Source organism: Paenibacillus aceris, assembly GCF_017874035.1.
Classification (GTDB): domain Bacteria; phylum Bacillota; class Bacilli; order Paenibacillales; family NBRC-103111; genus Paenibacillus_E; species Paenibacillus_E aceris.
In genome coordinates this window covers 1-57,671 of the sequence record NZ_JAGGKV010000030.1, presented here as the reverse complement: position 1 = coordinate 57,671, position 57,671 = coordinate 1, and the positions used below count along the sequence as shown (strand labels likewise).

The following is a 57,671-nucleotide window of genomic DNA, read 5'->3' as shown; positions in this document are numbered from 1 at the left end:
CTCCGGATCTACAATCGTTACTTTCCATTTCGCTCGAAGCTGTGAAACATAATCCTTGAGCGGCGGCGCCTCCTGCAGCGCCAACTCTCTGCGCACATTTTCGCGAATAAACGCTTGATCCGGATTTTCTTTCTCACGCTTGCTTTTCAGCTTCACTATGGCAAATCCTTGCGATAACGCTACCGGTTTACTGATTTCCCCAGCCTTCAGCAATTTCGCCGCCTCCAGAACCGAAGCTGCCACGAATGGGTCATCCCCCTCAATCCAGCCCAAATCGCCCCCGGTATTATTGGTTGCATCATCGAGGGAACGATCTCTCGCCAGGATTTCAAAGCTTTCCCCTTTGGCCAGCGCAGCAATGACTTTGTTCGCCTGATCTTTGGTAGAAACAATAATCTGCTGGATGTTGTACTCGGTTTCTTGCTTAAACTCATCAGGATGCGCTTGGATGTAAGATTCCACCTGAGCATCCGTTATTTGGATATGGCTGGTAGCAAGCTTCTCCAAGAGCAGTTTATTCGTGACATCCTCTTTGATTTCTTGCTGGGACAGCCCCAATTGATTTTGCATGGATGCATAAAATTGTTCTTCGCTCTCATAGCCTTGCTGCATACGTTTCAACTCACGCGTAATTTCCGCGTCACCAATCGTCGTCCCCGTCTCATTTCCTTCCAAACTTATCACATCACGATCCAACAGTTGACCTAAAAGTTCTGCGCCATAATGACGTTCCAGCGCCGTTTGTAGCTCTTGCCGCTTAATTTCACGACTTCCAATTTTGGCAACGACCTGCTCTTTGTTTTGCTCGCCTTGCTGCTCGGGATCCGCTGGATGACTTGGTTCTGATTGGTTCATGGTATGGGTGATCAGCAAGGATGCGAGCACGAGATTACATACAGCCATCACAATGATGACTCCCCACAATCGCTTTACGTTCTGCATCCTGACTCCCTCTTCATTTCCATAGTGCTGCCGATCTACTGGTTAATCATCCGTTGCAGCTCTTCTTCATTGTAGCGATACGCTTCATTGCAGAAGTGACACACGACTTCGGCGAAACCTTCGTCATCCAGAATTTCTTGAAGCTCATCTTTTCCTAATGAAATCAGTGTGGCTTCGATCCTCTCCCGGCTGCACTTGCAACGGAACATAACGTCCATCTCATCTAGCTTTTGAAAAGAAGGCAATACCGTTTGCAGAATTTCCTCCAGGTTCAGCCCCCCGCCGAGCATACTTGTGAAGGATGGGATACGCGAGAGCATTTCCTCGATTTCCCCGATCTCCTTGTCATCTAATCCAGGAAGCAATTGAATGACGAACCCGCCGGCAGCAAGGATGGAGTGATCCGTATTGACCAATACACCCAGCGCAACAGCGGAAGGCGTCTGCTCCGACTTTGCAAAATAGTAAGTGAAATCCTCAGCTAATTCACCGGTAATTAGTGGCGTACTGCCTTTATACGGCTCTTTAAGTCCTAAATCTTTGGTTATGTACAAAAAGCCTTCCGTTCCCACTGCAGCGGCAACGTCAAGCTTGCCATTCTCTTTGAGAGGAGGATCAACAAGCGGATTATCCACATAACCGCGCACCTCGCCCTTGGCATTGGCATCAACCACAATCTGACCGATTGGACCATCACCTTTGACTTGAACAATGAGATGTTCCTCCCCTTTGAGCATAGCTCCCAGGAGTAGACCTGCTGCTGCCGTTCTTCCTAAAGCCGCTGTGGCTGTCGGGGTCGTTTGGTGTCTTCGGCTAAGTTCATCTGTGAGGTCGGTCGTTTGTACCGCAAAAGCACGAACTCTTCCCTGAAGGGCCGTTCCTCGAATTAAATAATCGCCCATGTTACTTCCTTTCCTTAAACAGCTTATGCATTTTTCTCATAAATCATTTGTAAACCTTGCAGTGTCAACAAGGGATTCACAATTTGAATCGTACGGGATTCACTGGAGATCAATTCTGCAAGTCCCCCCGTTGCTATGACGGTAGGATTTACATTAAACTCCTGTTTTACACGCTCTACGATTCCATCAACCTGGCCTACGTAGCCGTAAATAATGCCCGCCTGCATCGCCGTCACCGTGTTTCTACCTACAACGCTCTTCGGCTTCACGAGCTCGATGCGCGGCAGCTTCGCCGCCTTTTGATATAAGGCTTCTGTTGAAATACCGATTCCCGGCGCAATGGCGCACCCCACAAGCTGCTGGGCAGGATCGATATAGTCGTAAGTTGTCGCTGTTCCGAAATCAACAATGATACAAGGTGCCCCATAAAGTTCAAGCGCCGCCACAGCATTCACAATGCGATCAGCCCCAACCTCTTTGGGATTATCTACTCGCACGTTCAATCCTGTCTTTATGCCGGGGCCCACTGTAAATGGCGTCCTTTTTAAATAGTGCAGACAAAGGTTTTCCATCACACTGACGAGTGGAGGGACGACTGAAGAGACAATGACACCTTCAACTTCGCTGAATTTGATCCCTGAGTGTTGGAACAGGCTGTACAGCTGCATGCCGTACTCATCAACAGTGGCCGAACGGTTCGTGCTTACCCGCCAATGGTGCAGGAGCGTACGTCCTTTATAAAGACCGAGTACAATGTTCGTATTCCCAACATCGATAACGAGAATCATAACGCCGTCCCCTTCCGTTCATTGAGGTCAAGTGAAATATCCAGCGCTGAGACTGAGTACGTCAACCGTCCAACTGAGATCACATCTACGCCCGATTCTGCCATAGCTTTGATGGTCTGTGGGGTTACTGATCCCGAGCCCTCTACTACAATATGCGGAGCTTTGCTTTTAATTATGGAAACGGCTTCCTTCATCTTAACGGGTGCCATATTATCCAGCATAATAATGTCTGCTCCAGACGATAACGCTTCATGCAGTTGATCAAAGTCTTCGACCTCTACCTCAATTTTCATGGTGTGAGGAATCTGCTGCCTAGCCGCCTGAACCGCCTGGGTGATACCGCCAGCGCCCTTAATGTGGTTATCCTTAATCATCACTGCATCATATAAGCCAAAACGATGATTATGACCGCCACCTACGCGGACGGCATATTTCTCAAGCAACCTGTGGCCCGGCGTTGTCTTCCGTGTGTCTACAAGTCGTGTTGGCAAACCCTCCAGCGCATCAACAAATTCCCGCGTCTTGGTCGCGATACCCGACAATCTTTGCATGAGGTTAAGACTCAAACGTTCACCAAGCAGAATGTTTCGGGTGTTTCCTTCCACTTCAGCTAATATAGTCCCTTTATTAACAGACGATCCTTCCACCACTTTTGTTTCAAAACGAAGGGAAGGGTCGATGACTGCAAACACTTCTTGTGCGATCCGCAGACCGCATACGATTCCGTCTTCTTTGACGTGGATAATCCCTTTGGACGCATGGTCCAAAGGGATCGTTGTCAGAGTCGTGACATCACCGGTGCCAATATCTTCTTCTAACCAAAGCCGAATATGTTTACGAATCAGTTCCATATTTAAATCCAGCATATTAAATCCACTCCTCAATGCTATCTTCCCCGCGCTTAAAAACAATATGCTTCTTCCAAGCATGATCATCACGTTCCGGGAAATCCTCACGGTAATGACCGCCCCGACTTTCCTCACGTCCTAATGCCGCCATTGTCGTAAGCAAAGCACAGTTCAGTAAATTGGCAAACTCATAATCTTCACGTTTTGTCATCAAGGAATCAAAAATGGACAGCTGTCTGGACAGCTCATCGTGACCTTTTTGCAGGCCTTTGGCCGAACGCTTCAGTCCGGCGTAGCGCAGCATGACTTTCTGCAGTTTCAGCTTCTTTTCGACAACTGCCTGATTAGGAATCTCTGTTCTTGGCGCTTCTGACTCTGCCCGAATGTGAATGTCACCTTCCAGAGGCGGAAGCTCTTGAATACGTTCTATGATCCTCCTACCGAAAACGATAGCTTCCGATAAAGAATTACTAGCTAAGCGGTTAGCGCCATGTACCCCTGTAGAAGACACCTCACCACAAGCGAAAAGACGGCGGACATGCGTTTCACCATGCAAATCGGTCTTAACGCCACCCATCATATAATGGGCTGCCGGAGCAACCGGAATCCAGTCTGTGCTCATGTCTAGACCATAATTCAAGCAGTACTCATAAATCGTTGGAAACCGATGTTTAATTAGCTCCTCGGATTCGTGTGTGATATCAATATAAACAAAGGTCGATTTGCAAGACTCCATCTCATCCACAATAGCACGAGCTACAACATCCCTAGGGGCCAGCTCAAGTTGCGGATGATACCGCTCCATGAAGCGCTCCCCTTTAATGTTGCGGAGATAAGCCCCCTCGCCGCGTACCGCTTCGGAGATAAGAAAGCGCGGAGCACCTGGGTAGCAAAGCGCTGTTGGGTGGAATTGAACGAATTCCACGTCTTGAATTTGCGCTCCTGCGCGATACGCAATCGCGATGCCGTCACCGGTCGCGATATCCGGGTTGGTCGTGTAGCGGAACAACTGCCCCGCACCGCCGGAGCAAAGAATCGTGGCGTTGCCGCGGACAAAAACCCGCTGGCCGCCCGGCTTCTGGACAAGTGCGCCGTAGCACTCGCCATCTTGTGTAATGAGGTCGATCACGAAGTGATCGTCCCAGATCTCAATGTTCGGATCCTGTTTCGTGCGTTCCGAAAGAGCTCGTACAATTTCGGCGCCGGTAGCGTCGCCGTGCGCGTGCAGAATGCGGCGCTGGCTGTGAGCTCCTTCTTTGGTCAGAGCGAACTCTCCGTTCTCCAGATCGAATTTAGTCCCCATCCGAATCAGATCCTGAACGCCGTTAGGTCCTTCGTGAACAAGAACGTCAACAGCCTCTGGCGAGCATAGGCCGGCGCCGGCGATCAAAGTATCCTGCATATGATATTCAGGTGAATCCTCGTCGGAAATAACAGCTGCTATCCCACCTTGTGCATAGCGGGTGTTACTGTCGAGGAGCGATTTCTTCGTAATCATCAGAACTTTCTTATTTTCACTAGCGCGCAGAGCTGTAAACAATCCTGCAATACCTGCGCCAATCACAATTACATCTGTATGTACATGAGGAATGGAATTTAAATCTACATCTACGAGGTATCTAGGAATCATGCCGCTCACCCGTTCTTCACCATTAATTCTCGCAAAGAAACAGAATCCGGGAATATAATAGATTCTGTTCCTTCGCGAGGGTACCTAACTATCAAAACAGATAACCATACGAATTGATGCTTTCTTTCAATTAAACAAGAGAGTAGCGCATGCTACTTTACTTGTAACATGCGCTCTAAGGACAATCTTGCTTTATCGGCTACATCCGTGGGTACATAAATCTCTGGCTGCATCGTTTCAAGACATTTCACAATTTTCTTCAAATTGTTCACTTTCATATTCGGACAGACCAAGTATTTGGTTGCAAAGTGGAATTGCTTGTCCGGGCTATCCAAACGCAATTGATAGCCAGTCCCATCTTCCGTCCCAACAATAAACTCCTTGCAGTCTGACTCTTTGCAATATTTAATAATCGCTGTCGTGCTTCCTACGAAATCGCCCAGTTTCACAACTTCTGGCCGGCACTCCGGATGAACAACGAATTGCGCATTCGGATACTGCGCTTTCATTTCTTCCACATCTTTGACGGTCAGCATATCATGCGTGTTGCAATAGCCTTCCCAGATGATCACTTTTTTGCTTGTGAATTTTGATACATAGTCGCCCAAATTTTTATCCGGCACCCAGATGATCTCATCCGAATCGACGGAATTAATAACATTTATGGCATTTGCAGATGTGCAGCAAATATCTGTTTCTGATTTCACATCAGCTGACGTATTAATGTAAGCAACGACTTTAGCTTTTGGATGCTGGCGTTTCAAGGCGCGAAGACCTTCAACATTCACCATATCCGCCATCGGGCAGCCTGCACGTTCATCCGGAATAATTACCGTTTTGTTCGGGGCCAAAATTTTAGCGCTTTCGCCCATGAAATGAACGCCGCAAAAAACAATGACATCTGCATCTGTTTGTGCCGCCTTTTGCGCGAGCAAAAAGGAATCCCCCCGGAAATCGGCAACTTCTTGAACCTCGTCACGCTGATAATAATGAGCAAGAATAATAGCATTCCGTTCTTTCTTCAATTGAAGCAACCGCTCTTTCAACTCACGGTTCTGCTCCGCTTTACGCTCTAGTGCTAAAGCTTCCATGGATGCTTCCTCCCCTGTCTGGGATGTAAAGTGTATTTCATAACCATCTAAAAGTAGTATGATCTAACCTTTGTAAAATTAGAGATTTACAACTAATTTACACATTCCAGCATCCCCTGTCAATGCGTAAAAAAGCCGAAATAACCAGAAAAATCCGGGTACACCTGACGTGTACACCGGATTTACGAGTTGCCATTGCTTGTTACTCTTCGGATTGATCTGGATTCGGATCTTTATCTTTTTCGAACTCTAATTTGTTGCTGTCATTTGCTTGGCTTTGAGGCTGGATGTTCACTTTAACGTCCTCGTCATCCCCGCTAGCGTTCAGTCTGCCTTTTTCCAGAAGCTCAATAATTTCGTCTTTATCGAGCGTTTCTTTCTCAAGCAGCGTTTTGGCTACGAGATGCATCTGATCGGCATGCTCCGTAAGAATCGCACGCGCACGGTCATAACAAGTGCGGATAAAGCTTTGCATCTCTTGGTCAATCTCATAAGCGATCGCATCACTGTAGTTTTGTTCATGGCCGATGTCGCGGCCCAAGAACACTTGACCTTGCGAACTGCCGAACTGCATCGGTCCAAGCTTATCGCTCATCCCGTATTCCATAATCATGCGGCGAACGATTCCGGTTGCCTTCTGGAAGTCACTGTAAGCCCCTGTGCCGATCTCACCGATAAATAATTCTTCGGCAACGCGGCCTCCGAGGAGTCCTGTCACTTTATCCAACAGCTCGTTCTTCGTCTGCATCATACGGTCTTCGCCTTCTTTGGGCAGCATCATGACGTAACCGCCAGCGCGTCCGCGCGGAACAATTGTCACTTTGTGCACCATATCTGCATTTTCCGCATGATAACCAATGATTGCGTGTCCGGCTTCATGATAAGCGACGATACGCTTCTCAGAATCGCTGATAATTCGGCTTTTCTTCTGCGTACCTACAATGATACGGTCAAAAGCTTCCTCGATTTCAGCCATGGAAATATCTTTACGGTTACGACGAGCAGCAATTAAAGCTGCTTCATTCAATAGATTCTCTAGGTCAGCGCCTGTAAATCCAGTTGTGTAACGGGACAAAGCGTCGAGTTTCACATCTTTGGCAAGCGGCTTATTGCGTGCATGTACTTTCAGTACAGCTTCGCGGCCTTTAATATCCGGACGGTCAACCGTGATTTGACGGTCGAAACGGCCTGGACGCAGTAACGCCGGGTCAAGAATATCCGGTCGGTTCGTTGCTGCAACGATAATGATGCCTTCGTTCGCGCCAAACCCGTCCATCTCAACAAGCAACTGATTGAGGGTTTGCTCACGCTCGTCATGTCCGCCGCCTAAGCCAGCGCCACGTTGACGACCGACAGCATCGATCTCATCAATGAAAATGATACAAGGCGAGTTCTTCTTCGCATTCTCGAACAAGTCACGCACACGGGATGCGCCGACACCGACGAACATTTCCACGAAGTCAGAACCTGAGATACTGAAGAACGGTACGCCTGCTTCACCGGCAACAGCCCGTGCAAGCAATGTTTTACCCGTTCCCGGAGGACCATTGAGCAGAACCCCTTTGGGGATTCTGGCGCCGACTGCTGCGAATTTCCGTGGATCTTTGAGGAATTCAACAACCTCGACCAATTCTTGCTTTTCTTCATCCGCGCCCGCCACGTCTTCAAATGTGACACGCTTCTTCTCCTCATTATATAAGCGGGCACGGCTTTTGCCGAAGTTCATGACTTTGCCGCCGCCACCTTGCGCTTGATTCAGCAGGAAGAAAAACAAGATGAAGATAATAACGAATGGGATAATGGATGTAAGGAAGCTAATCCAAACGCTATCCCTCTCCATCGTCTCATACGTTTCCGTAGGGACGCCATTCGCTTCGATCAACTGAACGACCAAAGGCTCATACGGAGCGTGAGTTTCAAAGCTCTTCTTATCCGCACCGCTTGGGGGGTTAATGTACTTACCTTTAATCAAATACGTGTAACCATCGAACTTCAACGTTACGGATTCCACATTCTTGTTAACGACTGCTTGGCGGAATTTATCGTAAGTTATTAATTCCTTTTGTTCGTTTTGGGTACTGATGAAATGGACGATACCTACTGTTACCAAAAATATAAGTAAATAAAAACCGGTATTCCGGATAATTCGATTCATCCCAAGCCTCCTCTCGAACGGCACACTTTTATTATTTTACCATATCCCGGTAAAGCACTACAACATAACCGCATTGAAGAAGCCCGGAGATATGACATTAAGTAGTATAAATCTCTGGTTTCAATATGCCGACAAATGGAAGGTTACGGTATTTCTCTGCATAATCTAGACCATATCCGACAATGAACTCATCAGGAAGCACATAACCTGCGTAATCAGGTTCGAGTTCAACGGTTCTGCGTGCCGGTTTATTAAACAGCGCAACGACCGAAATCGTCTTCGCATTGCGTCGCTCTAGTACATCTATCAGATAACTCAGCGTTAAACCGCTATCGATAATGTCCTCCACGATAAGAATGTGACGCCCTTCTACGGGAACGTCAAGATCTTTGATGATCTTAACAACACCGGATGACTTCGTGGATTGACCATAGCTCGAAACGGCCATGAAATCGAGTTCCAACGGCACTCTGATCTGCTTGACAAGGTCAGCCATGAAAATAAAAGCTCCCTTAAGCACACAAATAACCAATGGATTCTTGCCTTCGAAATCGTTGGAGAGTTTCTCTCCTAATTCTTTAATCTTTTCTTGAATCTGTTCTTCACTGAAAAGAACTTCTTGAATGTCGCTGTACAAGGATGAACCCCCTAGTTTATATTATGAATCCTTATAAATTTACATTCTAGAAGAACGAAATTTACGCATGTTACCTCAGCACGAGCTTCAGATGAAGCACACGTTCCGTATCGGGTCCAACAAGAGCGTGCTTGGACCTTCGAAAGCCGGCAACCCAGAGGATCTGTCCGGAAGCATCGACCAGTAACGGGATGACATCGCGCCGACTTAGCGGCATTTTGGCATCAATGAACATATCTTTTACCTTTTTGGACCCGTTTAAACCATGCGGTTCCAATCGATCTCCAGACCGGCGGCTCCGAATAGCGAGCGGCATCTGAAGTTGATCCAGATCCAAAAATACGTCCGTTGCCGATGAGAGCAAATCAGCTGTCTCTATCGAACTGACGGGCATCCTAGAGATGTACAGTTTGGCCTCTATTTCTGGCAGGTTCAGCCCATCTGTATCTAATCCGATCTCGTATGTATAAGGCTTCGGCGTAGGAGCAAATGTTTGAAATTGAATGTCTTCATATTCTCTCACAATATAAAGCGCATCATGAACCTGCAGTACTTGATTAGAAACCTGATCCTGTAAGATCAACTCGCGGACACTTTCAATCCGGTTAAATTCCAGCCGGTCCATTCCCAAACAAAGACAGTTTAATATTAATTTAATCAAACGCCTTTGTAAAGCAACGTGCAGTCCGGTGAAATCACTTCGTTGCAGACGGCAAACCGCTCCCCGAAAAGTCGCAATCCGGCGCAAAACCTGTTCGGTTTCCTCCGCCATATAATCATCCTCAGCGCGCATCATGTCCGTCAATCGATTCAGCGATTCCGGAAGTTGTTCATTATACTGCTTCAGCATCGGCATTACATCAAGCCGAATTTGATTACGAAAGTACTTCCGCAGCTCATTGCTGCTGTCTTTGCAATACCTAATTTCATGCTGAAAGCAATAATTCACAATATCTGATTTGTATATACGTAAAAAAGGACGAATCAGTTCCATTTTTTTTTCGCGTCTGCGTTCCGGCATGCCGACAAGCCCTGACGGACCCGTTCCACGAAGGATTCTCATCAAAACCGTCTCCGCTTGATCATCCGCATGATGAGCAAAAGCAATTCGCTGCGCCCTGTAGTCAGCAGCAACTTGATGCAGGAAATCATACCGTTTTTCACGCGCGGCTGCTTGTCCGTTGAGCGATGTTTCCTCTATATAAGCCGGCACATCGATCACGCCGATTTCGCAAGGGAGGCCCAGACTCTTCGCCAGCTCCATTACGAAGGAAGCTTCTGCATCCGACTCCGCTCCACGGAACTGATGATTCACATGAGCTACGACCAGCTTCCAGCTGAAGCTTTCCGCCAGCGTAAAAAGGACATGAAGCAGCGCCACGGAATCAGGTCCTCCTGAAACCGCAACGACGACGACATCTCCCGGATCCGCCAGTTTCTCTTCTGTTATTCGCTGCCGCACCACGGCGACAAGATCGATTTCCATTCTGTCTTCCTTTCTGACTTGCGCTTTCCCTAATCGTTAATTCAGCCAATACATATAGACTGTAGCTCCAAAAATAAAAATAGAAGCGGCGAAGCAAATTTTCAGCCATGGCATTTTGAGCGTGGGCTGCGCAAGCTTTTTGCCCGAAATAAGCTTTCTCCAATAATGATAAGCCTCCTGCGAGGTGCCAAATTCACCTTTCAAAGCCTTTTGAAGAAAAGGCGCGATCTGAGCAGCGGCCGGACTCTCACGCATAATTGCCGTAAGTTGATTCATGTCTCTGTTCTGAGGCAGCATTTTGTTAATTGCCGTGAAGCGATGGCGCTGATCGAGCGATTTTAAAAGTAAAATGGCAAATGAAAATAAATCATAGCTCTCCTCCGCTACCCGCTCCCCCATGTTCCAAAAGCCGCGATCGTACACTTCCGTTAGTTGTTTAATGGCCCTGCCCTTCGGCGTCACCCCGCCAAAATCAATGAGGTCCACATCGCCATAGTTGGATACGATCATATTTTCTATCTTCAAATCCCCGAACACATAGCCACTCTTATGGATCTCGGTTAGCTTGCGAAGCAGATTAGAGCCGATAACATAAATCCAATCCTGTCCACGCTTATGTATAAAATGAGAGATGGTCATTCCATCAATATACCGCATGACATAGAAAGAAATATCCTTCCCGCGTACGTTCATATCATCCGCATCGATCAAAAAATTCTTAAAAGATGTATTTGTGAGCGATATAGCGAGAAGCGAGTTAATCTCCGACTGATGGTCTACCGTTTCATGTCCTGCTTTCAACGCAAATCGGGCCGTTCCTCTTCGTACGAGAATCACAACACCGTTAGAGCCAGCGCCTAATAAACGTTCGACCACATAGCTGTGGCCGTTCCATTTGCCTTGGATCTCTGCCCCTGGACGGAAGGCTTCCTCATACCACGTAGTCACTCAGCATCCCATCCTCGGTCGTTGGTGTGACAGGCTTCTCCGTCACGAACTGCAACGTTTGCAGGAGCGCCGGACCTGTCGGAGTCGTACCCTTCATGTTTATTTTATAGAACATCTTGTCTAAATTTGCAAGTTGATTCGTCCAACTGAGATCCATCTCCAGCTCTTGGTCTCTCGTTTTGGTTGAAGGGAAGTGAAACACCGCTAACTCACTTTTGCCGCTTCGGGCTCTTAGACTTAGCAGAAGATCATGAATGGCTTCCCGGACTGCCGCAAGCTTAGGTTTCATACTAGCACTAGCATCTATTAAAAGCGCAACGCGAAGGGAAGTGGTCTCACTCATCGAATCGATCACTTGAACTACCTCTGCCCGCTTCTCTGGCGGAAGTTGCTCTAATTGATTAATCCCCAAAATACTTTGCAATTCTTTACCTACGGCATGCTGGATCGTTGTCGTTACCGTTTTGCGCGTCATCATCTGAACCGTTTGGGACAGTTGGCCCGAATTGACTATTCGGCTCATCCCGCCGCCTGCCGCGGCAATCTCTCGAATCTCTTCAGAGCCTAGCATGCCTAGTTCTCCCTGGTCGACTACACCGATGACATTTACCGTAACTCCTTCTGTATGCGCTTGTGCAGCCGCAATGACCGGGCTCACGCCAACATTCGAGCACCCGTCTGTAATTAACAAAATCTGTTTCATCATGATATTTACCTCCCTGGCTCAAGAAAAGTTTTGCTCTCTAGTAGCTCTTCTCCTAGTTTTTCCATTTTTGAGAGGCTCTAATCATGAGGCAGGAAGAACCGCGAAAAACAGCCAGCCGATGAGTGCGACTGACTGTTTTTGCAAAAATACAATGGGAATTATGGTTTACGCCATCTTCTTCTCAATAGAAAACCCGATAGAATCAAAGCTAGGCCCGCCAGTTTTACAAATGTGTGGCTGGACTCTCCCGTTACAGGGAGTGTTTCTGCGTGATTACCAGGCTGATTCCCTCCCGCGTCGTTATCATCCTTCACTGGAATAACCGGTGCCGTCGGTTCGGGACTGGCAGAAGGAGTCGGTCCTGTCGATGGTTTTGGCGATGGACTAGGACTCGGGCTTGGAGAAACAGTTGGAGCCGGCTTCACGCTTGGCTTCGGTATGGGTGAAGCGCTCGGGGTCGGGCTTGACTCGGACCTCGAACCATGACCTGACGGTCCTGGCGGAGCGGACGGCCCCGTTTCGTTCGACCTTTCATTGGTGACGGTTATTACCAAGTTCTCCGCCGAATGAAGTGTTATAGGACGTTCAATAGAGTTTAGCACATATCCGGCAGGAGATATGGTTTCCTTCACAACATATTCACCAGCCAGCAAGCCGGTAAAGTCAGCTGTCCCTGTCGCATTCGTGGTCACTGTGCGAATGAGATACTTGGTTTCACCGGACTTACGGTACAATTCGAAGGTTGCTCCGCCAAGCAGTAGGTTCCTGTCCGCTGCATCCACTTTCTTAACCGATAAAGCCCCTCTGACACCGCTGCCTGTGCCGGAACCGCTCGAGACACCTACCAGTATATCCTGCACGGTTTCTTTCGTGACCGTTATTTCATTGTTACCGCTAAAACTGACTTTATTGGAAACAGTATCTTTATCATTGGCAGCAATCAAGGACTGATATTCCAAGATATAGGCTGACCTAATCTCATTAGCAAACCTTAATTCAAACGTCTGCTTGCCGTCGCCGTACGTTTGAAATGTCACCGTATAGTCCCTATCCTTCGTTAACTCCGCACCCTTAATTAAATCACCAGTAGTCGCAAAGAGATGGAATGAATCCGGAAGCAATACCTGATTTACTGTCGGTGTATCCAAGATGGCAGCGTCAAATACTGTGGATTGTCCACGATTGATGGTAATCTTCCAGTTTATTTTGTCACCGCTCTGCAGCCCCTCTTTGCTAACATACTCTCCCCCGTGCGGAATAGGAACAGAAGCTGTAAGATCATTCGATACAGGCTTATCCCCATCAAATAATTTGGCCGTATTCTTAACTGTACTATTAAGAAGCTGACCCTCAAGACTCGTTTTAAAGACTAAATAATACGGCCCTGAAATTGGCTGTTTAAATGTCACGACGAGCTTATTGTTAGCATCTACGTGGTAGTCATAGCTGAGTCGATCTACAGTCGAGCCGATAGTAGTTGCGCCATTCGCCTGGACATTCATGTGATAGACGTTAAAAGTAACGGAACCATTGGAACTGTCTACCAACTTTTGATTTGATTCTAAAAAATCTTCGAGCATGGCTGCTTCAAGCGTTTTACCGTTGTAGTTAAACCCTACATTCCATGTAATCTGTTTTGAATTTAAATCATACGTTCCGTTTTTAAATCCGTTGTTTTTGACCTCGTCCCTTGGTTCAAACTTTGCCATCACTGTTTTGGATTGCGCAACCTCAGAACGATCAATCCAGTTTATTTTAGCCGAATTAAGGAAGTAGTTTATGCTACCAGCAGGTTGAATCCAATCCAGATTAAACTCTGTTTTGTAGCTAATTGTAATAGGACTAGTAAGGGTATTCGCAAATGTAATTTTCAAGCCTTCGTCAAGGGCCACCGAACTATCGACTGTATACTCTGTTGGATCTAGTATAGTGGCGCCCTTTTTAATGACCAACGAATCTGGGAGAAGACGGAGGCCTTTGTTCGGAAATGTATCATTCAAAATAACATGGCTCATTTCCTGACTATCCCCGTTAATGGTTAGGTTCCATCCAACAGTCTGAGCCACATAATCTACAGCTCCGACTGTTTTGACAATAGCTACCTGTATGATAGGCTTTGTGGCCGTTTTAACTATTCCGCTGCCGGAAGTAACTTGGTTGGTTATGGTCGCATTATCGATAACGGGAGTGTTCGCTTTAGTCTGATAAATGATGGTATAAGCCGATGAAATATCGTTATTAAACAGCAGCTTGAAACCTTTCTTAGCTTGGGCTTCCAGTGGCGTCAACGTATATTCCGAAGCAGGCAGTTCACTGCCGAGCACCTCGCCGCCAGCGGAATTGAACGTTACCGGAAAGACTTTAAGTGAACCCGGCACCAAATCTTGGGTGTCATTGTATAAGTCTGTTAGCGATGCTGCCTCCTGCGCAATAGTCCCTTCGTTATAGTTATACTTGATTGCCCAGCGAATGGTCTGAGTAGTGGAAATGTATTCGGTTGATGTCTTATCAAGCGGATTTCCATGCTGTACGGCGACCGTTGCAGATGCCTGGACAGGAGTTTTGTTGCTTCCTGCCAAAGTGGCGGTATTCACAAATGACCCTTTGGTTGAGTCCACGATTGGCGTCGAGTATTGAATGCGGTAGGCAGAAACAATCGGACTGTCTGTAAAATGTAAGGAAAGAGCATTTCCCTCTGTACTCACCGTATACTTACTGCTATCCAACAATCCCCCTTGCACCATTGTGCCATCCAAGTGGACATCTAAATCGTAAACAGCCACTGTTACCGGAACGGCCAATCCAGCAGGCATAGGATCTGTTACGACGGCCCCCTGAATAACGTCCAGCGACTTGTTCACATCAACAGTCCAATCAATTTGCTTCGCATTGAACCCTTTAGCTGTACCTGTTTTGCTTATTGTAGAAGGAACTGTCGGTTTGAAGGTGAGAGTAAACACCTGCTCTCCCGAATTAATCGGAATTTTAATAATTTGTGTGGTGCTTCCCGTAATTTGGCTTTTATTGAACTGTGTGTTAAAGGTGAGAGTCCCCTTCACATTATCATGGCTTTCAATGAAATTGTTGAAGGTAATCACTACTAGATGGCTATCTCTGTCAACATGGAACGTTCCTACCTGATCATCACCCATCGTCAGATTGCCGGTGACATCATTGAATAGTAAAAATTGCTGCGGCAGCGTAAAAGAATATGTATCTCCGGCCCTGTATACATGGCCGTTTGGCAGAGACCAGGTATAGTCCAGCTTCACTTTGGCCCCCTGCTCGTAAACATTGTCCGTCACAACTTGTCCCGCACTGTTATATACAGCCATAGACACACTGTCCAAAATACCTTCTGTAATCGCAGTCGCACCGACTTTCGTTGAAAAGCTAATCCCGTACATGCTTTGCATAAATACTAAGAGAGCAATTAACAAAACCTTCGTCTGCTTATTGAACATTTTTTTGTTACCTCCATTCCTGACTCACATTTGGAACAAATTAAGGGAAATCCACAACATTGAAACAAAATGTATCAAAAATAACCACAGTATACAATACATTATGTATCAACGTCTATATTATATGATACGTTATGTATTGTATACATACTGTTTGTGTTTCAGCATCTTTGACCTGCAGCTATAAACTGCAGTCATTTATCCTGTTGATTCTACCATTTTCGCTTTTACTATTAACCGATGCGTCGGATTAACCATAGGGTCGCAGGTGATTAGCGTAATTTCTCGATCTTTGCCATTCCCTTTCAATACTGAAACGTCAGTAGGAAGGACATACTCCTTGCCATCCACAATGTAATCGAACAATTTGCTCCCCGTATCCACCTGAATAACGTCCCCAAGCTCGACTTCATCCAATCTGTTGAAATTTTTCCCGTAGGTTAAGTTCCTATGACCGGCGATGGCATAGTTGCCGAGCTCACCGGGCTTACCTGTATGGGCCATGCTTGCAATGGACACTTTTAAATTCTCGACCGTTGCATCAGTCAAAATTGGGAGCTTCAAATTTATTTTCTTAATAAGCAGCACACCCTCTATATTCTTTGGCAGTATTGGAGTTGTTTTCGGTGTAGCCTGCTGCGCCTTCGAAGGTTGACTCGTTTGTAAGGCTGCTGCAGGAACGGCTGAAGGAATGGAACCTGAAGAACTTGAAGTATCTGCTGTATTTACTGTACTTGCTATATCTGCCGTGTCTGAAGCGCCTATAGCGTTAACAGTATCTACCGGACCCCCAGCACTCACAGTCTCCGTCTCCTCGGTCGCCAGTTGATCCATTGCTTGCATATTTTCTTGCCACTGCTTCAAAATCTTCTGCTGAAGGTAGCTCTCATATCGATCATTTATGGAAGGGTACAGAAAAATCATGATGCCAAGGATGATGCAACTTATCGAAATCGTTTTCCTAATCATTAGCTGCCTGCCTTTCACGAATTTCCCACCACGAATCCTTACCTGTACAACCAAAAAGCCGCAACAGCAAATGAGCTGTTACAGCTTCACTTTCCCACCTGGCTAGCTGACGGTTTTGGGACGTTCCATGCGCGTAATCCCCGGCCAGCGGAACGTAGCCCACTCTGGTTGCCGCTTTTCTACGCGGGCAACGACGACCGTCATATCATCTTGAATTTCGCCATGATGGTGGCGGAAAATCCGTTCCAATAAACAATCCGCGAACTCTTGCGGTAAAGTGGTATCAATTTCATGGATCATGCGCTTCATCCACATCTCTTTGTTCACCGCATGACCGGGCGCATCATAGATACCATCCGTCATCATGACGAGGATATCTCCCGATTGTAGAGGAATTGAAACCAGATCGACATCAATTTCGCTCAAAATCCCTACGGGCAAGTTATTCGCCGAGATCGATATGACCTCATTTCCACGTTTAATGAAGCTCGGCGTTGATCCGATTTTCATGAACGTTGTATTTGCATTATACATATCTATCAATGCCATATCTACCGTCGCGTACATCTCGTCGGAGGAACGGAGCATAAGTACGGAGTTCAGCGATTTAATCGCGAGCTTCTCATCCATGCCCGACTGCAGCAGCTGCTGCAGGATGCTAAGCGCAGTCTGGCTCTCTGCCCGCGCCCGCTCGCCATTACCCATGCCGTCGCTAAGCGCCACGGCATATTTACCATTGCCCAGCTCCACTGTTGAGAAGCTGTCGCCCGAGAAGAGGTCGCCCCCTTTGGCTGCACCGGCGACCCCGGTCTCAACCTCGTATTCTTTGGCCGAGCCGAAGACGACTGTGCTGTAGCCTTCGCCGCGCTCATGCATCTCCTCGCGCATCACGGCGACATTCTCGCCGATGATTTCGCTGAGTAGCGGAGCAATGATTTTCCGGCATTCATCGAAGCCCTTCGTGTATTGATGAATGATTTCAATCTCAATATTTCCTTCATCCAAGGAAATAATATCGATCGTATGAATAGATAAGCCCAGCTCCTCCAGCGCATTACGGATTTGCTCTTCCTGAAGGAACAACTCCTGCCCTTCCCGCTTAATTTCCTTCGCCAGGTCCTCCATCACCTGTGAGACGCCAGACAATTGATCCGCTACGAGATGCCGGCTGTCCATAATCTGTTTTTTCCAGTGTAAATCATTTTTGTATAAACTGTATTGTTGTTTCATCACATCTAGCACCTGCTCAGGCTTATTACATACTTTCTTCCACTCTGGCGGTATTTGCTTCTTCGTCATACTCTCCTTTGTCTCGATACTAGTCATCATGTCGGTCATATACGTATACGTCTGGTAAAACTTCTGATCCCAGCACTGGCTCTTTTTCCAGCAGGAATCGCAAGCTTTCTGCGCAACCGCATTCATGAAATGTCCAACTTCCTCCTCCTTTCGATTTACAGCATCATCTGTCGTTAACTGCTTAAAGCTGCGAGACAGCTGGCGAAACACTTCCGAGAACTGTTCCACACGGCTGGCCGTTACATCGCGGACCCGCTTTGCGTAGTCCTGCTGTGATTTGAGATTCTCCTGCGTGCCCGGGACATATTTGGCAAGTGTGAGAATCAGGCTCCGAGGCGTGAGAAGGAACAACGTAACGGCGGCAAGCGATTCCCACGCGGAATTGATGACATCGGCGCTCGTTCCTAGATAGAACGATAAAATCGAGGACCCCAACAGCATGCCGAAAGCGACAGCAAGACGATTCCCCTCCTTTAGGAGTCCAGCTAACATGCCTGAGAAAGCCAGCAAGCTCATCTGGTAAATGGCGTTGCTATTCGCAAGGCTCAAAATTAGCCCTGTAATAACACCAACCGAGGCCCCGAAAGGTGCTCCGCCTACAAGGGCAAATAATAGAATCAAATACCGGGAGAGTACATGCTCCACCGTGACAGGCCCCATTACCCAACTCACCGTCCCCGTCATAACGGAAGCCAATAAGATAATTAAACATATGATTTCCTCGTGTTTCAAATGATAGTTTTTACGGGTGAGTGTGAATACAGGAATTGCTTGTATGAAAATTAACGTCAGCACCAGACTGAGCAGTGCCTCTACAGAAATCATCATAAGCGAATACCAACTTAAGTTTGAAATTACCAGTTCTGCAAACAGCTGAACCAAGAACGTCGAACTGAATACGAGCAGCGGGGCCAATGAAAGATCCGAGCGTTCAAACTTCTCAAACGCTTTTTGGATCAGCAGGAACACGATAATCTCCGTCACAAGATAACCCGTATTCGCATGTAAAGAGAATAAGCTTCCGGCAAATGCCGCAACACCTACATAGTGTAAGATATCTCTCCTCGTAAAATAGATAACTGCAATAAACGCTAAAGCAAACGGGGATAGCTGTTCCAGAATCATCGCACGTCCAAGAAGGAAAGCCATTACAATGAGGAGAAAAGTCCACTTCTTAGCCACAAAGGCTTGAACAAATCGATTTTCCACTGCAGCATTGCGTGCACCTGTTTTCGCTTTTTGCCACAACCCTGACCATCCGCCACCAATCACCGCACCTAGGCTTCTTCTTTGCATGCTTGAACACCATCCATTCTTCCCTTATTTGTTTCTCTAGTATAGAGACAATCTAGCAGAAAGTTTGTCAGAATGAGTTGATAGGTTCAAAGAAATTTCCGACAAGCCGCGCCGGCCGTGTCATCGGCCCTCAGCCCTTGTCTCGTCTCGCTTTACCGCCATGGAAGCGTATCCAAAAGTCTGATTGCCCCGAACTTTCGCCGTGCAGATGGGGGAGATACCCGTAACTCCATGTCGATTGTAAAAGTCCGTACGATGAATTGTAATGTTTTGGTAATGTTTATTTCACTAGTCTCTCATTCAGCCTCCTATTCCTCACTCAGGCAAATATAAGGGAACTTGAGTATGCTATATAAGCACATTCTACCGATTTGACTTGCAAAGGAGAACAACAAGACCTTATTTACCAAATCCCCTCGCATTTCTGCCCAAGACAGCTAAATAGCAAACCATAGTTCCCGCTCATGAGTGGCAGGAGTAATCTCCGGGTAAATAGCGGACTGTAATTCCCTTCCCACAACCCCTTGCCACAGCTTGCCGAACCCTTACTCCTCCGCCACACAAGGATAAATGACTTCGTCGTCCTTTTAGGACAAGCGCGTTAGTCAAGGTAGACGCGAAGCTAAAGTATAAAACCTATACTTTCTTATCTACCAACATAAAAAACCACATCCGCTTAAGCGAATGTGGTTCATTATTTGCATCTATTAGTCTCTTCTTCCGCCTCGGCCACCGCGTTTGGACTCGGTGTTCTTCTTGAGAGACGAAATCCGCTCTTCACTATCTTTAAGGAAACGAGATACTTTATCTTCGAACGAGAACGGTCTAGCTCCGCCTTGCTGCTTGTTAAAGCCGCCGCGACCGCCACCGCCGCCACCACGATTGAAGCCGCCACCGCCTGGACGACCACCACCTGGACCACCGCTTGGAGGACCACTGCGTTCCCCACCACTGCTTGGACGACCACCTTGGAAGCCACCTGGACGATCTCCGCTTGGGCGACCTTGATAGCTGCTGCCACCTGTACGTTCAGGACGAGCTGGTCTTTCCTCAACTGGCTTGTCAACCGTTTGCTTGATCGACAGTCCGATCTTGCCATCCTTGTCCACGTTAATCACTTTGACCAATACTTTGTCTTCCAGCTTTAAATGGTCATTAACGTCCTTCACATAATTGTCCGCGATCTCCGAAATGTGAACAAGACCGGTAACTCCTTCAGCAAGCTCGACGAATGCTCCAAAGTGAGTAATCCCCGTCACTCTACCCTCTAACTTGGTGCCAACTTCAATTGCCATAAAGTAAAATGTTCCTCCCTTAAAATGTTGAAAACACTGGCTACGCCGATTATAACCGATGCAGAAACCACGGTCAACACGGCATTCGCCGCTTATTTATTCCTTTTATTGCCTCGAGACACTTAGAGGCGTCTCTCCCGTTTTGCTATAGTGAAAATCCCGGCGAATAATTTGATCCAAGTATTCGTCATTATGAAGCCTAGCGACTTCCTTCTGCGTCTGCTCTTTGACCTTCTTCGCTTGGGCGAGTTGCTGCTCCATATTCGCGACGGCATTTCTCTTATCATGAAGCTTAGCGAACTGTCCCCAAATGTTAACAGCAGCCCAACTCATAAAACATAGGACAAAGATCAAGAGAAAACGCAGTCTTCGCTTTGAGCCTACACTACTGCTGCGCTTATTAGGTGCGGTTGCTTGAGCCTGCATCAATAGGAATTCCTCCTACTTTGAGAATAACCTGCGATAGATTGTTATGATCTTACCCGTTAACTTCTTCAACCAAACGGGGATCACGAAATATTTATGCACAGGCCGAGTCATCCACAGGAGTAATCTCCAAAAAGGATAAAGCAATTGTAGCACAATTCTGTAAAGGAATATAGCTACAGCTAGCAAAAAGCCCAAAATTATCACAGTTAGACGATATAAGCCAATGATCGGTTTAATGATAAGAATTTCGACGGTTTTTGCAAAAAACTTGTAAATCACGATGACAATTCGTATTAGAAGCAGCGTCAGATGAATGACCACATTGCTGAGGAGAGCGAAATAAAAGCAAATACCGATCCCCATCCCAAGAAAAATAAACACACGAACTTGTCCTTCATTGCTGTAAATAAGCAGACGGAACACCAGGATTGTCGCCACAATCCAAAACACCGTATCAACGAGCGGAATCGTCCATCGCGGCAGTTTGAGCTTGCCGGAAAGCACACGAAATACATCAAACATCGCACTTATGGCGACCCCGCTCAAAAACATCATGAAAATCGTATGAAACTGAACGTTCAGGGTCACTTGAATAATTTACCAAGAAACCCCTTGGATTTCTCCTGGGTATTTCCATCCACATAAGCTAATTCTTGAATGAGTCCTTCAATGGCGACCAACCCTTGCTCCAAGCTTAGATTCTTAATGTGCAAATTCTGCCCTTTAATCATCAGGTAGCCCATTTCCGTTTCAAGGAGGAACTCTTCACTGTCAAAGCTTTCAACGTTCAAAACTCCGGAGATCTCCAAGAGCTTGCGATTCAGCATTTTGATTTCTTGCCGCTTGTTCGTGTTTTTCACGGGTTCCATCATGGCCTGTACCCCTCCTTCATCTATCATTACGATATGGGAGGATGTCCTCATTTAGAACCACAAAAAAAGCCCGAGATCCCTCATCCGGGAATCCTGGGCTAATCTTTATTATGCAGTGCTACTCGGACTGATAAGCTTCTTCCTTGATCAGGGTATACATCTTCGCAGCGTCTTCCTTGCGGGTCGACTCCGAAAGGAGTTCCACGCGAATCGTCACCTTTTTCTGACCAAATTGAATCGCTAGTTCGTCGCCGACTTTCACCTGCGTACTCGCCTTGGCATCTCTGCCGTTTATCCAGACACGTCCTTGATCGGACACATCCTTCGCTACGGTGCGGCGCTTAATCAGACGAGAGACTTTGAGAAACTTGTCGATTCGCATTATTTTACAGCGTCTTTAAGCTTGTTACCCGCTTTGAAAGCTGGAACGTTGGATTCCGCGATCACGATTGGGTTGCCCGTTTGTGGGTTACGGCCTGTACGACCGGAACGTTTACGAGTTTCGAAAGTTCCGAAACCGATTAATTGAACTTTATCTCCGGATGAAAGAGCGTCTGTAACTTCACCAAGGAATCCGTTAAGTACAACTTCTACGTCTTTCTTAGTTAGTCCGCTTTTTTCTGCGATGTTGTTGATCAAATCCGTTTTGTTCATGTGATTTGTTACCTCCCAAAAATAGTTGAAAATCATGTCTTCTATGTACCAAAGCCGCAAAGCTGAGAGACTTTGAACAACGTTCAAATATCCCTAAATTATATTTCCATATTCAACCTTACACCTTACACCAAACTTAGTATTCTTCTTTTTTCGCCAAAATCCTTCTATTACTAACGAAGTTTTGTAACTTTTTTTGCTTCCTGCCAGTAATTTTCCATCTCTGATAACTCAGTTTGTTCAAAAGAAAGCCCTCTTAAACGTAGCTGATCTTCAATATATGAAAATCTTTGAATAAATTTGCGATTTGTGTGCCCAATAGCTTCTTCCGGGTCAATTTTCAGGAATCTAGCAACATTTACGATAGAAAAAAGCACATCGCCCAGCTCCTCAAGCCGGTCTTGAGCCGCTTCTTCCGATGGATTGCCGATAGCCTCACGCAGTTCTGCCAGCTCTTCTTCCAGCTTCTGAATCACCTCTCCAAGCTCTGACCAATCAAAACCAACAGTAGCCGCCTTCTTCTGCAGTTTCAAAGCCTTCAAGAGACCCGGCAGCTCCCGTGGTATGCCTTCCAGGACAGATTGCTTCGTCACGTCGATGCCCTTCTTCCGCTTCTCCTCGGCCTTCATGGCATTCCAGTTTACAAGCGCCTCATCCGCATCCTCCGCCTTATTTTCCCCAAATACGTGCGGGTGACGGCGAATCAGTTTCTCGTTCAGCGTAGCAATCACATCATAAACGGTGAAGGTACCAATCTCCTCTTCCATCTGTGCATGAAGCATGACTTGCAAAAGCAAATCCCCCAGCTCCTCGCACATGTGCTCAGGATCATCTTCATCAATCGTTTCCAGAACCTCATAGGCTTCCTCAATGAGATTTTTGCGCAGGCTGGCATGTGTCTGCTCGCGATCCCAAGGGCAGCCTTCCGGGCTGCGCAGAATTTGCACGATCTCATGCAGTCGGCCAAAAGTGCGATAATAAACTTCGTCCTTGTCGCTCTTAGGAACCCACACAAGCGACAAATTCCCGTAGCCTTTCACATGATCCAGCTCATGCAGCGGCACTTCAATGATCTGTTCCGCACCCGCTACGCCTAAAGAGTGGCCCACGACCACGCGGTATTCGTCCGGGTAGGTATCCATGAGCGAGATTTTGAGATCAGATGCCGTATAGGTATCGTACACTTGCCCAATGATCGTATGCATCTGAGGATTTAGCGCGTAGCGACTAAGACTGGTAGCGTCGAGCAGCTGAAAACCATTGATCGGATCAAAGCCGAATCTTAAGAATGCCTGATCCAGGAAGCTTTCTCCCCCCATCACTTGGAGTGAAATCCCTTCTTCCGGACACCGCCGCTTTAAGAGCTGCACCGTGTACTCCGCCACCATCGGGTGCCCCGGCACCGCATAGATCACTTCGGCGGACGTACTTTTGGCGGATTGGACAAGCGCCTCCGCGATAGATTCATACACCCCTTCAAAGCTTTCATGGGCAATGTAATTGGCATCGAAGGTTTGGTAGGGGATTTGGTTGCTATCCAGCATCCGAACCATCGGATGGTCCTCTGTGCGCAAATATAGAGCAGCTTGCGACTTTGCCGCGCCTTGGAGCTTTTTCCAAACACCGAGTGTGAGCTGGTCTTCGTCTCCCGTTCCGAGTCCGACCACGGTAATTTGAGCTTGGGTTGACATGGGTGGCACCTCCTGAAATGTGTTGTTATGTTGAAAAAATACCTTCACGCTATGTTGTGTTTTGTGCACGCATTTCTTCATTTTACCAGTAAACGAGCTATCTATATTGTACTATGTACAACCATTTTAAACGTTTCTCCATCAAATTCAGCCATTTTGCTCAAATCGTTGCACAAAATACAGCATAGAAGCACCTAGCTAACTATTGGCGACAAAATCATTGTATGCTGTGCAACACAAACAGAGTTTGTGCTGCAGGCTCATCAAAAGAAGGTCTGCAAGCCAAACAAACTGCAGCCCTACTTGCCGGCCGAACGTCCCGCCGGCCAGATCCGAGCGAGGACCGGCGCCAGCTTCCGGTCCAGCTCCGGCATCAGCCGCAGCTCCTCGCGACTGATGCTGCCGCTGCGCAGCAGCACAAGCCCGTAGACGGCCGCGCCGCCGGCTACCCCAACCAAAGCGATTGCGCTGGCGCTCAATCGCTCAGGTACGTGCCATGCCGCCACAGCAGGCATGGCCAGCAGCTGCAGCGCTGCGAGGCAGACGCCCATCGCTACCACGCCCAGCGTGGGTGCGATGATGTACGGCCGCAGCGCGAAGCGCGCCCCGGTGCAGCGGCGCAGCTGCACCAGATTCAGCCCCGCCGCAGCGGCGTAGGCGATCACCGCGCTGAGCGCGGCGCCGTCGATGCCCCAGCGGGGCATGAGCACGACGTTGCCGAGTGCTTTCAGCACGATGGCAACGAACAGGGCCTGCGCCGGCGTATGGATCGCGCCGGCGCCCTGCAGCACGCTGGCGGAGACAGCGTTCAGCGTGCTGAATAAGGCAGTGAAGGCAAGCACCGCCATCGTCAGGCTCGCCTCGTCGTTTCGATACAGCATGACATTGATTGGCATCGCAGCAAAGGCAAGTCCGAACGAGGCTCCTAGACCAATGAGCCAGGAAAGCCGAACCGACATCTCCGCCCGAAAGCGCATCACCTCGGTCAGACCTCTTGCTTTCGCATCCGCCATCGCGGGAACAAGCACAGCTGACATCGAGGAGGCGATCATGACCACAAGTTGAACGAGTGGCAGGCCGCGGTTATATAAACCAAACTGCCGCATAGCTTCAAGCTCGCTGCCTTGAGACGCTTCAAGCAGCCGCGGCATCGTAAACGTGTCGACCAATGTCAGCAGAGGCACAACAACCGCACCTAAGCAGACAGGAATCGCGTAAGCGGCTATCCGCCCTATCCACTGACGGGAAGAGAGAACCTTACCCTCTGTCTTCACCTGCCCTTTAGGCACGCCCGAATACCCCTGAAGCCGTACCGCTTTTCGCCAATATACATACATAACAAGCAGCCCTGCCGCAGCACCAGTAACGGAACCAAAGGTCGCTCCCGCCGCAATCCATTCCTCATCATAAGCAAGAGCCGCCAAATAAAGCAGCAGCGCAACCATAGTTATGACTCGAATCAACTGCTCAATCACTTGAGAAACTGCGGTTGGCACCATATTTTGATACCCCTGAAAATATCCGCGCAGAACGGCTAATGTCGGAGCTAAAAGAAGCGCAAACGATACGCTTCGAATCGCCTTTTCCGTTTGTCGAATTCCAATCCAGCCTGCAATATCACCTGCTCCAAGGTAGAGCAGCAAAAACAAGACAATACCCGTTCCGAGCAGCACCGCTCCTGAAATACGGGCGATTCGTTTGGCCTCCTGATGATCGCCATGAATGACGCTCTCCGCCACAAACTTGGATACGGCGACAGGAAAGCCAGCTGTGGCCGCAAACAAAATCAAAATATAAAGCGGATAAACCGCATTATAGATGCCAAAGACGGCATCCCCCGCTACATTTTGCAGAGGAATCTTTTGCAGTGTGCCCAATAGTTTAGAGAGTACGGCGGCGGCTCCCAGTACAGCAGCCCCCTTCAACAGCTTGACGTTACCCTGTTTTCCGACATTCTGCTGGAGCTCCTCTTGATGCACTTGCTGCTCCTTGCCGGTTTCCCCCATCCTAGTTCTCCTCTGCCTGATGTGATACATATACACGTATTATAACGAAATAGGCCATTACAGACAAAAAAAGCTTCACTTACAGATGAACATCACCTCAGTAAGGAAGCCTTTGTGTCTTATTAGTTTGTCTATTGTTCCATCTGCTTCGCCAGAAATCCGGCCGCTGTTTCTACCATCTTCACTTCCATGTTCCCCATTTTAACACTGTCGTCCTTCGAGATTAAAATAACAGATCCAATTGGATCTCCCCCCGCTACAATCGGAGCCGCCACGAAGGAAGAAAACGTTTCATTCGCATCCTTTATAATCTCATATTGACCTGTGTTGCTCTCCATAATCGGTTTGCGGTTTTCCATACAGGATTCGATGACGGACCCAACCGACTTCTCCAAGAAATCCTTTTTGGATCCGCCAGCCATAGCAATAATCGTGTCTCGGTCTGAAATCATGGCAACATGATTGGTGCTCTCAAATAATGACTCTGCGTATTCTTTGGCAAAATCACCAAGCTCACCAATAGGCGAATATTTCTTCAGAATCACTTCACCATCGCGATCCACAAAAATTTCCAAAGGGTCACCTTCGCGAATTCGCAGTGTGCGTCGTATTTCCTTGGGAATCACTACTCTCCCTAAATCATCTATCCGACGGACAATTCCAGTTGCTTTCATACCTCTAGATGCCTCACTTTCCGCTCAAGAATTAGATACGACAGGAGCATGAAATCTTGTATGCTAGATCGGGATTTGGTGGGAACTTGAATTCTATCCATAGTATTCTTCACTTCCCAATCTTCTATGCAGTCGCTTCTGCTAAGGAATTTTTCTTTATGTAGCTTTGCACCCTGCTGCGATTATGTTGTCCAAAAATAACAAATAAAAACAGGATGTCCATAATCGGACATCCTGGTAAGTTCTTACTTTGCCGCCGGGCTGGCTGCTGGGCTAGCTGCAGGACTTGCAGCAGGGCTTGCCGCAGGACTTGCTGCTGGAGCCGGGCTTGCTTCCGGTTTAGGCAAGTTATTCGTTTCGATCAAGTTCGGGTATTCTTTCTCTGCAAACTCGGAAAGGGATTTCTCCGCAAGCTGAGATTTAATTTGTGTTTTGAGTGTATCATCAAGCTGTTTCGTGCTTCTGGATTCCACTTTCATAACGTGGTAACCAAAAGAGGACTCAACTGGATCAGAAATTTTGTTCAAAGGAAGAGTGCTTGCCGCTTCTTTAAATTCAGGCACCCATTGGTTGATGTCTGCATCTTTATACGTACCGCCAGCATCTTTAGAACCTGGATCGTCGGAGTACTCTTTCGCCAGGGCCGCGAAATCTCCGCCTTTATCCAACTTGCCTTTTACTTCTTTCGCTCTTGCCAAAGCTTCATCCTTCGTGCGCAGATCTTTCTGAGTTGCTGCATCTTTCAGGGAAATCAAAATGTGGCTAACCGTTGCAATATCAAACGCATGCGCGGCTGCTTGCTCGTTGTAGGAATCCTGAACTGCTTTGTCGGTAATTTTGCTTTCCATGCTGCCCATCGTGTAGAAGCTCATTTTCATCAAAGATTCGATATCCTTCAACTCGATACCGTTGTCTTTCAACTGCTTGTCCATTCCGCCTTCTTGCTTGCCGAAGTAATCTGTAATAGCCTTCATTTGCTCCGTAACTTGCTTGTCCGCATCCGCCTTCACTTTATCATCGGCTTTCGCGGATAACACGCGGAAAGTAACCATTTGCTTCAACATATCTTGTTGAAAAGCAGGGTCCGTCATGAACTGCGCCAACTGCGGCGAGAACATTTTGTTCACGTTGATGAAGGAGTCGAACTCGGCGCGAGTGATTTTGCCGCCCTCTTTGTAAGTGGCGATCACGTCAGCTGGATTACCTGTTGCTGTCGCTGCTGCAGATGGGGAAGGTGAAGCTGTTGCTGCACCCTCCTTTTTGCTTCCACAAGCACTTAGTACAGAAAATGCAAGAAGCAATGCTACCATGCTTAATATCCATTTTTTCGAGAAAAGTCGTTTGCTAGTATGATTTGGCAACATCCTTTAATTCCCCTTTCGTTTTCAGAACATCCTTATATTGTACCAAAAATTTCTCCACCAACTCGATGGAAGCTTCTGGCTTCATACCTTTGGAGCGAATAACAATATGCAACTGTGGGTCTGCGTTGAGTTTGATCCGATTATCAAAGCCCTTGGACAAATTAAGCAGCTTCTGTCCATCCAGCCTGCCATTTTGGTCAATATGCACCTTGATTAGGTAATCATCCCCTTTTTGGCTGATCGATTCAATCCGGTACTCCGCGCCGTACGCTTTCAAGCGAGCCACTGACAGCAAGTTGAAAACGGCCTGAGGCAGATCCCCGAAGCGATCCACGAGCTCATCATGCAGGTCTGCAGCTTCCTCCAACGTGCGAATGGCGGCCACTTTTTTGTAAATTTCGATTTTTTGCATGCTGTCGTAGATGTAGTCGGATGGCAGATAGGCATCCAATTGTATATCGATGGAAGTGTTCCATTCCGGTTCCGGCACGGCCGCTTCCCCATCTATTTCTAGTTTCAGCTTTGCAATTTCCTCGGCTAACATTTGCGAGTAAAGGTCGAATCCCACGGAAGCAATGAAACCATGCTGTTCTGCACCCAGCAAGTTCCCTGCACCGCGAATCGACAAATCCCTCATCGCAATTTTAAAGCCTGAGCCAAGTTCTGTAAACTCTTTAATCGCTTGAAGTCGTTTTTCCGCTACTTCTGTGAGCACTTTATCCCGTTGATAGGTGAAGTACGCATACGCTACGCGATTCGATCTTCCTACGCGCCCCCGCAGCTGATAGAGCTGGGAAAGCCCCATTTTATCGGCATCGTGAACAATAAGCGTGTTTACATTCGGAATATCGACACCTGTCTCGATAATGCTCGTACTGACAAGCACGTCATATTCCCCGTCGAGGAAATCGAGAATTGTCTTCTCCAGCTCCTGCTCACCCATCTGACCATGTGCGACAGTAACGCGGGCATCGGGTATCATCATAGAGATTTGATCGGCGATCTGTGTAATTCCCTGAACCCGATTGTAAAGATAGTACACTTGGCCTTCACGCGCTAACTCCCGTTCAATCGCTTCTCTAACCAGTGTCGGGCCATATTCCACCACGTAGGTCTGGACAGGGAAACGATTTTCTGGCGGTGTCTCAATAACGGACAGATCCCGAACTCCGAGCATGGACATGTGCAAAGTTCTTGGAATCGGCGTCGCCGTCAGCGTCAGCACATCGACATTCGTTTTGAGCCGCTTCAGCTTCTCTTTGTGGGAAACGCCAAACCGCTGCTCCTCATCGACAATCAGCAGACCGAGATCCTTGAACTGCACATCTTGCGACAGCAGCCGGTGCGTGCCGATGACGACGTCAACCGTCCCTTTTTTGACACCTTTCATGACTTCTGTCTGCTCTTTTTTCGAGCGGAAACGACTGAGCACTCTCACATTAAATGGATAGCCTGAGAAACGCTCACGGAAGGTCTCATAGTGCTGCTGCGCCAAAATCGTCGTCGGCACCAAAACAGCGACCTGCTTCCCGTCAATAGCCGCCTTAAAGGCCGCCCGAACGGCAACTTCGGTCTTCCCGTAACCAACGTCGCCGCAGAGCAAGCGATCCATCGGACGGGACTTCTCCATGTCGTTCTTAATTTCTTCAATCGCACGAAGCTGATCCCGCGTTTCATCGTAGGGGAACATGGCTTCGAACTCATTTTGATAGGAGCTGTCCTTGCTAAATCCGTAACCGGTCGTAGCCTGTCGTTCAGCGTAGAGCTTGATCAGTTCATCGGCAATATCCTTAACAGATGCCCTTGCCTTGCTCTTCACTCTAGCCCAATCGGCTCCGCCAAGCTTATACACTTTCGGTTCTTTCTCTTCCGAACCTACATATTTCTGAATCAGATCAATCTGGTCAATCGGCACTGACAGCTTATCGCCGCCGGCGTACATGATATGCAGATAATCTTTATGGATTCCGCCCACTTCGAGCGTACCTATACCGACGTATTTCCCGATCCCATGGTTCACATGAACAACGTAATCGCCAATTTTAAGCTCTTGGTAGCTCTTGATGCGCTCGGCATTCTCCAGCTTCTTCTCAACCTTGCGGGCTTTCCGCTGCTTCTGTGTGAAAATCTCGCCTTCCGTAATGACGACCAAATGAATCGAAGGCAGTTCAAAGCCTGTTTGCAGATTGCCATCAACAATTTCAGGCACATCGATCTGGTAGTCGTTCAGGACACGCCTCACCCGTTCGGCACGCTCTTCGCCGTTCGCGAGAAGAATGACGTTGGCGCCATTCTTTTTCCAGCGCTCCATCTCTGCTTTCAGCAGGTTCATTTGCCCGTGGAAGTTTTGCATCACACGACTGACGAAGTTTACGATATTTTGCGGTTGAATGCCCACGACCTGACGCAGGAACAACGACAAATACAACGTCGGAAAAGGTCTGCGGTGCAGCAGCGTTTCGTAAGATTTGGACAGCACAAAAGCCGGCAAGCTCTTCCCCTCTGTCAGCGCATGCATCATCCACTCCGCCTCGTCGCGTTCGAGCTGCTTCGCTGTCTCCAGCAAGCGCGCCGGTTCGTCGATAATCAGCACAGCATCCTTAGGCATGTAGTCTATGAGGGTCTGTCTTTCCGTATATAGAAGCGAAATATATTTATAAATGCCTGGAAACGTCTGCCCTTCACGGAGCAGTTCAATGTCATGTCCAATCCCTTCGAGCAATTTGTCTTTGGCTGTTCGATCGGTCATTTTCTCCAGCTGAGCCTGAAGAAGCTCATACGCATGCTGAGCAGCAGATTGTAATCGCTTTCTATCTGCTTGAATCTCACGGCAGGGAGGAATCGTAATCGACTGTAATTTATCTATTGACCGCTGGTCACTCACATCGAAAGTACGAATAGAGTCAACATCCACATCAAAAAGCTCAATCCGAATGGCATTCTCCGACGTCAGTGGAAACAAATCCAAAATGCCGCCGCGGACACTCATCTCCCCTTTGGTTTCAACCCGCTCCACGCGTTCATAACCCAAATTGGATAAGGTGCTGAGAAGTTCATCAAGTTTAACGGTATCCCCTACCTTAACGGTAATCCGGGATTCCTCGAAAACTTGCTTGATAGGAAGCAATCTACGCACACCAGCGAATGGCGCGATCACAATCCCGCGGTAGCCGCCTGCCAGCTTAGTGAGCACATCAATGCGCTGCGCCAGCATCTCCGGACTGGAAGCTGCTTCTTCCGCCGTCAGGAGCTCTTGGGACGGGTAGAGCAGTACATCATCGGCAGAAAGGCACTCTAGCAAATCCTCCGCTATTTTTTGAGCGGCAAACATATTATGAGTAACAATGAATAGCGGGCGCGTTAGCTCTCGCGCAAGAGTTGCGATCATCACTTGCTTGGAGGAGCCGGTAAGTCCGGCAACGAGCTGCTCTTTCATCTCGGACCTGATGCCTGACACGATCGTTTGAAAGTCGGTATCCGCAGAAAAAGCCTGAATTAAAGCTTGCAAACAAGTACACTCCTCTCACAAAAAGAAGCCTTGGCACACTTGCCTCGGCTATTAACTCTTCATCTTCATCATTTTACTTCAGCGGAATCATGTTACTGCAGTGGGCTTGCCAGCAAGGACAGCTCTGGATTTGCTTCCAGCGCCTCGCGACAGTAGTCGCAAACGACCCTAACCGTAACATCTCCGTTCGTGTTATACGATATTATATCTCTACGCTCATCGGGGGTCAAGAAATGGAAACCCAATTGCTGTTCCGTGATCGCATGTTGATTAATTTCCCCAACAAAGGTATGACAATGCCTGCAAATGTACTTAATCATATATGTATGCCTCCTTCGACGATTCGATTACATCCTAGTATGACCATTCTCCGGAGAAATTAGCCGAATGTACCATTGTCATTTTCGAATAAGGGCTATGCATACAATGAGTTTGAAGCAGGCTGTCCGACTTATTTATTAAACTTGCCCATTGTTTTCTCGAATGGCTCATCCAGACAAGACAACATCGCTTCGCAGGTCAGATCCAGCACCTCATCAAGCGACTTCATCTCTTCCTTGGAAAAGTTCGATAGGACATAATCGGCAATGTTATAGCCAGGTGCTGGACGATTCACACCCACACGAATGCGGTTAAAGCTCTGTGTCCCGGCATGCTGAATGATAGACTTAATCCCATTGTGGCCTCCAGCACTCCCTTGATAGCGAAGCCTGATCTGGCCGAAAGGCGTATCCATATCATCATAAATAATGACGACATCCTCCACCTTAGCTTTATAAAAGTCCAAGATCGCTCTCATCGATTCGCCCGAAAGGTTCATATACGTCATCGGCTTCAGCAAAAACACCTTCGTGCCATTCACGTTTCCCTCTCCGAGGAGTCCTTTTCCCTTGCTTTGAAAAGAGTTTATCCCCCACTTGGCGGCAAAACGATCAATTGCCATGAACCCGACATTGTGCCGATTCATCTCATATTGTTTTCCCGGGTTACCCAGTCCGATAAAACATTTCATTTTCTTCCATTTCCTCCTAGCCGTTTACTAAAAAATCCTTGGCGTAACCTGCATCTAAAGGTTATTGTTTACCTATATGTTACGAAAGTGAACCAACAAATTCATAGCTGCGGGTGAATCATTGAATATGTATCTAAACGGTCAACAACTTACAAGCGATCATCATTTTCAAGATCATATAGATGCCGGTATTCCCGTCCAAGTATACTATCAAAACCAGCATAAGGATATAGGCTACATTGAATTTTACTACCCGCATTTTATCAAAATCAATAATACATTTTATAACAGAAAAACGCATGTTATTGTTTCACGGCCCGGGTACTGACTGCATTCCAAAGAAAATAAGGTTAAGCTTCACTTACCCCAAAACCTAAATAAAGGATACCCTATGCACATCGCGGAGGGTACCCTTCTTTTAAGCTTATACCGGTTGTTCTTCTTTCGCTTCCACGCCAGCCTCGCTTGGCTTATCCTCTTTGCCCTGAGCAACAACATCCTCCGGAGCCTCTTTCTGAGGCGCCAGGATGGTGAGCACAAGCTCGTTCGGATCGGACTTCACTTCTATCGTACCGGGCACCGTGAGTTCACTGACCAGCATGTTCTCTCCGATTCCGACATTTGAAATATCTACCGTGATGGAAGCCGGTATCTGATTCGGCAAGCAGCGGATTTCCAGTTCATGCAATTGAATCTGCAAAATGCCGCCCTCCTTCGCCCCTATGGCATCCCCGGTGAACTCCAGAGTGACCACCGTTTTGACCGGCTCATCCATATTGATTTGATGAAAGTCAACATGGAGCAGCTCGCGGTTAATCGGGTTGCGCTGAATCTCATTGATCATGACAGGCTGCTTTCCGCTGCCGTCCGGCATCTCCAACTCAATAACGGCATGCGGGCTTTTGCGGAGCAGAGCCACTAATTCCTTCTGGTCGACGGTAATAACCGTTGCGGCCACTTTCTTGCCGTACACGACTGCAGGCACCTTACCGTTCACACGCAGTTGTTTAATATCAAATTTCGTTGTGTCCTTGCGGGCTTCCGCTTTCAATGACAATGCCATAAGAAAAAGAACCTCCTAAGAATTTTGCTCAGCACACTTACTTTCGTAAACGACGCCAAGTGGGTAACAGCTAGTTCATAGCGTACCCAACCTTAAGAAGTTCCATCCAAATTTCCCCTAGCGAGGGAGATTTAACTTTTTTCCTAGTCTTTTTTCGCTTTACTGTCTTTCTTCGCTTTCATCCGCGCTTTAATTTTATCCGCATAACCCGGCTTATTCGTTTGTCTTTCCCGTGCGATAGCCAAATCTCCGTCATTGACAGCATGCGTAATGGTTGAACCTGCGACGACATAAGCGCCATTGCCGATTTTCACAGGAGCAATCAAATTCACATTACTACCTACAAAAGCGTCATCCCCGATTTCAGTTAAACTTTTATTGAAACCGTCATAGTTCACTGTAATCGCGCCACATCCAATGTTAACGTTCGTACCAACAACCGCATCTCCGACATAGCTTAAGTGAGACACTTTCGTTCCATCGCCCAGCGTCGCATTCTTAATCTCGACAAAGTCGCCAACCTTCACTTGCTTGCCAATTTTCGCTCCGGGTCTCAAAAACGCAAACGGACCCACACTTGCTTCATTATCCACATAAGCGCCTTGAAGAACAGATTGCTTAATCGTAACATCATCCTTCACAACGGAATCTATAATTTCCGTTTGCGGCCCAATTGTACACTGCTCGCCAATCACCGTTTTCCCGCGCAAAATCGTACCCGGGAGCAGCACTGTATCGGCTCCGATCTCAACGCCTTTTTCAATATAGGTATTGGCAGGATCAATAATCGTAACCCCATTGAGCATATGCTCACGGTTAATACGCGCTTTAAATAACACTTCAGCTTCAGCTAAAGCAACACGATCGTTGACGCCGATAGACTCCGCGGCATCTTTCATGCAGTAGCCTTGCACAGTTTCTCCCGCGCTTGTCAGGATACCTATGACATCCGTCAGGTAATATTCATTTTGGGCATTATTGTTTGTCACGGAACCAAGCGCCTTGAATAGCTTCCGGTTATCGAAAATATAAGTGCCTGTATTGATCTCCTGAACAGCCGCCTCCTCGCTGTTGCAGTCCTTTTGTTCCACAATTCGCGCAACTCTGCCATCTTCACCACGAATAATACGGCCATAGCCCTGCGGCTCATCGAGCTTCGCTGTCAGAATCGTCGCCGATGCACCAGAACGCTGATGCAGTTCAAGCGTGCTCTTCAGCGTAGCTTCCGAGATCAGGGGCGTATCTCCGCAAATGACAACTGTCATGCCGTCTTCGTCGCCAAGCATATCTTTGGCTTGCAGAACCGCATGACCGGTTCCGCATTGCTTCTCCTGCAAAGCATACTCAACCTGGTCTCCCAGATAACTCTTTACCGCTTCCGCCCCAAATCCAACAATAACCAAAGTCCTTGTTACGTCTATTTGCTGAAGCGTGTCCACAACGTGCCCCACCATCGGTTTACCCGCAACCGGATGAAGCACCTTGTACAGCTTCGATTTCATACGCTTACCTTGTCCTGCCGCTAACACAATCGCCATGAGCTTCAATGACTATCCAACCCCTTTAATTATAAATAGCTGTATGCCTTATACCTCAAATAATCGAATTAACAGTCCATTACCAAATATAGCACCAATGCCACCCAAATGAAAAGAGAGCCCCTAAGGGGCCCCCTCAATAATTATTCGTTATGCGCCTTCCTCAATAACCTCTTCTTCTACTGCTGCACGGTCGTATTCAGCCAATACGGCAGCTTGAATTTTCTCGCGTGTAGTGGAAGAAATTGGATGAGCGATATCTCGAAACTCTCCATCTGGCGTTCGTTTGCTTGGCATCGCCACGAACATACCGTTATTCCCGTCGATAACACGTATGTCGTGTACAACGAACTCATTATCGATAGTAATGGAAGCAATTGCCTTCATTCTCCCCTCGGAGTTGACCCGGCGGAGCCTTACATCTGTAATTTGCACTTGTGTTCACCACCTTTTTCCATCTCTGAGACTTGGGTGTAATATTCCACATCGTCGTGCAAATTCCTTCTTATTTTTTTGAAATTTTCGATAATTTTATACAATCTTAATGTTACTGTTAAATTTCGACAGGAATCACAGCAATTAACTCTATTTCGACAAAAACATCGCGAGGTAATCTAGCTACTTCGACAGTCGATCTGGCCGGCTTGTGGTCACCAAAGTATGTGGCATAAATCTCATTCAGCTCTGCAAATTGATTCATGTCCTTCAGGAAAACGGTCGCTTTCACAACTTGGTCAAATGATGAACCCGCTGCTTCCAGCACACCTTTCAAATTGGCGAACACTTGGTGCGCTTGCTCCTTAATTCCGCCTTGTACGATTTGCCCTTCCAAACCGAGCGGAATTTGCCCCGAAGTAAACAACAGATTACCGAGTTTAACCGCTTGCGAGTAAGGTCCGATAGCAGCAGGCGCTGCCGTTGTTGAAATGAATTCCATCGTTTTACGCGTCTCCTTTTTTACTATCAAAATAATTACCTGGCTCTACCGTAATTTGCTTAGTCTTGGAATCAACGCCATACAGTCTGGCGAGAGATACGTAATGATCCACTAAATGCTCTTCAACTTCAACGGATTCCATGAAGACGCCCACTCCTTGGACAGTGGCTTTGAATTCCGCCAGCAAATCCATCATGCCATGAATCGTACCGCCTACATGCATGAAATCGTCGATGATGAGCACTTTTGATTCCTCTTTCAAAGCGCGTCTAGCGAGCGACATGGTCTGAATACGCTTATTGGAACCAGAAACATAGTTAATGCTCACCGCTGACCCTTCAGTAACACGACTGTCCCTGCGAACAATGACAACCGGCAGATTCATATAAGTAGCCGTCGCGTACGCGAGCGGAATGCCTTTCGTTTCTACAGTCATAATCACATCAATATCACGACCTGCAAAAGCAGATGCAAACGTTTTGCCAATTTCATTCAAATACTGGGGCTGCCCCATGATATCAGACATATATAAGTAACCGCCGGGCAAAATCCGTTCAGGCTGCTGCAGCTGCAAACAGAGCTGACTAATAAACTTCAAAGATGCTTCCTTCGGCACCTTCGGTGAAAATTTCACACCGCCGGCTGCACCCGCAAGCGTTTGCAGCTCGCCGAGCCCTTCTTCCTCGAAAACTTCCTTAATAATCGCCAAATCCTCACTAATGGAGGACTTCGCTGAGTTGTAACGCTCGGCAAAAGTCGTTAAAGGAATTAACGAATGGGGGCGAAACAACAAGTATTGCGTCATTTCTACCAGCCTAGCGCTCCTTTTCAACTTTTTCATCGCACTACCCCCCAAAAATCCGAATAATATAAAGAAAATATACCACTTTTATACGTATTTATTCAAGCTTCACATGAAAATTAACTTCACACATACCTGACACAATGTTAACACACGAAAAAAATGTACGAGAAGTACAAAACTCCCGACAAAAAAAGGGCCGCCTAGGCAGTGCGCCTGACGGCTTAGCTATGTCGCATGATCACGCAACCTTTATCAGTTTAAAGCGCTATCTTTTCCTTACCCGCTAAAAAAGGCCCTATCTGGGGCCCTGCACGTATGTTCTTAGGCTAGGTCAGCATCCGCACCGCATAAACATCCTTACAAAAACCCCGAAGCCCATTATAGATCCGCGGCACCTTCGCTTCCTTGGAGACAAGACCGAATACCGTTGGCCCGCTCCCGGACATCAACACGCCGTCTGCACCCAGACGCTGCATACATTCCTTCAATTGCCGGACCTCCGGATAAAGATCCAGCGTCACTTCTTCCAGCACGTTGCCGAGGTTCCCGCAGAGCTGATCAAACTGTTTCTCCCGAATAGCCTTCAGCACGTTCTTTGTGGACGGGTGATTCTTAATCTCGCGGGCATTCAACTTCCCATAAATCTCCGATGTCGATACATTAATGGGAGGCTTGGCCAATACGACCCAACATTGCGGCGGCGAGACGATCGGCTCCAGCTTTTCTCCGCGTCCTGTGGCTAAGGCCGTCCCACCCGATACACAGAAGGGCACATCCGATCCAAGCTCAGCGCCAAGCTCCTGCAGCTCCTTCATAGGGATGTTTAAATCCCAAAGCCGATTCAAACCCCTAAGCGTTGCTGCCGCGTCACTACTGCCCCCTGCAAGCCCTGCAGCCACGGGTATCTTTTTATCCAAATGAATGTAGACGCCTTGTTTGACATCATAGCGATCCTTGATAAGCCGCGCCGCCTGAAAGGCTAAGTTCTTCTCATCTAACGGAATGTAGCCTGCCTGGCTGGAAATAATGATTGTGTCCCGTGAAAGCTCCTGCATCTCGATCCGGTCGGCCAGATCGACCATCGTCATAACCATCTCTACTTCATGATAACCATCTGGTCTTTTATGTAAAACATCTAAGGATAAATTAATTTTAGCCGGTGCTTTTTCAAAAATTTTCAACAGGATCACCTTCTTTTGCTCGTTTGCCGTTAAAATATTATAACAAAAGCGCAAAAAAAAAGCTAAAGCATTCGCTTTAGCTGTAGTAGGGGCGTTGATTTATCTGAGCTGCTTGCTGAGACGCCGAAGCCATGGGATTCCAACCTGTATGCGCAGACCCATTCGACATAGACGAAGGATGCACATTCTGGGTGTTGGAAGGCATATGAGCAGGTGTAGCAGAAACGGTTTGCTGCCCATAATACTGTGGCGTTTGTACAACCTGTTGGTTATACGTTGACGCTTGTGTGTAGCTAGGCTGCGTGTAGTTGGGCTGGCCATAAGCTGTTTGGGCAGACGGCGCAGAAGTCGAGTATTGTTTTGCCAGCTGCTCCTCTGCAATTTGAATAGCCCGTTTCACCATATTCCCCGCATCTTTCGTACGGATCCCTTCCCAGCCTTCTCGCTGAACGACGTCATAGAATCCTAGATCTTTGGCCAACTCGTTTTTGAAACTTTCGGACATAACACCTCTTCTGCGACTCATAAAAAACCTCCTTGTTCCTGCGCTTAGCATGTGCTTTGACTAAGTAAAGCTGGCAGCATAAGCATAAAGTAAGGTTAGTATGCCCAGTCGCACCAGGACCATTCAAATGCAAAAACAGACCCTCAGGTCTGCTCATATAGAAACTTATTAAGCTTAATGTTGGATATAGGTGATACGAACCTGGCCATCATCATTGCACACCGTAACTTCAACAGATTCGGTAAGGATGTCGGCGTAGCTGTAAGACACTCGTTTAAAGGCGTGTGATTCTTGGTCAAGCTTCACGATAAACACAGAAGGGTAGGTTTCTTCTAAAACACCGGAACGCTCGACAGTCTTTCGACGGCCACCATTCGCTCTCAACATGATCTTCTGCCCGACGTGGGGCTCCAAACTGCGTTTGATTTCCAATAGCGCATTTTTTGCCATTGTCAACTACCACCTCTTTCCTTGTTAATTATAACCCATCCTGACAAGCATGTCAAACAGGGTCAAATATTATATCAGCACCACAAACCAGTTGTCAACGGCATTTTCACCTAATTTCCGAATTCCCCATTGTACAGGTTGTCTCCAAAGTTCGCAATTTATTCACACTTTTCCAATAAAAAAAGAACACTCCCCCGATGCCCTCCTCTCAAAGAGGAAAGCAGCAGGCAAGTGTTCTTTAAATCGCCTATGAGCACTGAATTACACATGCTCCTCCGTATGTTGTTGAATACCCGGAACGCCCATGCGATAGCTTCCACGCGTCTCCACCCCGCCTAGCCCGTCAAGCCCCGTTACGGTCAAGTCCATGATATCGAGCATGGAGATCGTCTCCTTCACGGAAGTGTACGATAACTTTGCCGCGATGCAAAGCGGGTCTAAGGCATGGATAAGGATACGCGCAGGCGAGCTCGCGAAATTGGCGCCCGCCCGAAGCAGGGCCTCAAAATGAGACTGGCAAGCGCCAGCCACAATAATCATCGCGTCGCGGTTGCGTTCATACTGCCGGGCGATCTGTACGGCGTTCACGAAGTTCTGTGAATTCTTATAGCTGGCCAAACCGCTAGGTCCTGTGGCTTTACGATGCTTAAGTATTCCGTCATGCCCTGTGATAACGACAATATCCGGCTTAATTTGCGGAAGCAGCCGGTGAAGCGCATCGGCCATCTGGGATTCTGGAATGTAAAAGCCCTCTGCCGGCACGCGAAGCTCACCATAGAGCTGCATGCTTTTACGCAGATAGGTCGGATCACCATCCAAATGCAGCACTTTACCAGGAACTTCAAAATACCCCGGATTCACCTTTTGATTATGGGTGACGGATAATTGGTTCTTCTCCTGCAGCTGCACTTGGGATACCGCCAGCCTTCGCAATGACTCACGAAATTCAGGCGAGCTCGACCTAGGATGGTCTATCGCCTCTGCCGGGTTGGTCAGTGTTAAGTCTACTAAAGGTGCATCTGCAAGCAGTCTATAATCGACACCTCGCAGGATGGCCTTCAGCTGATCAATGCGTTCAATCTTAAACATGACGTCGCCGCCATAGGATTTACGGGTTACAAAGTCTCCTTGCCTCATCGCACAAATCCCCTCCTAGGGTCATCCTATGGCGGGACTGGGCATTTGGTGCGGGTTATTTGCAGCCGTGCGCGCGCAGCGCTGTCGATAAGCGCGCGAACTCTTCCATGCTGAGCGTTTCGCCGCGGCGCGAAGGCTCAATGTCGCAGCCGTGGAGCAGCGCTTCCAGCTCAGCTTTGTTTTCTTTGGTGAAGAACCGCGCCGCCAGGTTATTGTACAAGGTTTTGCGCCGCTGGACGAAGGACGCTTGGACGACGGCAAAGAAGAAGTCCACGTCCGCCACCTCGACCGGCGGAGTTTTGCGCACACGCAGCCGGATCACGGCGGAATCGACGTTCGGCTGCGGCACAAAGACGGTGCGCGGCACGATCGTGACGAGCTCCGGCTCGCAGTGGAACTGCACGGCAATGCTGAGGCTGCCGTAATCTTTGGTGCCCGGACGAGCCGCCATGCGGTCGGCCACCTCTTTTTGAATCATCACGACGATATTCTCCAAAGGAAGCTTCTCTTCCAGAAGCTTCATTATGATCGGCGTCGTGATGTAGTACGGCAGGTTGGCGACGACGCTAACGCCCTCCAAGCCCGCAAAATGCTGCCGGAACAACTCAGGCAGGTCCGTCTTCAAAATATCCCCGTGGACGACACTCGCATGGGGATACGGCTCCAGCGTCTCGCCTAGAATAGGCAGCAGACGCTGATCGATCTCCACGGCCAGAACGCGCCCTGCGAGCTTGGCCAACTGCTGCGTGAGCGCCCCAATGCCAGGGCCGACCTCGAGCGCCCCCTTGTTCGGTCCCAACTCAGCAGCGGAGACGATCTTGCTCAGGATGTTCTGGTCAATCAAGAAGTTCTGACCCAGACTCTTTTTAAGCACGAGATTATGCTTCTTAATGATTTGCTTTGTCTTACTTGGTGTTGCTACGTCTTCCGCTGTTACAATCACTTCATTGCCGGGTATATTCATCTTGTAGCCCTCATTTATCTATAGGTTCTGAGTTTACTATATATTCCCTTCCAAATGCTCCAACGCTGCTTCAAACTCTTCACGTGAGATCTGGAACATCGCACACCGCTTATAAAACTGCTTGCCATTGCAATAGCCAATGCCAAGCGCATTGCCCACAACAAGCCGGCGGGATGCCGCCTCGGGGTGAACAATCAAACCTGCGGCCATGAGATCGTTCATGGCGAGCTGTGAAACCACCCCTTCGTACTCTGTCCGAAGGTTTTGGAGCGCCTGCCGGATCGTCTCCGGCATCGCATTCTCCACGCCAATGTCGCCTTTATACTCGGCCTGCTCCTGCGTGATAAAGGCATGCTTGCAGCCCGGCACCTTGGCGGCTACAATCTTTCGAATCCGCTCGCCTGCATGATCCGGATCGGTAAAAATAATGACGCCTCTGCGCTGCTGCGCGAGGGCTATTCGTTTCAATACGGCTTGCCCGATGGCAGAGCCGCCTGTCTCTATCGTATCCGCCTCGACTGCTCGGCGAATGGCAGCCGTATCGTCCTTGCCCTCGACGACGATGACTTCTTTAATCATAATGAGTTCCCTTCCCAGTACGCAGAAAAAGAAGAGGGAACCCCTCTTCTTTCGCCCAGGCAGCTTGCCTGGCAACGTATAATGACATTGTTCCCGCTGAAACAGACGTTTACACGTTAATTTTCAGACGGTTTTTTCGGTCCTACGACATAGACCGTGTACCCTTGCTTCGTTCCGAATTTGTTGGCATAGCCATGATCTTCAAAGTATACGTCAATCATTTGGCCTTTCACACCACTGCCAATGTCTTCAGCACGGCGGAAACCAACGCCCTCAATGTAAACCCACCAACCCAGTGGGATAACCTTCGGATCAACCGCAATCGTCCTGCCCTCAGTCACCGTTGTCCCCGTATACGTCTTACCGTATCCAGGCGATCCTTCGGATTTTCCTGTCGAATCAACGCCCGCTGAATAGGCGGTCAACTTCACATTCTTCAAGATTTGTTTATACCCAAATGTCACACCATTCTTAGAGACCTCATCCACGCTAGGAGATGATGCCGATAGAACAACAACGGGATTCTTCGTGCCTACGGACACGACTTTATTAATACTTTCTTGCTGTACTTCTTGACCCACAACAGCTTCTGCGACTAACACGCCATCTTCGTAAGTCTTCTCTTTCTTTTTCAGAAGTACGCCCTCTTTACCCTCTTGAACGATTTGCTCTTTACCTTTAAGCAGCGATGCATCATTCTTCTTTTCCGTATCGAACGCAATCGGCTCTGTTACTTCTTCCGTCTCTTTTTTCACACGAACGATTTTGATTTCATCGCCTGTGCTAAGAGGGGCAGTCGGTTCGGGAGTCAGCTTATCCTGCTCCCCAAGTGCAATATGTAAACGTTGCAATGCACTTTCAACCGTTCTTGCAGTTGTGTAAACAGTGGTGGTCTTTCCATCAGCAGTCAATTGAATTGGAGAAGCTTGCTCGATGACGAATTTGTCCCCGCCCTTGATTGTAGCTGTAGGCTCTGCAGAAATTTCATCGTGTTCACCAATCTTTATGGCTTGTTCATCCAGTAGGCGTTGCAGGACCCATTGCTTCGTGTGCACAACGGTTTCTTGTCCATTCACAACCACGGATACGCTCTTGGTAGCCGTACCGTACAACAACACCAAAAACATGAAAGTCATTGCGATTGAGATTATAGACAGGCTTAAAATCAAACGCAAGTTTTCATGCTTCCATCGCAATGCGAAGGACATGCTGGATGATCGTTTTACATGGGTCTCGCTAAAAGAGATACTGCCCACTTCTTCGGTCCTCCTTCAAAGCCTCGCCGCCAGGTTACAGCATGATTAAATTTGACGCGACTAAGGTTTTTAATTTAACTTAACGTGTTCTCCCTCGGCAGCTGCGCTCAAGCCCGCTGCGTTCCGGTCGTCCCACCCCGCTTTGCCTATTCAACATCCTATGAATTCCGGGCTATGATTAGTTGTCCGAAACAGTTTAAAGGTCCTTATGGAGATAAAAAGCCAGCAAGAAGAGGACTCTTCTCGCTGGCTTAGTTTGCATAGTAAAATACACAAATAGCACGCACGACAATCGTTACCTCTCTTACGCTTACGAGGTTAGCTGACGGATTCGGACGTGAGAGTCGCCCTACTCAGACGCAACTTCCGTTAACGTCCAAGATTCACCCCTGTTACACACTCTGTTCACTCCATCAGCGATACCGCTTCGTAAGCTTACAGTGGTTCCCCCGTTCCCATAATTGGAACTCAGCGAATGGAAAAATGGCAAATTGGTTATTAAGTTATTATGAAAAGTATATTACGCTGTTAATCTCTACCTGTAAAGGGATTAACACCTACTAAAAAGGGCTAAATCAACTAAAAATCGTTTATTTTTAAAATAAAACCACCTTTTATCTACATTTATCTCACTATAACGTACGAATACTAATTTTCTTCTTGTTTTCACTCCTAAACTAGGCTTCGAAACCAAATTTGTTTATACTTATCGTGAATGAAACCTATGTTTAAATACCAATAATTAGATATTTAGGGAGGCAATGAGATGGGGTCCATTTTACAAGTTGACTCTTTATTCGGAGGATATTTACCCAATAAACCAGTTCTCCATGACCTCACGTTTTCGATTCGCCAGGGTGAGATGATGGGGCTAATCGGATTGAACGGCGCAGGCAAAAGTACGACAATCAAAAACATCCTCGGTCTGCTTCAACCGCAAAAAGGTTCGATTAAAATCAACGGCTTAACATTAGCAGAGGACCCATTGCCTTATCGGGCAACTTACGCCTATGTACCTGAAAGTCCGGAGCTATATGAAGAGCTTACGATTCGCGAGCACCTAGAGCTAACGGCCATGGCTTACGGCTTGTCGAGAGAAGACTATCTCTCCCGGTCACAAGTGCTGCTCGCCCAGTTTGACATGCAGGACAAGCTGAACTCCTTCGCCAGCCATTTATCAAAAGGAATGAAGCAAAAGGTTATGATTATGAATGCCTTTCTGATCGAACCCTCTCTGTACATCATTGATGAACCTTTCCTCGGACTCGATCCGTTAGCGATTCGCTCATTGCTGGAGTTAATGGTCAAAATGAAGCGTCAAGGCGCATCTTTTCTCATATCCTCGCATATTTTGTCTACAATTGAAAAATATTGCGATAACTACGTCGTCCTGCACAAGGGACATATGGTTGCTCAGGGCGATTTAGTCGAATTGCGTCAGCAAACCGGACTCCAACAAGCGTCACTGGACGACATCTTTTATAAGCTGGTAAAAGGGGATCAGGTATGAAAGCAATGGTCATGAATACCCGCACCTTGTGGCAGCAAAGGTTTGAACATTATATGAAGGAATCCATGGGCTATCTGCAGTATGCGGCGCGCAGCAACTTTTTCGGCTTCCTGTTGTTTCTTGTCATCCTTTCTTCCTATTATTATGCAAAAATACTACAGCGCCTTCCGACAGATTATCCTTATCTGTGGATCGTTCTGCTGCTTCTCGTTCCTTTGATATCCTCAAGTCCGATCCGCACCTTAGCCAGAAGCGCAGACCGCATGTTTTTACTGCGTATCGAACATCAAATGGGCCCTTACTTCCGCGGCGGAATGATGTACAGCTTAACGCTGCAAGCATTTTGGACTTTTCTGGCGTGGGTCGTGTTATGGCCTTTATACCATCACTGTCTCGGCCATGCTGAACAGCATTTCTTATGGATGCTCGCCTTTCTTCTATTAATGAAGGTAGCCAATTTGTTGGCTAGCTGGCAGGAAAGCCGATTCACGAATGAACGCGCGAGAATGGCATCCGTTAGCTTTCGCTGGATCGCAACGACCGCTCTGGTTTCTCTGCAATTCCTGACTAGTGTGCTTTGGGCAAGCAGTGCGGCTCTCATTCTCACTTTGGCTTGGCTAACGGCTACTCACTACGTATCCAAATACCTCATCGGCTGGGACTATCTCATCGCCAAGGAAAAGCAGCAACAGGCGCGGCTTTATGCCTTCTTCAACTGGTTTGTTGATGTTCCGCAGCTGGGAACGCGAATAACCCGCCGAAGCTGGATCAGCGGGGTTACCAAATTTATTCCTTTTAAACAAGATGCAGCTTATTTGTACATATATATGAAGACATTATTGCGTACTGAGCTATTCACAATTGTGCTTCGTATCTCCTTGCTGGGAGCGTTAGCCATAGCCGTTTCAAGCAGTGGAACAGCTCGCCTACTCATCTTCTTTATTGCTTTGATCATCTCAATGGTTCAACTCGTACCGCTTGAGCGCGCACACCGCTATACATTTTGGGTGGAAATGTACCCGCTTGACCGTCAGTTGAAAGCCGGCTCTCTGGCCTTCATCATCTGGTCCGTCTTACTTTTGGAGTTGTGCATTCTATCGATCCCGTTGTTGATACGTTCTTCACCCATCTATTTCACGGTGCCGCTTATCGGTCTAGCGTTCATCTCGTTAAGCTGCGGAATTATGCTTCGACGCAAATTCGCAAAGAACGCTTTACTTGAGACCTAACAAGGCAATGGCGTTCTTTGTCGTTATTTCTGCAAGCTCCTCCAGACTCAAGCCCTTAATTTCCGCGGCTGTTTCGGCAACCAATCGAACATAAGCCGATTCATTGCGCTTGCCGCGGAAAGGGTGCGGGGTCAAGTAAGGAGCATCCGTCTCAATTAATAAGCGGTCTAACGGAACCTGCGCCAGCACTTCCTTCGGCTGTTTTGCGTTTTTGAAGGTTACTGGTCCTCCGAAGGAGATATGGAAATTCATATCCAGGCATTGCTTTGCTGTCTCCCAACTTCCTGAAAAACAGTGCATAATTCCTCCGACTTCCGCGGCTTTCTCTTCTTTTAAAATGGTCAAAATATCGTGATGAGCATCCCGGTTATGAATCACGATAGGCATTTGAAGCTTTCGCGCCAGCCTGATTTGCTCCCGAAAAACCCGCTGCTGTACGTCTTTAGGCGACTTGTCCCAATAGTAATCCAGTCCGATTTCTCCGATGGCCACCACTTTCTCATGTTTACACAACGTTTCGATCCATTCCAAATCCCCCGGCATCATATCAATGGCGTCGACAGGATGCCAACCTACCGTTGAATAGATAAAATCGTATTTCTCGGCAAGGGCAATCGAACTGGGAATGGTCTCCCGGTTAAATCCTACATTCACCATTCTAGTAACGCCAGCATCACGTGCTCGCTGTATGACCTCGTCCTGATCTTCTTGAAATTGTTCCGCATTTAAATGTGTGTGTGAATCTGTCAGCATGTTCTTCTCCTTACTATCTCTTATGTATGATGGATTAATCTTGTTCGCCAAGCAGCTCCCATAATTCCGGATATTGGGCTGCATTCAGTCGCTCCAGCAATTCCTCAGGGTAATAAACATGATGCTTCCCCATTTGGAAGCCGCTAATAGATTGAACGATCTCCGACCTATGGGTGATTTCAGTTAACGCTTCCTTATGATCCAAAAGAAGTATCGGCAAATTATCTTCCGTTTCCCCTGGTCTGTACACATCATAGGATTGATTCGATGGGAAATCAATTTCCATGTAATAGATCGGGTCAAAGCCGACCTCCGCCATTACGTTCTCCATAAGCTGAATCAACCGCTGATTCGACCCATCAAAGGTACTGTATTTGTATAGTTTACGGTCCAAAAACCGCTTGCACATATCGCTCAAAATCATGTCCTTCTCGTTCATCCAAAACGTTAACATCGCCTGCATCACAGACTCATCCAGCAACAAATAATCTTCGAGTGAAATTTTATTCTGAATGAGATGAAGAATGGGATCCGTCATAAAACCAAATGTATAGTTGTCTTCGTATAAATGTTTGGCTCGTGCAAAGATTTTATGCAGCAAAATTTCCGCACTCCGTGTCACCGGATGGAAATAGACCTGCCAATACATTTGATAACGAGACATTAAATAGTCTTCAACCGCATGCATGCCGCTCTCTTTAACCACAATATGCCCACGGTAGGGCCGAATGACGCGCAGTATCCGCTCCAGATCGAACGTACCGTAATTAACACCTGTGAAATAGGCATCTCTCAGTAGGTAGTCCATACGATCAGCGTCCAATTGTGACGATACTAGGCTGACAACAATTTCTTCATTGTAGGATTTGCAAATGACACCTGCCACTTGTTTCGGAAAATCAGGAGAAACCCGGCGGAGTACTTTATTGACTTCCGTGTCTCCAAGCACAATTTTACAAGACCAATCCTCATGCCGCGTTCCGAAAGCCTTCTCAATGGAATGGGAAAAAGGTCCATGCCCCAGATCGTGCAGCAGCGCCGCACAAAGACATAGCAGCCGCTCTTCCTTCGGCCAGTCTTCATATTGATTGCGTTCGAATTGAGAAATGATTTTGCGCGTGATCTCGTAAACGCCAAGCGAGTGAGAGAACCGGCTATGCTCAGCGCCATGAAAAGTTAGATAGGAGGTGCCTAATTGCCGAATCCGGCGCAGCCTCTGGAATTCTCGCGTATTGATCAAATCCCATATCGTGGCATCCTGCACGTAAATATATTTATGAACCGGATCTTTGAAAACTTTTTCTTCCTTCATCTGTTCACAACCTTTCTTTGTTTAATTCTACATCCTTTCGACATTCAGCTCCATCACTTCGACACTTAATGTCGTATTTTGTCGAATTCAATCTCCCAGTTTTCTCATCATTTAGCCCTTGGATTTCCATTGGTATCTTTATCCTTTTTTAAGAAACCAAAAGTAATATATTGTTTACAACTCCCTATTCTAAAGGGGTTTCCGCTTCTTTCCCTCCGTAATTAGAATAAAAAAAATAATGACTTTCATGCATAAAATCGCGAAAATATGGTTGACTATTTTGGGAATGGTTGGTATCATTAGTCAAGAAGATATGTCGAAACATGACGATATTGATAAAATTTTTATAAAATCGAAAGGGGTTTATATATATGATGAAATCTACGGGCATTGTTAGAAAAGTTGACGAATTGGGGCGTGTAGTTATTCCAATTGAACTTCGCCGCACACTTGGTATTGGCGAGAAGGACGCTCTGGAAATTTATGTAGATGGCGAGCGCATCATGCTTAAGAAATATGAGCCTGCTTGTATCTTCTGTGGCAACGCTGAAGGCGTTTCTTACTTTAAGGGAAAAATTGTTTGTCATATTTGTTTAGCAGAAATGCCAACACCTGTGACAAAATAAGAAAAATAGTATATAATAGAAGTAGCACTTATCCTATTGGTAATTCTAACCTTTTTCATATCTCCTCTAATCTCTAATTTGTTGGCTTCGGCCACGGATTAGAGATCTTTTTTTGTCTGGACCTTTCTGGCACGTGAGCCCCGCTGCCATTTCAAACTTACTTCGAGCCTGTTAGAGGAACTACAGGGCGCTATTTCCCCCAGAAACACCCTTATTCGCCAGGGAAGGGGAACGAGGATCCTCTATTCCGTGGTTTCGGGCTGATCTCCGGTTCACTCCGAAAGAATATGGCCCTGCAGTTCCCCGCCAGCAGCCAAATCCCCGCCCTTTGCCACAATAGCGACTTGTAGTTCCTTTAATGAGGCAATGGTATTGTCAGCATTCAGCAAAAAGCCAGATGCCCAGCGGCAGCCTAACTAAGACATGCTCGCGCGCGTTAGCGCTCGAGCAATGCGTTATATACATCGCGCTTGGAAAGCCCGCGATCACTCGCTGCCTGCTTCATCGCTTCCTTCCGATCGCTGCCCAGCCCCTCGTAGTGCTCGACATGCTCGCCCAGCGTCATCGCCTCCCACCATCCGTCAGCGGCTTGCTTCGCGCTTTCTGCCGACGCGCCTTCGGCGATCACGCAGTACTCGCCCTGTGGTGGGTGCTGCGCGAGATGTTCGAGGCACTCTGCGATCGTACCCCGCAGAAACTCCTCGTACCGCTTCGTCAGCTCGCGGGCGAGACAGACCCGGCGCTCCGGCCCCCACACTTCCGCCATGCGGGTAAGTGTTTTGTCGACGCGGTGCGGCGACTCATAGAACAGCAGCGTGTCCTGCACGTGCTGCAGCCCTTCCAGCACCTTCGTCTGATCCTTTTTCTCCCGGGGGAGAAATCCAACGAAGGTGAATCTTTCTGTCGGCAGGCCTGATGCAATCAGCGCCGACAGGGCCGCATTCGCACCGGGGATCGGCACCACCGGCACGCCCTGCTCCACGGCCATCCTCACCAGGTCATAACCTGGATCGGAGATGGCCGGCAGTCCCGCATCGCTGACCAGCGCGATGCTCTGCCCTTCAAGCAGCAAGCGGACGAGCTCGGGGCCGCTTGCTTGCTTGTTGTGTTCGTGATAGCTGACGAGTCGCGTAGCGACCTCGAAGTGCGTCAGCAGCTTGCGCGTTTGCCGCGTATCTTCCGCGGCAATCAGACTTACTTCCTTCAGGATGCGGATCGCCCGGAAGGTCATGTCTTCAAGGTTGCCGATTGGTGTGGCCACCAAATAGAGCGTGCCAGCAGCATTTCCATCCTCGCGATAACTTTTTTGCACATTTAAGCCCACTGTTTGTCCCTCTTCACTTTAGTCATATGCTTCCATACATACTAATATTATTCTTACGAAAACTCTAAGGAAGCCCTGCCCCCATAGTAAATTTCCTTCAGTTCTTTACAGTATTCCTGATTCTCATCGTAAACGATAAGCGGAGGCAGCGTACGAATTTCAGGTTTGCCATCCTTCATCCCTTCAATCAGCACCATCATTGCCTCTTCCCCTGCCCGTGCATGCACATAGCGAATCCGTTTCGGCTCCAGCCGGTACTTCCTCATTAAGCAGATAATATCCACCAGACGCGTTGCCCGGTGCACCATCGCCACTTTGCCGCCTGCTTTGACCAACTTCGCACATGCTGAAATCACATCTTCCAGGTTGCAGTAAATTTCATGACGCGCTGCCGCAAAATGTTCATTCACATTCTGCTCGCCGTTAGGGACGGGCAAATATGGCGGATTCACCGTTACCGCATCGAATTTGCCGTGCCCCAGCGTCTCATGAATCGTCTTCAGGTCGCCTTGTATCATATGCAGCCTGTCTCCCAAATCATTGAGCAGCGCATTGCGAACCGCCATATCCGCAAGCCGTTCCTGAATTTCGACCCCCCAGATATCAGCGCGGGTTCGGGTGGATAAGAGCAGCGGAACGACGCCGTTGCCGGTACACAAGTCGATCACTCGCCCCTTCGGCGGCAAGCTGCAAAAACGCCCCAGCAGGACGGCATCCAGCGAAAAGCTGAATACTTCCTCGCTTTGGATTATTTTTAAGTCATAAGTTAATAAATCATCAATTCTTTCGGTCTGTCGCAAAGGCACCATACGCAATTCTTCATTCCCTTTCTAGATCTTGCTCATCTATGGAAAAAAACCGTAAGGCATACACCCCTACGGTCAAACACATTTATTTATTTAAAAAGGATAAGCAAAACAAACAATCTCCCTCGGTCCGAAGGTGCCCGTAATACACATTGCAAATATGAAACCCTTCATTGTACAAGCGGGTCAAATTATCATATCCGGCTCCCGGTAACGAAACCGTTTCCTCTGCCGCCCCGACAGGCTGTTCGACCGTCGTTTCCTCTTGTCGAATCAGTTTGCGCAGCTGCTGATTTTCTATGCTTAGTCTCTTGTTTTCTTCGATGAGTATAATGATTTGTTTCTTTAAGACACCCAACTCGGCATAAGTGGCACCCATTCGTTCCTCGATCCCATCTATTTGTCCAAAAATATCTTGTTTATCCACGCTTTCACCTCTAGTGCCATGCATGCTTACTGGCCAGCGCCTCCTTGGATCCTTTGCCGCTACTCTTGTTCAACTACATCATCGAAAGGTAAATCAAGTGCTTTACCAAGGTCGAATAATTGAACCTTCGCGGTACGCTCACTGATATTTAACCCTAGAACCTTACCATTACCAAAAGAAGTGATCACATGCCTACCAACGGTTGGCAACGAGTCCTTCGCACTTTCATAATTATCGTGTTCGTACTTCAAGCAGCACATTAATCGGCCGCATAAACCTGAAATTTTCGTCGGATTCAGTGATAAGTTCTGATCTTTGGCCATTTTAATTGAAACAGGCTCAAAGTCACCTAAAAACGACGAACAGCATAAAATCCGCCCACACGGACCAATACCGCCTAACATCTTTGCTTCATCCCGCACGCCAATTTGACGCAGTTCGATTCTTGTCCGGAAAATACTCGCCAAATCTTTCACGAGTTCACGGAAATCAACGCGCCCCTCAGCGGTAAAATAAAAAATAATTTTATTGCGGTCAAAGGTATACTCTACGTCGACAAGCTTCATCTTAAGACTATGATCTCTTATCTTGTCGTGGCACGTTTGGAAGGCATCCTTGGCTGCTTTTTTATTCTCTTCAACCAAATCCGCATCCGAATCATCCGCTATGCGTATGACCTTTTTAAGTGGAAGAACGACATCATTCTCTTTGACGTTCTTTTTGCCTACAACCACTTTGCCGTATTCCACACCGCGAGCGGTTTCAACAATAACGGCACTTTCTTTCTCGATCGGCAAATCGATCGGATCGAAATAATATATTTTACCCGCTTTTTTGAAGCGGACGCCTACAACCGAATACATCTTACACCCCCTGCATCTCCACGAGCATTTTCTCTATAACCAGCTGAGAGTTGGCGTTGAAGCGCAGTCGCTTTTGTAATTCTACGGCTTGCTCCATCATACGCACCCAGACTGAGACATCCCGACTGAACGCGAGGGAGCTCATCCAGTCCAGCTGGTCATTATATACAAGCCTGTCCCTGCGCTCAAGGCGCAGCTGCACCATATCTTTAAACCAGAGAATCAACAAGTCGAAAAGACTCGACATGTGTTCAGCAAGTTCTGTTTTCACAATTCGTTGTTGAACCGTAATCATAGAAGTAGGAAAACGTGTGAGCGTCTCCTTCGCTAATTGTAACATTACGGTTCTCATTTCTGCAAACCAATTCGCACCGATTAGCTCCCTAGCTGCCTGTAATCCTGCCGTTAATTGCGCTGCAGGCTGCACAAGCGCAGCCGGAAAACCCTCTTCCAGGAGCGTTAATACCATTTGCTCCCGCGGCATCGGCGTAAATTGAATCCACTGAGCCCGCGATTGAATCGTCGGCAGCAGGGCATTCCCATTCTCCGTGATTAGAATAGCAACTACTCGGGACGTCGGCTCTTCCAGGAATTTCAGAAGACTGTTAGCCGCCTGTACCGTCATTTTTTCTGCATGGTGCAGAATATATATTTTCGTGCCGGAAGCTGTCGCGCGATAAGCGAACTCTTTCTGAAGCTCACGAATTTGCTCAATCTTAATCGAAGCTCCTTCAGGTGCAACGATGTGCAGATCCGGATGATTGCTATGCTCCACCTTACGGCACTCCAAACACTCTCCGCAAGCGTCATCCGTTCCGTGCTGACAATAAATCGCTTTCGCCAAGGCTATCGCCATTTGTGAACGCCCTGTCCCAACAGGTCCGCTGAATATATAGGCGTGAGACAGCTTGTCTTGTCGCAATCCGTTCTGCAGAAGTTGCTTCGCCGCTGCTTGCCCCGGTATGGTTTGGAAGGACATTCGTTATGGCACCATCCTAAAATAACAAATTAATCAGCATACCTCGGATTTCTCCGATTTTTTGCAAAATCTCAATACGACCCTGCTCACTCTCCAGCAATTCATCCGCAAAAGAGAGCAGTTCCTGGTCGATTTCTTCCAAAAGCTTATATCGTTTCGAACGGCCCCGACGATCCCAGCCCTTCGTATCTCGTAAATTTACACCCCGGCGAGCCGTTTCCTCCAAAAATTGCTTAATGAGCAATTTATACTGAAGAAGCTCTCTCACCGTCATCGCCCGCGATAGACGGTCGCCTTGCAGCGTAATCTGCTGCACCATTTTGGATAATTGCTCCTGCGTAAACTTCTCATCCTGCTGCTGCATAATGTCAGAGAAACTCCGGGGGGCCATCTGTGGCGGCGGGACGTTCTCATTCACCTTGACGTTTTTACCAATGGGCTGCCACCCCGGATTAATTTTCAAGACGCATCCATCCTTGTATAGGTCTAGTGTAGATTAGTAATGCTCGAAACGTTCAACCGGCAATACGAAAACCGCGGCTCCACCCACTTGCACTTCCACTGGGAAAGGAATGTAAGAATCTGTCGTTCCTCCCATCGGAGAAACCGGCGTAACAAGTTGTTCCCGAATTTTGCAATTGGCGCGAATCACCTGCATAACCTCTTGCACTCTCTCATCTTCCGTACCAATCATAAAAGTGGTATTTCCTGCGCGTAAAAACCCGCCTGTACTTGCCAGCTTCGTCGCGCGAAACCCTTCCTTGATTAAAGCATTGGAGAGACGGTTACTGTCCTTATCTTGTACAACGGCTACGACTAGTTTCATAGGGGTTGCCTCCTCTTATTATAAACTAAGAATGGATTTTCTGCTTTACAGGGAAAAATGTTCCTTAAGCAAAATGCTCCTCGAGCAAACGGTTACACTGACTCCAAATATCGTCTGCAATCTCCTCTACACTACGGTTAGCGTTTATTACTCTTACACGGTCAGGATGGTCGGACGCAATCTGGTGGAACCCTTCTCTCACCCGGCTGTGATAGTCCACATGCTTCTGTTCAATGCGATCCAACTGCTCCGCAGCCGTACTTGCCCCCGATGCTCTCTGATGTAATCGAGCCATGCTGACTTCTACGGGTACATCCAGAATGAACGTTCGTGTTGCTTCTAACCCTGAGCTAGCATAGCGTGAAATGGCTTTGACCTGCTCAACCTCTACGCCAAGACCGTAACCCTGATAAGCGACACTTGCATCGATGAATCGATCACACAGGACAATGCGGCCAGCCTCTAGCGCCGGTAAAATCAACTGATGCACATGCTGCGCTCGGGATGCCGCATACAGGAGAACTTCCGCTTGATCCACCATTTCTTTGTTCACAGGATCAAGAATAATACTGCGAATCTTATCGCTGATCGCCGTTCCGCCCGGTTCTCTCGTCACGAGAACATCATGTCCTAATTTCTTAAGTTCCTCACCTAATTTCTTAAGCTGTGTCGTTTTGCCGGATCCGTCCGGCCCTTCAAAAGTAATGAATATTCCGTTCACTCTTCCTCCTGCGTGCTGCTTTACCAGTCCATATAATAGTTTATGTGTATACCTTTAACTTGTGTGTCTGACCAAATTCTGTACCTTGAAACTTGATTCCGTTTGACGCTAATTGTAGTAATGCTTCAGCCACCGTAGCGGAAATAACTTCACCCGGGTATAGATAAGGAATTCCTGGTGGATACGGGATCACCATATCCGCAGATTTCTGTCCAATAGCATCCTGAACGCTTATCTTACGAAAATCCTCCTCCGTCCGCTCCCCTCTAGAGATTTCTCTCATATCAAAAGCAATCGGTGAAGAAATTTGTGTGTAGTAGGGTAATTTAAGTATATTCGAGATGGGCTCCTGAAGTTCCTTCTTTTGCGCCGGAACGTCTAAACAAATGTTGGCTAACGCGCCTGCCACCCTTAACACGTCGGCTCGGCTTGATGCCGGTGTGAAAACAAACAGCACGTGGCGGCCATCCGTCATTTCTGCATAAATGTCCTGAGCCTCTAATCGCTCTTTGAGCTCAGTCGCGGTTAAAGCATCCGTATCATCAACAATGGACACTTTGAATGGATCCGCGGTTTCATACCCTTGGCTCGAATGCAACGGAAACTCCCTTGGGAAATAATGAAACCTGTTCATTTCGTCCAGCAGAGATCTGAATTCTTTTACAAGGGCAATCCCTTCTGTTAGCCAGCGACCCCCTTCTGTATGCATTCTTTTACGCGCCAGATCAAGGGAAGCCATAATGGGGTACGAGGGGCTTGAACTCTGAAGCATTCCAAGCACCCTGCGGACTGCGCTGCGGTTAATACGCGGTCCTTGCAGATGCAGCATCGCTCCCATCGTCATCGCGGTCAGCATTTTATGCGTGGATTGCACAACAGCATCAGCCCCTTGAGATAAAGCCGAAGCCGGCAGCTCCGGATGAAAACCATAGTGAGCGCCATGCGCCTCATCAACCAAAAGCATTTTCCCCTGAGCATGCATCAGTTCTGCAAAAGGGGCTAAAGTGACGCCCATTCCATAATAATTGGGGTTGGTCAAGAACAGGGCTCTCGCCTCTGGATACTGTTTTAATGCCTGTTTTACTGCTTCGATAGAGACGCTTGTCGCAATACCCGACACGGGATCAATAGACGGGGCAATAAACACAGCTCTTGCTCCAGCTAAACTTAACCCGTGAATGACTGATTTATGTACATTTCTTTGGACAAGAATGACATTATCCTTTTCGCAAACTGCCAAAATCATGGCAAGGTTACCAACCGTGCTGCCGCCTATGAGAAAGTGTGTTTCCTCTGCCCCAAAGCAGGCCGCCGCTAACCTCTCTGCCTCCATAATTACGCCTTCCGCGTGATGTAAATCATCGAGCCCTGTAATTTCCGTATAATCGATCGACATTACATTTCCCAAAAAAGATGCCCCTTCATCCAGTAAACCTTGTCCGGATTTATGACCTGGCACGTGCAGGCTTACCGGATTCTTAGCTTGATGAGCCACCATCGCCTCATAGAGCGGCGCTTTAAACTGATTTCCAGAACATTTACTGCTGCTCATTCGTATTGGACTCCTTGAACTTTCTACTTAATACCCTTATAGTAGTGGATTGACACAAAAAAAACAAAAAAGCTTCCGGACAGAAGCTTCTCCCATTTAGTTCATATACTGTTTTGAGTTTCCTGTGTAAAAAGCTTTTCTCATCTGTTTCACAAAGAATGGATATTTCTGATCATTCACATTCGTTTTGACAATCTCACCGCTGCATTCATCACAAATGAAAGCTGTTATAATATGAATGCCGCCAATACGCTGCTGCTCACAGATCATACATATCCCAAATCGGTTCTCCTCCATATGATCACCCCATGTGCTTTTACTACTAGTATATCCGAATCTCGTTTCTCCTAAACTAGCTAAACGCTCATATTTTGGAAGGAAAGTGCCGATATTACCTCTATATCAGGTTAACCGGCTTACGGAGGTCATCAGCATGTCAACGAAACAAGAAGCAAATCTCTCCAAACAATCTACTATTTATAGCTATACATTAGTGAAGCGCATTTATCATTCTTTGTATAAAAAAATCCTTTACTTTCTACTCCTGCTCTTAGCTTTGGCCGTACTTTTGAAGTTTGACCCCACCAATTGGCTCCCAATTTTAGTTAGCTATCCGCTCGTGCTCGTCTTTCAAACGCTTCTCGTTCGGACTTACTTCCAATTCACTATTGGCATGGCTATGAGAGGCTGGTCCTATCGTTGGGGAGTTTTCTGGTGCGGCTCACTTCCTGACGGCAATGCATCGGTTCGACTAGTAACCAAAATACAGCTGCACTTATTTTGGATCGGCCTCTCCATAATTTTACTGCTATACCCCTGGATACCGGCCTCATGGTTGATCCATCTTCTGATCTTTCACATTTGGATGCTCATGCCGCGACTATGGTTGCTATTCCGACTTCGTCCTTACCGCAAAGCTGGTTTAATGAAAATTACCGAGAAAGAGACGTCCTGCTACTTGCAATAAATAGCAAACCTTCCCTTTCCCCGTGATGACTGCAAAAAGTGCGGAATTTGAATGCTTAAGAGCTTTTCAGCTGGCTTTAATGCTGATTTTGATGCACTTTCTGCAGCTTACACCGACCACAACTAATAGTGTGCGTGGAACAACTGTGCTCGGATGAGCGCATTGATGCTACGTTCTCAAAGATAAACGACTTCGTCGTCCTTTTAGGACGAGCGCGTTTGTCAAGGTAGATGCGAAGCAAAAGTATAAAACTTATACTTTCTTATCTACAAATAAAGGAACTTCGTTCCCTTATTTATGCGAAAAGCGAGAATCCGAGGATCTAAGGGGAACTACAGGGGCTTATTTCACCCCAATCGTCCAGTTCTCTGTCCATCAGGGCAAAATAGCGGAACCCTAGTAACCCACTCCCTCCGCTCAAAGGACTATATTCGACAAATTAGCCGTACTATAGTTCCCCTACCTCCCCTAGACATTGAACCAACGCTGCCGTATGAACATGGATTAAGCTACGCTACGCTCATCCTGTAGCCAGCAACGTATATATTCCAACATATAAAAAAAGCCTTTCTGAGATTTCTCTCAAAAAGGCTTTTATTCTGTGCTTGGCAACGTTCTACTCTCCCAGAACCCTGCGGTTCAAGTACCATCGACGCTGGAGGGCTTAACGGTCGTGTTCGAGATGGGAACGCGTG

General features: G+C 47.5%; 54 protein-coding genes, 1 rRNA gene, 1 pseudogene and 1 riboswitch (1 of these 57 running past the window's edge). Of the genes and pseudogenes, 4 read left to right on the top strand and 52 right to left on the bottom strand.

Annotated elements, in window-relative coordinates; genetic code table 11:
* The 39 genes and pseudogenes from J2Z65_RS31600 to J2Z65_RS31410 all read right to left on the bottom strand — a co-directional run.
* Window positions 1-942: the 5' portion of a peptidyl-prolyl cis-trans isomerase gene (locus J2Z65_RS31600; RefSeq protein ID WP_167059199.1), read on the bottom strand. It extends 9 nt beyond the left edge of the window; only the first 942 of its 951 coding nucleotides appear in the window; it begins with the start codon at window positions 940-942; its stop codon lies beyond the left edge, outside the window.
* Window positions 943-977: 35 nt separating this feature from the next.
* Entirely contained in the window at window positions 978-1,844 is an 867-nt protein-coding gene (hslO, locus tag J2Z65_RS31595; RefSeq protein WP_167059196.1) for an Hsp33 family molecular chaperone HslO, read from the bottom strand.
* Between the two features lie 23 nt (window positions 1,845-1,867).
* Window positions 1,868-2,632 carry a type III pantothenate kinase gene (locus tag J2Z65_RS31590; protein WP_167059193.1) on the bottom strand — a complete coding sequence of 255 codons (765 nt, stop codon included), beginning with the start codon at window positions 2,630-2,632 and terminating at the stop codon, window positions 1,868-1,870.
* The gene (gene nadC / locus J2Z65_RS31585; protein WP_167059190.1) at window positions 2,629-3,498 is read right to left on the bottom strand and encodes a carboxylating nicotinate-nucleotide diphosphorylase; all 870 of its coding nucleotides are present in this window, start codon (window positions 3,496-3,498) and stop codon (window positions 2,629-2,631) included. The genes J2Z65_RS31590 and nadC overlap by 4 nt, the downstream gene beginning before the upstream one ends.
* A gap of 1 nt (window position 3,499) precedes the next feature.
* Window positions 3,500-5,110 carry an L-aspartate oxidase gene (gene nadB, locus J2Z65_RS31580; protein ID WP_167059187.1) on the bottom strand — a complete coding sequence of 537 codons (1,611 nt, stop codon included), beginning with the start codon at window positions 5,108-5,110 and terminating at the stop codon, window positions 3,500-3,502.
* Between the two features lie 152 nt (window positions 5,111-5,262).
* On the bottom strand, window positions 5,263-6,201 hold the full coding sequence (nadA, locus tag J2Z65_RS31575) for a quinolinate synthase NadA (protein ID WP_167059184.1): 939 nt from the start codon (window positions 6,199-6,201) through the stop codon (window positions 5,263-5,265).
* A gap of 202 nt (window positions 6,202-6,403) precedes the next feature.
* On the bottom strand, window positions 6,404-8,356 hold the full coding sequence (ftsH, locus tag J2Z65_RS31570) for an ATP-dependent zinc metalloprotease FtsH (RefSeq protein WP_167059181.1): 1,953 nt from the start codon (window positions 8,354-8,356) through the stop codon (window positions 6,404-6,406).
* A gap of 97 nt (window positions 8,357-8,453) precedes the next feature.
* A complete protein-coding gene (gene hpt / locus J2Z65_RS31565; RefSeq protein WP_167059178.1) occupies window positions 8,454-8,993 on the bottom strand; it encodes a hypoxanthine phosphoribosyltransferase in 540 nt (179 codons plus the stop codon).
* 70 nt (window positions 8,994-9,063) lie between these two features.
* Window positions 9,064-10,479 (bottom strand): tRNA lysidine(34) synthetase TilS, encoded by a 1,416-nt coding sequence (tilS, locus tag J2Z65_RS31560; protein ID WP_167059175.1) that lies wholly within the window; start codon window positions 10,477-10,479, stop codon window positions 9,064-9,066.
* 36 nt (window positions 10,480-10,515) lie between these two features.
* Window positions 10,516-11,427 (bottom strand): protein kinase domain-containing protein, encoded by a 912-nt coding sequence (locus J2Z65_RS31555; protein WP_167059172.1) that lies wholly within the window; start codon window positions 11,425-11,427, stop codon window positions 10,516-10,518.
* Entirely contained in the window at window positions 11,411-12,130 is a 720-nt protein-coding gene (locus J2Z65_RS31550; protein ID WP_167059237.1) for a vWA domain-containing protein, read from the bottom strand. The genes J2Z65_RS31555 and J2Z65_RS31550 overlap by 17 nt, the downstream gene beginning before the upstream one ends.
* A gap of 161 nt (window positions 12,131-12,291) precedes the next feature.
* Entirely contained in the window at window positions 12,292-15,597 is a 3,306-nt protein-coding gene (locus tag J2Z65_RS31545; protein ID WP_167059169.1) for an LPXTG cell wall anchor domain-containing protein, read from the bottom strand.
* Between the two features lie 198 nt (window positions 15,598-15,795).
* A complete protein-coding gene (locus J2Z65_RS31540) occupies window positions 15,796-16,566 on the bottom strand; it encodes a class D sortase (RefSeq protein WP_167059166.1) in 771 nt (256 codons plus the stop codon).
* 102 nt (window positions 16,567-16,668) lie between these two features.
* Entirely contained in the window at window positions 16,669-19,161 is a 2,493-nt protein-coding gene (gene spoIIE, locus J2Z65_RS31535; RefSeq protein WP_167059163.1) for a stage II sporulation protein E, read from the bottom strand.
* A 707-nt stretch (window positions 19,162-19,868) separates the two neighbouring features.
* The gene (locus tag J2Z65_RS31530) at window positions 19,869-20,456 is read right to left on the bottom strand and encodes a S1 domain-containing RNA-binding protein (RefSeq protein ID WP_167059160.1); all 588 of its coding nucleotides are present in this window, start codon (window positions 20,454-20,456) and stop codon (window positions 19,869-19,871) included.
* Between the two features lie 105 nt (window positions 20,457-20,561).
* Window positions 20,562-20,882, bottom strand: coding sequence for an FtsB family cell division protein (locus J2Z65_RS31525; protein ID WP_167059157.1), 321 nt, complete (start codon window positions 20,880-20,882; stop codon window positions 20,562-20,564).
* Window positions 20,883-20,897: 15 nt separating this feature from the next.
* Window positions 20,898-21,473 (bottom strand): spore cortex biosynthesis protein YabQ, encoded by a 576-nt coding sequence (yabQ, locus tag J2Z65_RS31520; protein ID WP_167059154.1) that lies wholly within the window; start codon window positions 21,471-21,473, stop codon window positions 20,898-20,900.
* Window positions 21,470-21,757: a sporulation protein YabP gene (gene yabP / locus J2Z65_RS31515; protein ID WP_167059151.1), complete on the bottom strand. Its 288-nt coding sequence runs from the start codon at window positions 21,755-21,757 to the stop codon at window positions 21,470-21,472. Before yabP ends, yabQ begins: the two co-directional genes overlap by 4 nt.
* Before the next feature lie 118 nt (window positions 21,758-21,875).
* Window positions 21,876-22,139, bottom strand: a complete 264-nt coding sequence (locus J2Z65_RS31510) for an RNA-binding S4 domain-containing protein (protein ID WP_167059148.1) — start codon at window positions 22,137-22,139, stop codon at window positions 21,876-21,878.
* On the bottom strand, window positions 22,139-22,411 hold the full coding sequence (locus tag J2Z65_RS31505; RefSeq protein WP_029197991.1) for an HU family DNA-binding protein: 273 nt from the start codon (window positions 22,409-22,411) through the stop codon (window positions 22,139-22,141). Before J2Z65_RS31505 ends, J2Z65_RS31510 begins: the two co-directional genes overlap by 1 nt.
* A 173-nt stretch (window positions 22,412-22,584) precedes the next feature.
* Window positions 22,585-24,102 (bottom strand): bifunctional methyltransferase/pyrophosphohydrolase YabN, encoded by a 1,518-nt coding sequence (yabN, locus tag J2Z65_RS31500; RefSeq protein WP_167059145.1) that lies wholly within the window; start codon window positions 24,100-24,102, stop codon window positions 22,585-22,587.
* A 299-nt stretch (window positions 24,103-24,401) separates the two neighbouring features.
* Window positions 24,402-26,138: a putative polysaccharide biosynthesis protein gene (locus J2Z65_RS31495; protein WP_240159734.1), complete on the bottom strand. Its 1,737-nt coding sequence runs from the start codon at window positions 26,136-26,138 to the stop codon at window positions 24,402-24,404.
* Between the two features lie 101 nt (window positions 26,139-26,239).
* Window positions 26,240-26,782: a stage V sporulation protein T gene (gene spoVT, locus J2Z65_RS31490; protein WP_167059142.1), complete on the bottom strand. Its 543-nt coding sequence runs from the start codon at window positions 26,780-26,782 to the stop codon at window positions 26,240-26,242.
* Window positions 26,783-27,027: 245 nt separating this feature from the next.
* The gene (locus J2Z65_RS31485) at window positions 27,028-28,146 is read right to left on the bottom strand and encodes a peptidylprolyl isomerase (RefSeq protein WP_167059140.1); all 1,119 of its coding nucleotides are present in this window, start codon (window positions 28,144-28,146) and stop codon (window positions 27,028-27,030) included.
* The gene (mfd, locus tag J2Z65_RS31480) at window positions 28,127-31,654 is read right to left on the bottom strand and encodes a transcription-repair coupling factor (protein WP_167059137.1); all 3,528 of its coding nucleotides are present in this window, start codon (window positions 31,652-31,654) and stop codon (window positions 28,127-28,129) included. The genes J2Z65_RS31485 and mfd overlap by 20 nt, the downstream gene beginning before the upstream one ends.
* A 92-nt stretch (window positions 31,655-31,746) precedes the next feature.
* Complete coding sequence (fin, locus tag J2Z65_RS31475) at window positions 31,747-31,974, bottom strand: anti-sigma-F factor Fin (protein ID WP_167059133.1); 228 nt, start codon at window positions 31,972-31,974, stop codon at window positions 31,747-31,749.
* A gap of 131 nt (window positions 31,975-32,105) precedes the next feature.
* A complete protein-coding gene (pth, locus tag J2Z65_RS31470; RefSeq protein ID WP_167059130.1) occupies window positions 32,106-32,666 on the bottom strand; it encodes an aminoacyl-tRNA hydrolase in 561 nt (186 codons plus the stop codon).
* Between the two features lie 424 nt (window positions 32,667-33,090).
* Window positions 33,091-33,729, bottom strand: coding sequence for a 50S ribosomal protein L25 (locus J2Z65_RS31465; protein WP_167059127.1), 639 nt, complete (start codon window positions 33,727-33,729; stop codon window positions 33,091-33,093).
* Window positions 33,730-33,872: 143 nt separating this feature from the next.
* A complete protein-coding gene (glmU, locus tag J2Z65_RS31460; protein ID WP_167059124.1) occupies window positions 33,873-35,276 on the bottom strand; it encodes a bifunctional UDP-N-acetylglucosamine diphosphorylase/glucosamine-1-phosphate N-acetyltransferase GlmU in 1,404 nt (467 codons plus the stop codon).
* A 141-nt stretch (window positions 35,277-35,417) separates the two neighbouring features.
* The gene (spoVG, locus tag J2Z65_RS31455; RefSeq protein WP_028557369.1) at window positions 35,418-35,702 is read right to left on the bottom strand and encodes a septation regulator SpoVG; all 285 of its coding nucleotides are present in this window, start codon (window positions 35,700-35,702) and stop codon (window positions 35,418-35,420) included.
* Between the two features lie 118 nt (window positions 35,703-35,820).
* On the bottom strand, window positions 35,821-36,204 hold the full coding sequence (locus J2Z65_RS31450) for a RidA family protein (protein WP_167059121.1): 384 nt from the start codon (window positions 36,202-36,204) through the stop codon (window positions 35,821-35,823).
* Window positions 36,205-36,208: 4 nt separating this feature from the next.
* Window positions 36,209-37,045, bottom strand: coding sequence for a pur operon repressor (purR, locus tag J2Z65_RS31445; protein WP_167059117.1), 837 nt, complete (start codon window positions 37,043-37,045; stop codon window positions 36,209-36,211).
* A 290-nt stretch (window positions 37,046-37,335) separates the two neighbouring features.
* Window positions 37,336-38,190, bottom strand: coding sequence for a 4-(cytidine 5'-diphospho)-2-C-methyl-D-erythritol kinase (ispE, locus tag J2Z65_RS31440; RefSeq protein WP_167059112.1), 855 nt, complete (start codon window positions 38,188-38,190; stop codon window positions 37,336-37,338).
* Window positions 38,191-38,545: 355 nt separating this feature from the next.
* Window positions 38,546-38,716: pseudogene (locus J2Z65_RS31435) on the bottom strand (small, acid-soluble spore protein, alpha/beta type); the annotation flags it as partial.
* Between the two features lie 153 nt (window positions 38,717-38,869).
* On the bottom strand, window positions 38,870-39,145 hold the full coding sequence (gene veg / locus J2Z65_RS31430) for a biofilm formation stimulator Veg (RefSeq protein WP_028557365.1): 276 nt from the start codon (window positions 39,143-39,145) through the stop codon (window positions 38,870-38,872).
* A gap of 261 nt (window positions 39,146-39,406) precedes the next feature.
* Window positions 39,407-40,282, bottom strand: coding sequence for a sporulation peptidase YabG (yabG, locus tag J2Z65_RS31425; RefSeq protein ID WP_167059109.1), 876 nt, complete (start codon window positions 40,280-40,282; stop codon window positions 39,407-39,409).
* A gap of 55 nt (window positions 40,283-40,337) precedes the next feature.
* On the bottom strand, window positions 40,338-41,246 hold the full coding sequence (rsmA, locus tag J2Z65_RS31420) for a 16S rRNA (adenine(1518)-N(6)/adenine(1519)-N(6))-dimethyltransferase RsmA (RefSeq protein WP_167059106.1): 909 nt from the start codon (window positions 41,244-41,246) through the stop codon (window positions 40,338-40,340).
* A 36-nt stretch (window positions 41,247-41,282) separates the two neighbouring features.
* Window positions 41,283-41,825, bottom strand: a complete 543-nt coding sequence (gene rnmV / locus J2Z65_RS31415) for a ribonuclease M5 (RefSeq protein WP_167059103.1) — start codon at window positions 41,823-41,825, stop codon at window positions 41,283-41,285.
* 116 nt (window positions 41,826-41,941) lie between these two features.
* Window positions 41,942-43,081: a ubiquitin-like domain-containing protein gene (locus J2Z65_RS31410; RefSeq protein WP_167059099.1), complete on the bottom strand. Its 1,140-nt coding sequence runs from the start codon at window positions 43,079-43,081 to the stop codon at window positions 41,942-41,944.
* Between the two features lie 292 nt (window positions 43,082-43,373).
* Window positions 43,374-43,565: riboswitch (cyclic di-AMP (ydaO/yuaA leader) on the bottom strand.
* Window positions 43,566-43,847: 282 nt separating this feature from the next.
* On the opposite strand from J2Z65_RS31410, the gene J2Z65_RS31405 reads away from it, so the two are divergent.
* Both J2Z65_RS31405 and J2Z65_RS31400 read left to right on the top strand, forming a co-directional pair.
* Window positions 43,848-44,591 carry an ABC transporter ATP-binding protein gene (locus tag J2Z65_RS31405; RefSeq protein ID WP_167059097.1) on the top strand — a complete coding sequence of 248 codons (744 nt, stop codon included), beginning with the start codon at window positions 43,848-43,850 and terminating at the stop codon, window positions 44,589-44,591.
* The gene (locus J2Z65_RS31400) at window positions 44,588-45,820 is read left to right on the top strand and encodes an ABC transporter permease (protein ID WP_167059094.1); all 1,233 of its coding nucleotides are present in this window, start codon (window positions 44,588-44,590) and stop codon (window positions 45,818-45,820) included. The genes J2Z65_RS31405 and J2Z65_RS31400 overlap by 4 nt, the downstream gene beginning before the upstream one ends.
* Here the strand turns inward: J2Z65_RS31400 and J2Z65_RS31395 are convergent.
* Both J2Z65_RS31395 and J2Z65_RS31390 read right to left on the bottom strand, forming a co-directional pair.
* On the bottom strand, window positions 45,806-46,573 hold the full coding sequence (locus J2Z65_RS31395) for a TatD family hydrolase (RefSeq protein ID WP_167059091.1): 768 nt from the start codon (window positions 46,571-46,573) through the stop codon (window positions 45,806-45,808). The genes J2Z65_RS31400 and J2Z65_RS31395 overlap by 15 nt on opposite strands.
* Window positions 46,574-46,607: 34 nt before the next feature.
* Window positions 46,608-47,885 (bottom strand): HD domain-containing protein, encoded by a 1,278-nt coding sequence (locus tag J2Z65_RS31390; RefSeq protein ID WP_167059088.1) that lies wholly within the window; start codon window positions 47,883-47,885, stop codon window positions 46,608-46,610.
* 371 nt (window positions 47,886-48,256) lie between these two features.
* On the opposite strand from J2Z65_RS31390, the gene J2Z65_RS31385 reads away from it, so the two are divergent.
* Window positions 48,257-48,511, top strand: a complete 255-nt coding sequence (locus J2Z65_RS31385; RefSeq protein ID WP_127457122.1) for an AbrB/MazE/SpoVT family DNA-binding domain-containing protein — start codon at window positions 48,257-48,259, stop codon at window positions 48,509-48,511.
* 436 nt (window positions 48,512-48,947) lie between these two features.
* Here J2Z65_RS31385 and rsmI read toward each other — a convergent pair whose 3' ends face one another.
* The 10 genes from rsmI to J2Z65_RS31335 form a co-directional block, all read right to left on the bottom strand.
* Entirely contained in the window at window positions 48,948-49,835 is an 888-nt protein-coding gene (gene rsmI, locus J2Z65_RS31380; RefSeq protein WP_167059085.1) for a 16S rRNA (cytidine(1402)-2'-O)-methyltransferase, read from the bottom strand.
* A 53-nt stretch (window positions 49,836-49,888) separates the two neighbouring features.
* Window positions 49,889-50,644: a tRNA1(Val) (adenine(37)-N6)-methyltransferase gene (locus J2Z65_RS31375; protein WP_167059082.1), complete on the bottom strand. Its 756-nt coding sequence runs from the start codon at window positions 50,642-50,644 to the stop codon at window positions 49,889-49,891.
* An 82-nt stretch (window positions 50,645-50,726) separates the two neighbouring features.
* Window positions 50,727-51,068, bottom strand: a complete 342-nt coding sequence (yabA, locus tag J2Z65_RS31370) for a DNA replication initiation control protein YabA (protein ID WP_167059080.1) — start codon at window positions 51,066-51,068, stop codon at window positions 50,727-50,729.
* A gap of 59 nt (window positions 51,069-51,127) precedes the next feature.
* Window positions 51,128-51,931 carry a PSP1 domain-containing protein gene (locus J2Z65_RS31365; protein ID WP_167059077.1) on the bottom strand — a complete coding sequence of 268 codons (804 nt, stop codon included), beginning with the start codon at window positions 51,929-51,931 and terminating at the stop codon, window positions 51,128-51,130.
* A 1-nt stretch (window position 51,932) separates the two neighbouring features.
* A complete protein-coding gene (holB, locus tag J2Z65_RS31360; RefSeq protein ID WP_167059074.1) occupies window positions 51,933-52,910 on the bottom strand; it encodes a DNA polymerase III subunit delta' in 978 nt (325 codons plus the stop codon).
* A 16-nt stretch (window positions 52,911-52,926) separates the two neighbouring features.
* Complete coding sequence (locus tag J2Z65_RS31355) at window positions 52,927-53,373, bottom strand: YaaR family protein (protein WP_167059072.1); 447 nt, start codon at window positions 53,371-53,373, stop codon at window positions 52,927-52,929.
* Between the two features lie 33 nt (window positions 53,374-53,406).
* Window positions 53,407-53,736 (bottom strand): cyclic-di-AMP receptor, encoded by a 330-nt coding sequence (locus J2Z65_RS31350; RefSeq protein WP_079417169.1) that lies wholly within the window; start codon window positions 53,734-53,736, stop codon window positions 53,407-53,409.
* A gap of 64 nt (window positions 53,737-53,800) precedes the next feature.
* Window positions 53,801-54,457, bottom strand: coding sequence for a dTMP kinase (tmk, locus tag J2Z65_RS31345; protein WP_167059070.1), 657 nt, complete (start codon window positions 54,455-54,457; stop codon window positions 53,801-53,803).
* A gap of 40 nt (window positions 54,458-54,497) precedes the next feature.
* Window positions 54,498-56,009 carry an aminotransferase class I/II-fold pyridoxal phosphate-dependent enzyme gene (locus tag J2Z65_RS31340; protein ID WP_167059069.1) on the bottom strand — a complete coding sequence of 504 codons (1,512 nt, stop codon included), beginning with the start codon at window positions 56,007-56,009 and terminating at the stop codon, window positions 54,498-54,500.
* A 96-nt stretch (window positions 56,010-56,105) separates the two neighbouring features.
* The gene (locus tag J2Z65_RS31335) at window positions 56,106-56,306 is read right to left on the bottom strand and encodes a sigma factor G inhibitor Gin (protein WP_167059067.1); all 201 of its coding nucleotides are present in this window, start codon (window positions 56,304-56,306) and stop codon (window positions 56,106-56,108) included.
* A 136-nt stretch (window positions 56,307-56,442) separates the two neighbouring features.
* Between J2Z65_RS31335 and J2Z65_RS31330 the strand changes: the two genes are divergently transcribed.
* Window positions 56,443-56,976 carry a hypothetical protein gene (locus tag J2Z65_RS31330; RefSeq protein WP_167059065.1) on the top strand — a complete coding sequence of 178 codons (534 nt, stop codon included), beginning with the start codon at window positions 56,443-56,445 and terminating at the stop codon, window positions 56,974-56,976.
* 603 nt (window positions 56,977-57,579) lie between these two features.
* On the opposite strand, the gene rrf is transcribed toward J2Z65_RS31330, so the two are convergent.
* Window positions 57,580-57,671 (bottom strand): 5S ribosomal RNA (gene rrf / locus J2Z65_RS31325); the annotation flags it as partial.

Excerpts from the sequence above, each read along its gene's own strand:
- hslO (WP_167059196.1), bottom strand. The coding sequence starts at position 1,844 with ATGGGCGATTATTTAATTCGAGGAACGGCCCTTCAGGGAAGAGTTCGT.
- J2Z65_RS31590 (WP_167059193.1), bottom strand. The coding sequence starts at position 2,632 with ATGATTCTCGTTATCGATGTTGGGAATACGAACATTGTACTCGGTCTT.
- nadC (WP_167059190.1), bottom strand. The coding sequence starts at position 3,498 with ATGCTGGATTTAAATATGGAACTGATTCGTAAACATATTCGGCTTTGG.
- nadB (WP_167059187.1), bottom strand. The coding sequence starts at position 5,110 with ATGATTCCTAGATACCTCGTAGATGTAGATTTAAATTCCATTCCTCAT.
- nadA (WP_167059184.1), bottom strand. The coding sequence starts at position 6,201 with ATGGAAGCTTTAGCACTAGAGCGTAAAGCGGAGCAGAACCGTGAGTTG.
- ftsH (WP_167059181.1), bottom strand. The coding sequence starts at position 8,356 with ATGAATCGAATTATCCGGAATACCGGTTTTTATTTACTTATATTTTTG.
- tilS (WP_167059175.1), bottom strand. The coding sequence starts at position 10,479 with ATGGAAATCGATCTTGTCGCCGTGGTGCGGCAGCGAATAACAGAAGAG.
- J2Z65_RS31550 (WP_167059237.1), bottom strand. The coding sequence starts at position 12,130 with ATGAAACAGATTTTGTTAATTACAGACGGGTGCTCGAATGTTGGCGTG.
- J2Z65_RS31545 (WP_167059169.1), bottom strand. The coding sequence starts at position 15,597 with ATGTTCAATAAGCAGACGAAGGTTTTGTTAATTGCTCTCTTAGTATTT.
- J2Z65_RS31540 (WP_167059166.1), bottom strand. The coding sequence starts at position 16,566 with ATGATTAGGAAAACGATTTCGATAAGTTGCATCATCCTTGGCATCATG.
- spoIIE (WP_167059163.1), bottom strand. The coding sequence starts at position 19,161 with ATGCAAAGAAGAAGCCTAGGTGCGGTGATTGGTGGCGGATGGTCAGGG.
- J2Z65_RS31530 (WP_167059160.1), bottom strand. The coding sequence starts at position 20,456 with ATGGCAATTGAAGTTGGCACCAAGTTAGAGGGTAGAGTGACGGGGATT.
- J2Z65_RS31525 (WP_167059157.1), bottom strand. The coding sequence starts at position 20,882 with ATGCAGGCTCAAGCAACCGCACCTAATAAGCGCAGCAGTAGTGTAGGC.
- yabP (WP_167059151.1), bottom strand. The coding sequence starts at position 21,757 with ATGATGGAACCCGTGAAAAACACGAACAAGCGGCAAGAAATCAAAATG.
- J2Z65_RS31510 (WP_167059148.1), bottom strand. The coding sequence starts at position 22,139 with ATGCGAATCGACAAGTTTCTCAAAGTCTCTCGTCTGATTAAGCGCCGC.
- J2Z65_RS31505 (WP_029197991.1), bottom strand. The coding sequence starts at position 22,411 with ATGAACAAAACGGATTTGATCAACAACATCGCAGAAAAAAGCGGACTA.
- yabN (WP_167059145.1), bottom strand. The coding sequence starts at position 24,102 with ATGTCAACCCAAGCTCAAATTACCGTGGTCGGACTCGGAACGGGAGAC.
- J2Z65_RS31495 (WP_240159734.1), bottom strand. The coding sequence starts at position 26,138 with ATGTATCACATCAGGCAGAGGAGAACTAGGATGGGGGAAACCGGCAAG.
- spoVT (WP_167059142.1), bottom strand. The coding sequence starts at position 26,782 with ATGAAAGCAACTGGAATTGTCCGTCGGATAGATGATTTAGGGAGAGTA.
- J2Z65_RS31485 (WP_167059140.1), bottom strand. The coding sequence starts at position 28,146 with ATGTTGCCAAATCATACTAGCAAACGACTTTTCTCGAAAAAATGGATA.
- fin (WP_167059133.1), bottom strand. The coding sequence starts at position 31,974 with ATGATTAAGTACATTTGCAGGCATTGTCATACCTTTGTTGGGGAAATT.
- pth (WP_167059130.1), bottom strand. The coding sequence starts at position 32,666 with ATGAAATGTTTTATCGGACTGGGTAACCCGGGAAAACAATATGAGATG.
- J2Z65_RS31465 (WP_167059127.1), bottom strand. The coding sequence starts at position 33,729 with ATGGCATTGTCATTGAAAGCGGAAGCCCGCAAGGACACAACGAAATTT.
- J2Z65_RS31450 (WP_167059121.1), bottom strand. The coding sequence starts at position 36,204 with ATGGAATTCATTTCAACAACGGCAGCGCCTGCTGCTATCGGACCTTAC.
- purR (WP_167059117.1), bottom strand. The coding sequence starts at position 37,045 with ATGAAAAAGTTGAAAAGGAGCGCTAGGCTGGTAGAAATGACGCAATAC.
- veg (WP_028557365.1), bottom strand. The coding sequence starts at position 39,145 with ATGGCAAAAAATGCGCTATTGGAAATCAAACGCAGTTTGGAGCCCCAC.
- yabG (WP_167059109.1), bottom strand. The coding sequence starts at position 40,282 with ATGAGGCAAGGAGACTTTGTAACCCGTAAATCCTATGGCGGCGACGTC.
- rsmA (WP_167059106.1), bottom strand. The coding sequence starts at position 41,246 with ATGAATATACCCGGCAATGAAGTGATTGTAACAGCGGAAGACGTAGCA.
- rnmV (WP_167059103.1), bottom strand. The coding sequence starts at position 41,825 with ATGATTAAAGAAGTCATCGTCGTCGAGGGCAAGGACGATACGGCTGCC.
- J2Z65_RS31405 (WP_167059097.1), top strand. The coding sequence starts at position 43,848 with ATGGGGTCCATTTTACAAGTTGACTCTTTATTCGGAGGATATTTACCC.
- J2Z65_RS31400 (WP_167059094.1), top strand. The coding sequence starts at position 44,588 with ATGAAAGCAATGGTCATGAATACCCGCACCTTGTGGCAGCAAAGGTTT.
- J2Z65_RS31395 (WP_167059091.1), bottom strand. The coding sequence starts at position 46,573 with ATGCTGACAGATTCACACACACATTTAAATGCGGAACAATTTCAAGAA.
- J2Z65_RS31390 (WP_167059088.1), bottom strand. The coding sequence starts at position 47,885 with ATGAAGGAAGAAAAAGTTTTCAAAGATCCGGTTCATAAATATATTTAC.
- J2Z65_RS31385 (WP_127457122.1), top strand. The coding sequence starts at position 48,257 with ATGATGAAATCTACGGGCATTGTTAGAAAAGTTGACGAATTGGGGCGT.
- J2Z65_RS31375 (WP_167059082.1), bottom strand. The coding sequence starts at position 50,644 with ATGGTGCCTTTGCGACAGACCGAAAGAATTGATGATTTATTAACTTAT.
- J2Z65_RS31365 (WP_167059077.1), bottom strand. The coding sequence starts at position 51,931 with ATGTATTCGGTTGTAGGCGTCCGCTTCAAAAAAGCGGGTAAAATATAT.
- holB (WP_167059074.1), bottom strand. The coding sequence starts at position 52,910 with ATGTCCTTCCAAACCATACCGGGGCAAGCAGCGGCGAAGCAACTTCTG.
- J2Z65_RS31350 (WP_079417169.1), bottom strand. The coding sequence starts at position 53,736 with ATGAAACTAGTCGTAGCCGTTGTACAAGATAAGGACAGTAACCGTCTC.
- J2Z65_RS31340 (WP_167059069.1), bottom strand. The coding sequence starts at position 56,009 with ATGAGCAGCAGTAAATGTTCTGGAAATCAGTTTAAAGCGCCGCTCTAT.
- J2Z65_RS31335 (WP_167059067.1), bottom strand. The coding sequence starts at position 56,306 with ATGGAGGAGAACCGATTTGGGATATGTATGATCTGTGAGCAGCAGCGT.
- J2Z65_RS31330 (WP_167059065.1), top strand. The coding sequence starts at position 56,443 with ATGTCAACGAAACAAGAAGCAAATCTCTCCAAACAATCTACTATTTAT.